48 protein-coding genes and 1 tRNA gene (1 of these 49 running past the window's edge) are annotated in these 57,671 nt (G+C 34.3%); 17 read left to right on the top strand and 32 right to left on the bottom strand.

Going from position 1 to position 57,671, the window contains the following annotated elements:
* On the top strand, positions 1-1,603 hold the 3' portion of the coding sequence (locus tag Q0Q96_RS01025) for a S9 family peptidase (protein ID WP_293870584.1). Its footprint begins 320 nt before the window's first position; 1,603 of the gene's 1,923 nt are visible here — the last part of the coding sequence; the start codon falls outside the window, past its left edge; the stop codon is at positions 1,601-1,603.
* Positions 1,604-1,647: 44 nt separating this feature from the next.
* On the opposite strand, the gene accC is transcribed toward Q0Q96_RS01025, so the two are convergent.
* From accC to pdxA, 6 genes are all read right to left on the bottom strand, one after another.
* The gene (gene accC, locus Q0Q96_RS01020; RefSeq protein WP_293870581.1) at positions 1,648-2,994 is read right to left on the bottom strand and encodes an acetyl-CoA carboxylase biotin carboxylase subunit; all 1,347 of its coding nucleotides are present in this window, start codon (positions 2,992-2,994) and stop codon (positions 1,648-1,650) included.
* A 133-nt stretch (positions 2,995-3,127) separates the two neighbouring features.
* A complete protein-coding gene (accB, locus tag Q0Q96_RS01015; RefSeq protein ID WP_293870578.1) occupies positions 3,128-3,607 on the bottom strand; it encodes an acetyl-CoA carboxylase biotin carboxyl carrier protein in 480 nt (159 codons plus the stop codon).
* Between the two features lie 25 nt (positions 3,608-3,632).
* Positions 3,633-4,628 (bottom strand): beta-ketoacyl-ACP synthase III, encoded by a 996-nt coding sequence (locus tag Q0Q96_RS01010; RefSeq protein ID WP_293870575.1) that lies wholly within the window; start codon positions 4,626-4,628, stop codon positions 3,633-3,635.
* A gap of 156 nt (positions 4,629-4,784) precedes the next feature.
* The gene (gene rpmF / locus Q0Q96_RS01005) at positions 4,785-4,979 is read right to left on the bottom strand and encodes a 50S ribosomal protein L32 (protein WP_007137315.1); all 195 of its coding nucleotides are present in this window, start codon (positions 4,977-4,979) and stop codon (positions 4,785-4,787) included.
* Between the two features lie 9 nt (positions 4,980-4,988).
* Positions 4,989-5,558: a DUF177 domain-containing protein gene (locus Q0Q96_RS01000; protein ID WP_293870423.1), complete on the bottom strand. Its 570-nt coding sequence runs from the start codon at positions 5,556-5,558 to the stop codon at positions 4,989-4,991.
* Positions 5,559-5,643: 85 nt separating this feature from the next.
* Positions 5,644-6,690 carry a 4-hydroxythreonine-4-phosphate dehydrogenase PdxA gene (pdxA, locus tag Q0Q96_RS00995; RefSeq protein ID WP_293870420.1) on the bottom strand — a complete coding sequence of 349 codons (1,047 nt, stop codon included), beginning with the start codon at positions 6,688-6,690 and terminating at the stop codon, positions 5,644-5,646.
* A gap of 60 nt (positions 6,691-6,750) precedes the next feature.
* Here pdxA and Q0Q96_RS00990 point away from each other — a divergent pair, with 60 nt between their 5' ends.
* Positions 6,751-7,341 carry a riboflavin synthase gene (locus tag Q0Q96_RS00990; protein ID WP_293870418.1) on the top strand — a complete coding sequence of 197 codons (591 nt, stop codon included), beginning with the start codon at positions 6,751-6,753 and terminating at the stop codon, positions 7,339-7,341.
* Between the two features lie 38 nt (positions 7,342-7,379).
* Here the strand turns inward: Q0Q96_RS00990 and Q0Q96_RS00985 are convergent, their stop codons facing one another.
* From Q0Q96_RS00985 to mce, 3 genes are all read right to left on the bottom strand, one after another.
* Complete coding sequence (locus tag Q0Q96_RS00985) at positions 7,380-7,598, bottom strand: hypothetical protein (RefSeq protein ID WP_293870415.1); 219 nt, start codon at positions 7,596-7,598, stop codon at positions 7,380-7,382.
* Between the two features lie 231 nt (positions 7,599-7,829).
* Positions 7,830-7,903, bottom strand: a tRNA-Ile gene (locus tag Q0Q96_RS00980).
* 44 nt (positions 7,904-7,947) lie between these two features.
* Positions 7,948-8,355 carry a methylmalonyl-CoA epimerase gene (gene mce, locus Q0Q96_RS00975; RefSeq protein WP_293870412.1) on the bottom strand — a complete coding sequence of 136 codons (408 nt, stop codon included), beginning with the start codon at positions 8,353-8,355 and terminating at the stop codon, positions 7,948-7,950.
* Between the two features lie 190 nt (positions 8,356-8,545).
* Between mce and rbfA the strand changes: the two genes are divergently transcribed.
* Positions 8,546-8,938: a 30S ribosome-binding factor RbfA gene (gene rbfA, locus Q0Q96_RS00970; protein WP_293870409.1), complete on the top strand. Its 393-nt coding sequence runs from the start codon at positions 8,546-8,548 to the stop codon at positions 8,936-8,938.
* A gap of 1 nt (position 8,939) precedes the next feature.
* A complete protein-coding gene (locus tag Q0Q96_RS00965; RefSeq protein WP_293870406.1) occupies positions 8,940-10,139 on the top strand; it encodes an FtsX-like permease family protein in 1,200 nt (399 codons plus the stop codon).
* On the opposite strand, the gene dusB is transcribed toward Q0Q96_RS00965, so the two are convergent.
* Positions 10,136-11,128: a tRNA dihydrouridine synthase DusB gene (gene dusB, locus Q0Q96_RS00960; RefSeq protein ID WP_293870403.1), complete on the bottom strand. Its 993-nt coding sequence runs from the start codon at positions 11,126-11,128 to the stop codon at positions 10,136-10,138. The two genes, Q0Q96_RS00965 and dusB, sit on opposite strands and share 4 nt — an antisense overlap.
* A gap of 141 nt (positions 11,129-11,269) precedes the next feature.
* Here dusB and Q0Q96_RS00955 point away from each other — a divergent pair, with 141 nt between their 5' ends.
* Positions 11,270-12,295, top strand: coding sequence for a YihY/virulence factor BrkB family protein (locus Q0Q96_RS00955; RefSeq protein WP_293870400.1), 1,026 nt, complete (start codon positions 11,270-11,272; stop codon positions 12,293-12,295).
* Between the two features lie 111 nt (positions 12,296-12,406).
* Positions 12,407-14,203: a translation elongation factor 4 gene (gene lepA / locus Q0Q96_RS00950; RefSeq protein ID WP_293870397.1), complete on the top strand. Its 1,797-nt coding sequence runs from the start codon at positions 12,407-12,409 to the stop codon at positions 14,201-14,203.
* Positions 14,204-14,321: 118 nt separating this feature from the next.
* Here lepA and Q0Q96_RS00945 read toward each other — a convergent pair whose 3' ends face one another.
* Both Q0Q96_RS00945 and Q0Q96_RS00940 read right to left on the bottom strand, forming a co-directional pair.
* Positions 14,322-17,969: a M1 family aminopeptidase gene (locus tag Q0Q96_RS00945; protein WP_293870394.1), complete on the bottom strand. Its 3,648-nt coding sequence runs from the start codon at positions 17,967-17,969 to the stop codon at positions 14,322-14,324.
* A gap of 1 nt (position 17,970) precedes the next feature.
* Complete coding sequence (locus Q0Q96_RS00940) at positions 17,971-18,846, bottom strand: ABC transporter ATP-binding protein (RefSeq protein WP_293870391.1); 876 nt, start codon at positions 18,844-18,846, stop codon at positions 17,971-17,973.
* Between the two features lie 164 nt (positions 18,847-19,010).
* Between Q0Q96_RS00940 and thiL the strand changes: the two genes are divergently transcribed.
* Positions 19,011-20,057 carry a thiamine-phosphate kinase gene (gene thiL / locus Q0Q96_RS00935; protein ID WP_293870388.1) on the top strand — a complete coding sequence of 349 codons (1,047 nt, stop codon included), beginning with the start codon at positions 19,011-19,013 and terminating at the stop codon, positions 20,055-20,057.
* Between the two features lie 115 nt (positions 20,058-20,172).
* Here thiL and Q0Q96_RS00930 read toward each other — a convergent pair whose 3' ends face one another.
* The 6 genes from Q0Q96_RS00930 to Q0Q96_RS00905 form a co-directional block, all read right to left on the bottom strand.
* A complete protein-coding gene (locus Q0Q96_RS00930; RefSeq protein WP_293870386.1) occupies positions 20,173-20,838 on the bottom strand; it encodes a response regulator in 666 nt (221 codons plus the stop codon).
* Positions 20,835-22,883, bottom strand: a complete 2,049-nt coding sequence (locus Q0Q96_RS00925) for a tetratricopeptide repeat-containing sensor histidine kinase (RefSeq protein WP_293870384.1) — start codon at positions 22,881-22,883, stop codon at positions 20,835-20,837. Before Q0Q96_RS00925 ends, Q0Q96_RS00930 begins: the two co-directional genes overlap by 4 nt.
* Positions 22,884-22,963: 80 nt before the next feature.
* Positions 22,964-23,185: a hypothetical protein gene (locus tag Q0Q96_RS00920; RefSeq protein WP_293870381.1), complete on the bottom strand. Its 222-nt coding sequence runs from the start codon at positions 23,183-23,185 to the stop codon at positions 22,964-22,966.
* Positions 23,186-23,884: 699 nt separating this feature from the next.
* On the bottom strand, positions 23,885-25,519 hold the full coding sequence (locus Q0Q96_RS00915; protein WP_293870378.1) for a phospholipase D-like domain-containing protein: 1,635 nt from the start codon (positions 25,517-25,519) through the stop codon (positions 23,885-23,887).
* Between the two features lie 178 nt (positions 25,520-25,697).
* Complete coding sequence (locus Q0Q96_RS00910; RefSeq protein WP_293870374.1) at positions 25,698-26,591, bottom strand: LytTR family DNA-binding domain-containing protein; 894 nt, start codon at positions 26,589-26,591, stop codon at positions 25,698-25,700.
* 306 nt (positions 26,592-26,897) lie between these two features.
* Entirely contained in the window at positions 26,898-28,439 is a 1,542-nt protein-coding gene (locus tag Q0Q96_RS00905; RefSeq protein WP_293870371.1) for a glycine--tRNA ligase, read from the bottom strand.
* Between the two features lie 89 nt (positions 28,440-28,528).
* Here Q0Q96_RS00905 and Q0Q96_RS00900 point away from each other — a divergent pair, with 89 nt between their 5' ends.
* The 4 genes from Q0Q96_RS00900 to Q0Q96_RS00885 all read left to right on the top strand — a co-directional run bounded on the left by Q0Q96_RS00900 (position 28,529) and on the right by Q0Q96_RS00885 (position 31,863).
* A complete protein-coding gene (locus Q0Q96_RS00900; RefSeq protein ID WP_293870368.1) occupies positions 28,529-29,068 on the top strand; it encodes a hypothetical protein in 540 nt (179 codons plus the stop codon).
* Between the two features lies 1 nt (position 29,069).
* Entirely contained in the window at positions 29,070-29,753 is a 684-nt protein-coding gene (locus Q0Q96_RS00895; RefSeq protein ID WP_293870365.1) for a ComF family protein, read from the top strand.
* 243 nt (positions 29,754-29,996) lie between these two features.
* Positions 29,997-30,173 (top strand): hypothetical protein, encoded by a 177-nt coding sequence (locus tag Q0Q96_RS00890; RefSeq protein ID WP_293870362.1) that lies wholly within the window; start codon positions 29,997-29,999, stop codon positions 30,171-30,173.
* A 91-nt stretch (positions 30,174-30,264) separates the two neighbouring features.
* Positions 30,265-31,863 carry an Ig-like domain-containing protein gene (locus tag Q0Q96_RS00885; RefSeq protein ID WP_293870360.1) on the top strand — a complete coding sequence of 533 codons (1,599 nt, stop codon included), beginning with the start codon at positions 30,265-30,267 and terminating at the stop codon, positions 31,861-31,863.
* A gap of 6 nt (positions 31,864-31,869) precedes the next feature.
* On the opposite strand, the gene Q0Q96_RS00880 is transcribed toward Q0Q96_RS00885, so the two are convergent.
* The 5 genes from Q0Q96_RS00880 to Q0Q96_RS00860 all read right to left on the bottom strand — a co-directional run bounded on the left by Q0Q96_RS00880 (position 31,870) and on the right by Q0Q96_RS00860 (position 39,238).
* Positions 31,870-32,634: a nitrilase family protein gene (locus Q0Q96_RS00880; RefSeq protein ID WP_293870357.1), complete on the bottom strand. Its 765-nt coding sequence runs from the start codon at positions 32,632-32,634 to the stop codon at positions 31,870-31,872.
* 77 nt (positions 32,635-32,711) lie between these two features.
* A complete protein-coding gene (locus Q0Q96_RS00875) occupies positions 32,712-35,531 on the bottom strand; it encodes a GH92 family glycosyl hydrolase (RefSeq protein ID WP_293870354.1) in 2,820 nt (939 codons plus the stop codon).
* Positions 35,532-35,705: 174 nt separating this feature from the next.
* Positions 35,706-36,467, bottom strand: a complete 762-nt coding sequence (locus Q0Q96_RS00870) for a succinate dehydrogenase/fumarate reductase iron-sulfur subunit (protein ID WP_293870351.1) — start codon at positions 36,465-36,467, stop codon at positions 35,706-35,708.
* An 82-nt stretch (positions 36,468-36,549) separates the two neighbouring features.
* Positions 36,550-38,559 (bottom strand): fumarate reductase/succinate dehydrogenase flavoprotein subunit, encoded by a 2,010-nt coding sequence (locus tag Q0Q96_RS00865; RefSeq protein WP_293870349.1) that lies wholly within the window; start codon positions 38,557-38,559, stop codon positions 36,550-36,552.
* A 13-nt stretch (positions 38,560-38,572) separates the two neighbouring features.
* Positions 38,573-39,238 carry a succinate dehydrogenase cytochrome b subunit gene (locus Q0Q96_RS00860; RefSeq protein ID WP_293870346.1) on the bottom strand — a complete coding sequence of 222 codons (666 nt, stop codon included), beginning with the start codon at positions 39,236-39,238 and terminating at the stop codon, positions 38,573-38,575.
* Between the two features lie 293 nt (positions 39,239-39,531).
* On the opposite strand from Q0Q96_RS00860, the gene Q0Q96_RS00855 reads away from it, so the two are divergent.
* Positions 39,532-39,720: a hypothetical protein gene (locus tag Q0Q96_RS00855; protein WP_293870343.1), complete on the top strand. Its 189-nt coding sequence runs from the start codon at positions 39,532-39,534 to the stop codon at positions 39,718-39,720.
* Here the strand turns inward: Q0Q96_RS00855 and Q0Q96_RS00850 are convergent.
* The gene (locus Q0Q96_RS00850; RefSeq protein ID WP_293870340.1) at positions 39,717-39,896 is read right to left on the bottom strand and encodes a hypothetical protein; all 180 of its coding nucleotides are present in this window, start codon (positions 39,894-39,896) and stop codon (positions 39,717-39,719) included. The two genes, Q0Q96_RS00855 and Q0Q96_RS00850, sit on opposite strands and share 4 nt — an antisense overlap.
* Positions 39,897-39,932: 36 nt before the next feature.
* Complete coding sequence (locus tag Q0Q96_RS00845) at positions 39,933-40,298, bottom strand: hypothetical protein (RefSeq protein WP_293870337.1); 366 nt, start codon at positions 40,296-40,298, stop codon at positions 39,933-39,935.
* Positions 40,299-40,423: 125 nt separating this feature from the next.
* Here Q0Q96_RS00845 and Q0Q96_RS00840 point away from each other — a divergent pair, with 125 nt between their 5' ends.
* Both Q0Q96_RS00840 and Q0Q96_RS00835 read left to right on the top strand, forming a co-directional pair.
* The gene (locus tag Q0Q96_RS00840; RefSeq protein ID WP_293870334.1) at positions 40,424-41,716 is read left to right on the top strand and encodes an aminopeptidase P family protein; all 1,293 of its coding nucleotides are present in this window, start codon (positions 40,424-40,426) and stop codon (positions 41,714-41,716) included.
* Between the two features lie 127 nt (positions 41,717-41,843).
* The gene (locus tag Q0Q96_RS00835; RefSeq protein ID WP_293870331.1) at positions 41,844-42,629 is read left to right on the top strand and encodes an alpha/beta hydrolase; all 786 of its coding nucleotides are present in this window, start codon (positions 41,844-41,846) and stop codon (positions 42,627-42,629) included.
* A 56-nt stretch (positions 42,630-42,685) separates the two neighbouring features.
* On the opposite strand, the gene Q0Q96_RS00830 is transcribed toward Q0Q96_RS00835, so the two are convergent.
* The 5 genes from Q0Q96_RS00830 to Q0Q96_RS00810 form a co-directional block, all read right to left on the bottom strand.
* A complete protein-coding gene (locus Q0Q96_RS00830) occupies positions 42,686-45,445 on the bottom strand; it encodes a PD-(D/E)XK nuclease family protein (protein ID WP_293870329.1) in 2,760 nt (919 codons plus the stop codon).
* Positions 45,446-45,508: 63 nt separating this feature from the next.
* Complete coding sequence (locus tag Q0Q96_RS00825) at positions 45,509-46,903, bottom strand: OmpA family protein (RefSeq protein ID WP_293870327.1); 1,395 nt, start codon at positions 46,901-46,903, stop codon at positions 45,509-45,511.
* Positions 46,904-46,994: 91 nt separating this feature from the next.
* The gene (gene kbl / locus Q0Q96_RS00820) at positions 46,995-48,185 is read right to left on the bottom strand and encodes a glycine C-acetyltransferase (RefSeq protein ID WP_293870325.1); all 1,191 of its coding nucleotides are present in this window, start codon (positions 48,183-48,185) and stop codon (positions 46,995-46,997) included.
* 49 nt (positions 48,186-48,234) lie between these two features.
* Positions 48,235-51,399 (bottom strand): UvrD-helicase domain-containing protein, encoded by a 3,165-nt coding sequence (locus Q0Q96_RS00815; protein WP_293870323.1) that lies wholly within the window; start codon positions 51,397-51,399, stop codon positions 48,235-48,237.
* A gap of 19 nt (positions 51,400-51,418) precedes the next feature.
* Positions 51,419-51,940: a GNAT family N-acetyltransferase gene (locus tag Q0Q96_RS00810; protein WP_293870322.1), complete on the bottom strand. Its 522-nt coding sequence runs from the start codon at positions 51,938-51,940 to the stop codon at positions 51,419-51,421.
* Positions 51,941-52,052: 112 nt separating this feature from the next.
* Here Q0Q96_RS00810 and Q0Q96_RS00805 point away from each other — a divergent pair, with 112 nt between their 5' ends.
* Positions 52,053-52,658: a superoxide dismutase gene (locus Q0Q96_RS00805; protein ID WP_293870321.1), complete on the top strand. Its 606-nt coding sequence runs from the start codon at positions 52,053-52,055 to the stop codon at positions 52,656-52,658.
* Positions 52,659-53,270: 612 nt separating this feature from the next.
* On the opposite strand, the gene Q0Q96_RS00800 is transcribed toward Q0Q96_RS00805, so the two are convergent.
* A complete protein-coding gene (locus Q0Q96_RS00800; RefSeq protein WP_293870624.1) occupies positions 53,271-55,169 on the bottom strand; it encodes an amidophosphoribosyltransferase in 1,899 nt (632 codons plus the stop codon).
* A gap of 67 nt (positions 55,170-55,236) precedes the next feature.
* A complete protein-coding gene (locus Q0Q96_RS00795; RefSeq protein WP_293870319.1) occupies positions 55,237-56,163 on the bottom strand; it encodes a PfkB family carbohydrate kinase in 927 nt (308 codons plus the stop codon).
* A gap of 219 nt (positions 56,164-56,382) precedes the next feature.
* On the opposite strand from Q0Q96_RS00795, the gene Q0Q96_RS00790 reads away from it, so the two are divergent.
* Both Q0Q96_RS00790 and Q0Q96_RS00785 read left to right on the top strand, forming a co-directional pair.
* Positions 56,383-57,105 (top strand): hypothetical protein, encoded by a 723-nt coding sequence (locus Q0Q96_RS00790; RefSeq protein WP_293870317.1) that lies wholly within the window; start codon positions 56,383-56,385, stop codon positions 57,103-57,105.
* Positions 57,102-57,671: MBL fold metallo-hydrolase (locus tag Q0Q96_RS00785; protein ID WP_293870315.1), on the top strand; the 570-nt coding region annotated here is incomplete at its 3' end. The genes Q0Q96_RS00790 and Q0Q96_RS00785, both read left to right, overlap by 4 nt.

Raw genomic sequence — 57,671 nt, 5'->3', positions numbered from 1 at the left:
CGTTTTTGGTAAAGATTTTTATCCAGAATTAGACAAATCGGAAGCACAAATCTATGACGGATTAGATTATCGTCATTGGGATACTTGGAATAATGGAACGCACAATCATGTTTTTTATGCTGTGAATAACACCTCAAAAGCAACTCCGTTTGACATCATGAAAGATGAACCTTATGATTCACCACAAAAACCCTTTGGTGGAGACGAAGACTATATTTGGTCCTCCGACAGTAAAAGCATTGTCTATGTTAGCAAAAAGAAATTCGGAACTGCTTATGCGATTTCTACAAATACTGATTTGTATGAATTTAATATCGAAACAAAAACCACTAAAAATTTAACAGAAAACAATCTTGGCTATGATACCAATCCGATTTTCTCTCCAAACGGGGATTTAACCTGGTTACAAATGAAACGTGACGGTTATGAAGCGGATAAAAACGACATTATCCTTCGTGGGAAAGGAGCAGCTAAAATCAATTTAACTGCATCTTGGGATGGATCTGTAGAGAGTTTTAAATGGAGTCCCGATGGAAACAAAATATATTTCATAGCTGCAATTGACGGAACTCTTCAGCTATTCGAAATTGATTTAAAAAATAAAACTGTAATGGCGGGTATAGCTACTAATATTAAACAAGTAACCAGCGGCGATTTTGACACGCACGACATTGTGGGATTCTCTGGTGAAAACATTATTGTTTCTAGAACCGACATGAATCATGCTACTGAAATTTATTCGTATAACCTAAAGAAAAAAGCATTCACGCAATTGACCAAAACCAATGATGATTTTTATGCTAAATTATCATTGCCAAAGTTTGAAAGAAGATATCTCACCACTACCGACGGTAAAAAAATGCTCGTTTGGGTCATCTTGCCACCCAATTTTGATAAATTTAAAAAATATCCAACTCTGTTGTACTGCCAAGGCGGCCCACAATCACCGTTAACACAGTTTTATTCTTTCCGTTGGAATTTTTCCTTAATGGCATCCCAAGGTTATATTGTAGTAGCTCCAAACAGAAGAGGAATGTATGGACACGGACAGGCATGGAATGAGCAAATTTCTAAAGATTGGGGCGGACAAGTAATGGACGATTATCTTTCGGCAATTGATGATATATCCAAAGAGAGTTATGTTGACAAAGGGCGTTTGGGTTGTGTTGGCGCTAGTTATGGAGGATATTCTGTTTTCTATTTGGCTGGAATTCATAAAAATCGTTTTAAAACGTTCATTGCTCATGATGGCGTTTTCAATACCCAAAGTATGTTTGGCACAACAGAAGAAGTTTTTTTTAACAACTGGGATTTTGGTGGACCTTATTGGGATAAAGACAATGCCGTTGCACAAAAATCGTATACTAAATTTAACCCAATAAACTTTGTAGACAAATGGAACGCTCCAATTCTTATTATTCAAGGCGGAAAAGATTATCGTGTCCCGATAGGACAAGCGCAAGAAGCATTTCAGGCGGCACAACTTCGTCGCATAAAAAGTCGTTTGCTATACTTACCCGAAGAAAATCACTGGGTTTTAAAACCGCAAAATGCTATTGTTTGGCAACGTGAATTCTATAAATGGTTAAAAGAAACGTTGTAATAAAAGAAAACCCAACTCTTCAAGTTGGGCTTTTGTAATTCTAATTATTCTGGATTATTCATTTTAAAGGTATCCATAAAAGCGGTAGTATAATTTCCGGCCACGTAATCTGGTTCATCCATCAATTGTCTGTGAAAAGGAATCGTTGTTTTAATTCCTTCAATCACAAACTCATCCAAGGCACGCTTCATTTTATTGATAGCTTCTTGCCTGGTTTGCGCAGTAGTAATTAACTTAGCAATCATCGAGTCATAATTTGGCGGGATAGTATAACCTGCATAAACGTGTGTGTCTAATCGTACACCGTGACCACCAGGTGCATGAAGTGTTGTGATTTTTCCTGGTGATGGGCGGAAATCATTGTATGGATCTTCTGCATTAATACGACATTCAATAGCATGCAATTGTGGTAAATAATTTTTACCCGAAATTGGCACGCCTGCAGCAACTAATATCTGCTCTCGAATCAAATCATAATCAATAACCTGTTCTGTAATGGGATGTTCTACCTGAATACGTGTATTCATTTCCATAAAATAGAAATTTCTATGCTTATCTACCAAGAATTCTACCGTTCCGGCACCTTCATATTTGATATATTCAGCAGCTTTAACTGCGGCTTCTCCCATTTTGTGACGTAATTCATCTGTCATAAATGGCGAAGGCGTTTCTTCTGTTAATTTTTGGTGACGCCGTTGTACCGAGCAATCTCTTTCGGATAAGTGACATGCTTTTCCGTATGAATCGCCCACAACTTGTATTTCTATATGACGAGGTTCTTCGATTAATTTTTCTAGATACATTCCATCGTTTCCGAAAGCTGCTGCCGATTCCTGACGAGCACTTTCCCAAGATTTCAACAAATCTTCTTTTTTCCAAACAGCACGCATTCCTTTTCCACCACCACCAGCAGTTGCTTTCAGCATTACGGGATAGCCAAATTCAGCTGCAATTTTTTCTGCTTGTTCATAGGATTCTAAAATTCCTTCTGAACCAGGAACACAAGGAACTCCGGCCGCTTTCATAGTTGCTTTTGCTGAAGCTTTATCTCCCATCCTATCAATCATTTCAGGCGAAGCGCCTATAAACTTGATACCATGTTCTTGACAAATTTTAGAAAATTTAGAATTTTCAGATAAAAAACCATATCCGGGATGAATGGCATCTGCATTGGTAATTTCTGCAGCGGCTATTATATTGGACATTTTTAAATACGATAAATTACTTGGCGGTGGACCAATACAAACAGCTTCGTCCGCGAACTTCACGTGTAAACTTTCTGCATCGGCAGTAGAATAAACCGCTACAGTCTTGATGCCCATTTCTTTGCAGGTTCTTATCACGCGGAGCGCAATTTCTCCTCTATTGGCAACTAATATTTTTTTAAACATTTTTCTTAATTTGATAATTAAACAATTTGATAATTAGACTAATAGATGAAATATATTTAGAGAATAGACTTACTATAAATTTTTTAAAATTTAATAACCGATAAATCTAAAATCGTTAATCTACATTCTAAAATCAATTTGGGTCAACTAAAAATAATGGTTGGTCAAATTCAACTGGTGACATATCGTCTACTAAAATTTTGACAATTTTACCTGTAATTTCTGCTTCAATTTCGTTGAATAATTTCATAGCTTCAACCACACAAAGCACATCTCCTTTTTGAATAGTACTTCCTACCTCAACAAACATTGGCTTATCTGGTGATGGTTTGCGATAAAAAGTTCCAATCATTGGAGATTTAATCGTAACATATTTTGAATTTTCATCGGTCACAACGGCTGGAGCAGTTGGTGCAACTGGAACCGGATTAGGCGCAACGGGTGCTGTCATGCTTTGTTGCATTGGTGATTGTTGCAAATATGTAATATCGGGCGAATTACCTTCTAATGTAGTTCTGATGGTAATTTTTATATCACCTGTTTCTAACTTTACTTCGGCCACTCCTGAATTAGATACAAATTTGATTAGGTTTTGAATTTCTTTTAAATCCATAATTAGTTAGTTTTATATTAATTTATTATTTGTTATATGCCCATTTTAAGTAGATAGAACCCCAAGTGAATCCGCCACCAAATGCTGCAAAAATTAAATTATCTCCTTTTTTAAATTTATCTTCAAAATCACTCAATAACAACGGCAAAGTTGCAGAAGTAGTATTGCCATATTTTTGAATGTTTATCAATACCTTTTTTTCATCAAGTCCCATTCTGTTTGCTGTTGCATCAATAATTCTTTTGTTAGCTTGGTGGGCAATTAACCAGTTCACGCTATCTTTAGTCAAATTATTACGTTCCATGATTTTTTCGCTTACATCAGCCATCCCAGAAACAGCATACTTGAATACAGTTTTCCCATCTTGGTATACAAAATGTTGACGATTTTCAACCGTTTCCTTTGAGGTAGGAAGAATAGATCCACCAGCATCAATTTTAAGGTATTCCCTACCAATTCCATCACTTTTTAGAAGTTCATCTTGCAAACCAAGACCTTCATAATTTGGTTCGAATAAAACTGCCCCAGCACCATCACCAAAAATAATACAAGTAGCTCTGTCTGCATAATCTATAATAGACGACATTTTATCGGCTCCAATCAACAATACCTTTTTATATCTACCTGATTGAATATAGGCTGCAGCATTTGACATTCCATAAAGAAAGCTAGAGCAAGCAGCTTGTAAGTCATAAGCAAAAGCATTTACAGCACCAATTTGGGTAGCTACGAAAACACCTGTCGCGGCCACGGGCATATCTGGTGTTGTAGATGCTAGGATTACCAAATCTATTTCGGCTGGATTGATATTGGCCCTAGCAATTAAATCTTGAGCGGCTTTTATAGCCAAAAACGATGTGCCTTTCCCTTTATCTTTTAAAAGTCTTCTTTCTTTAATTCCGGTGCGAGTGGTAATCCATTCGTCATTGGTTTCAACCATTTTTTCCAGTACTTGATTTGAGAGTACAAATTCTGGAACATAAGCTCCAACTGCTGTAATTGCGGCTGTGATTGTATTCATAAATAGGGTTTTTCTTTTCGCTTTTTTAAGTTTGAAAAGTTGTGGAAATTACAAAAAATAATTATACGTGAGTTAATTAGTTAATGATATTTATTAAATTTCTTAAAACAAAAAACTCCCACAAAGTGAGAGTTAATTTTGTAAAAAAAACTTTAATTAGGCAACAGCTACTGATTTATCAATAACTACTTGTCCTCTATAATACATTTTGCCTTCATGCCAGTAGGCTCTGTGGTATAAATGTGCTTCTCCAGTTATGGGACAAGTTGCAATTTGAGCTACAGTTGCTTTGTAGTGAGTTCTTCTTTTATCTCTTCTTGTTTTGGAGATTTTTCTTTTAGGATGTGCCATTTTACTATATTATTTATCCGTTAATAGTTGTTTTAATTTGTCCCAACGTGGGTCAATATCATCTTCTTTTTTTACTTCTTCTTTTATTTGCTTCGCTTGTTCGCTATAGCTCGAGCCTTTAACCTGTAATTCGTTTAATTTTTGCAATGTTTCGTTTTGCAATGTTTCATCCTTTACGCCAGGATGGACTCTTTTGAGAGGAACAGACAATACAATCATTTCATAAATGTATTGTGATAAATCTATTTGATATTCGCCATGAGGCAATATCAATAATTCGTCATTATCATTATTAAATTCTTCTCCAAACTGTACTACCAGTTTTATTTTTCCTTTAATAGGTAAATCAAACTGTTCTCCAGTTAAATCACAAGGAACATTAACGGTACCTATGTGTTTAAAGTTGATTTCTAACATAGTTGTCTTCTTATCTAAAACAACATTGACAGTTACATCATAACTTTCAAATTCATCAAAACTAAATTCGTCAAAGAACTTTTTATTAATTTTAAATTCAAATTGATGTTTTCCTAATTTTAATCCTAAAAAAGGAATCAAAAATTCATTTGTACTTTTCATCTAAACAACAATTTGAGCCCGAAGTTTCGGAGTGCAAAGATATAAAATTATTGCAATTTCAAAAGCCTTGTAACCATTTTTTTGTTTATAAGTGCTTTTCTTTGGTTTTCATAGGATTTTGGCTGATTTCCGAATACTCATTTCTTGAATTATAGATGTCAATCGCTAAATAAACAGCTTCTTTGAACGAATTATAATCGGCAATTCCTTTACCCGCAATTTCGTACGCAGTGCCATGGTCTGGAGAAGTTCTTATTTTATTCAGTCCCGCAGTATAGTTTACACCTTTACCAAAAGACAAAGTTTTAAAAGGAATCAAACCTTGGTCGTGATAAGTCGCTATGACTGCATCGTATTTTTCATATTGGTTACTTCCAAAAAAACCATCAGCAGGATAAGGTCCAAAGACCAATGTTCCTTTTTCAAATAATTTTTTTATGGTAGGCTTTAAAATTTCGTCGTCTTCTTTGCCAATGATACCATTATCTCCTGCATGCGGGTTCAAAGACAAAACGGCTATTTTTGGTTTGTTGATCCCGAAGTCTTGAACCAAACTGTGTTTAATAGTTTCAATTTTTTGAATGATTAATTTTTCAGTCAAATGTTTAGCGACTTCGTTAACTGGTATATGGTCTGTAAATAATCCTATTCTTAAGTTGTCTTGAACCATGAACATTAGCGCATTACCTTCTAATTCTTGGTTTAGACAATCGGTATGACCCGGAAATTTAAAGTCTTCGGATTGAATGTTATATTTGTTGATTGGTGCTGTAACTAAAACATCTATTTGACTTTCTTTTAAAGCTTTTGTAGCGGCTACAAAAGATTTGATAGCATATTTTCCAATATTATCATCATTGATACCAAAATTCAAATCAACTCCTTCGCGCCAAATATTTAATATGTTAATTTTCCCGATTACTAATTGCTCTAGATTATCAATTCCGTGAAGTGGTACATTAAGCTCAAGTGTTTTCTTTATAAATGATAATACTTTTACATTGGCAAAAATAACTGGTGTGCATAGCTCTAACATTCTTGAGTCTTCGAACGTTTTAAGGACAACCTCGCTTCCAATACCGTTCAAATCACCGATAGAAATTCCGACGATGATGTTTTCTGCTTTTTTCATAAAAAGAACTAGTTATTTATTGCTAATTTTGAAGTGCAAATTTAGTAAAATAAAACCATAATGTTTACAGGAATAATAGAAACCCTAGGAATTATCAAAGGATTAAAAAAAGAAAATGATAATCTGCACATAACGTTAACGTCGGCTGTAGCCAATGAATTAAAAATCGATCAAAGTGTTGCTCATAACGGAGTTTGTCTCACGGTTATTGCTGTAAACAACAATGACTATACCGTAACGGCAATCAAAGAAACGATACAAAAAACAAATTTGGGCAGTTGGAAAGTTGGTGACTTTATTAACCTTGAACGCGCATTGAAACTGGGCGATCGCCTTGACGGACATATTGTTCAAGGTCATGTAGACCAAACTGGAGTTTGCAAACGAGTTGAAGAAGTTAATGGAAGTTGGTATTTTACTTTTGAATACGACAGCCAATTGAACAACATTACGATCGAAAAAGGATCAATAACCGTAAACGGTGTTAGTTTGACCGTTGTAAATTCTAAAGAAAGCGAGTTTAGTGTAGCAATTATTCCGTACACTTATGAGCACACCAATTTCAATAGTTTTAAAAAAGATTCCGAAGTAAATCTAGAATTTGATGTTGTGGGAAAATACGTTGCGCGATTACACGCTTTAAAACATTAAAGCCGTAAAAAAAGGTTTTAAAGAGAAAAGCTTCAAAGTTAATTTGAAGCTTTTTTTATGTTTTTTAATTTGATTAATTTATATATTCCGTAGCACAAAGAAAGCATCAAAAGTATGTACAAACCTCCATCTACTGGCAGTCCAGGTGGTGGTGGTGGAGAGGAAGGAGGTGGTGGTCCTGCATCTGCAAAAACAGCAGTATTTTTCAGGAAAAACACAACCAGAATAATGATGATTCTATTTGGGACAATTTTCATAGTGCGTAAAAATATAAAAAAAAACTAACGGTCAAAACTAATTATAGATATAATCGACAAACTTAATCGAAAATTAATGCCTAAAAAAAGACTAGTTAAAATTTTCTTGCACTAAACTGTTCGAAAGAATGATTATTCATCACTTACTTTATAAACGATTTATCTGGTTCTTTGGTTTTGTAAATTTCTATAAAAAACAAAGACCTCAAGAAAAGAGGTCTTTATAAAATGTGGTCCCACTTGGGCTCGAACCAAGGACCACCTGATTATGAGTCAGGTGCTCTAACCAACTGAGCTATAGGACCAGTTTTGAGGTTGCAATATTAGCATTAATTTTGATTGGATGCAACTATTTTTGTTGGATTTCTTGACAAAGTTCGATCAAAACGCCGTTTGTCCCTTTAGGATGTAAAAAAGCCACTAATTTGTTATCGGCTCCTTTTTTTGGAATTTCGTTTAAAACAACAAAACCTTCATTTTTCAAGCGTACTATTTCATCCACAATATTTTCAACATCAAATGCGATGTGGTGGATGCCTTCGCCTTTTTTTTCTAAAAATTTGGCAATTGGGCTATCGGGATTTGTGGCTTCGAGAAGTTCTATTTTATTTGATCCACTTTTAAAGAAAGAGGTTTTTACACCTTCGCTCGGCACTTCTTCAAGTTTATAAGGTGGAGTTCCCAATAGTTTTTCGAAAAGCAAGTTGGAAGTTTCTAAATTGTTAACTGCTATTCCTATGTGTTCTATGTTGCGCATGGTTTGTTATTTAACGACAAAGTTCGCAAAGTTTTCGCAAAGTTCACAAAGTTGTTTGGTTTTTCCTCTAGCCCCGATAGAAGCGGAAATCCTCGCAGAGATTGAAGCGGATAGCGGGAATAAGGATTGCTGAAATGTCAAAACTTTCGCTACCAATACATATAAAAATTTAAAATTGTACTTTTGCCTGATGGAAACGAATAGACAGAAAAAAATTGGCGGTGTATTGCAAAAAGATTTAGTTGATATTTTGCAAGGTGAAGTGCGTAAAAATGGAATATCGAACTTGGTGATTTCTGTTTCTAAAGTTATTGTAACTACCGATTTATCGATTGCAAAAGTTTATTTGAGTGTTTTCCCTCAAAACAAAGCACCTGAATTATTGGCTGCTATAAAAACAAACTCGCCGTTAATTAAACACGATTTGTCGCAACGTGTGAAATTGCAATTGCGCAAAGTCCCCAATTTGGCTTTCTACATTGATGATTCATTGGATTATATTGAAAAGATAGATAATGCTTTGTCGGGCAAAGAAAATCCTATTGAAAACCGTGATCTTTTAGACAAACGCAAGAAATTTTAACTTGGACTTTCCGCTTTACATAGCCAAACGATACCTTTTTAGCAAAAGTAGCAACAATGCTATCAATATTATTACAGGAATTGCATCGGTAGGAATAATTGTGGGCACCATGGCGTTGTTTGTGGTGTTATCGGTTTTTAGCGGTTTGCGCGATTTTAGTTTGTCGTTTTCCAATACAATTGATCCTGATATAAAATTGAATGCGGTGGTTGGTAAAAATTTTTTTATTTCGCCCAACCAAGAATTAAAAATTAAGAACATTCCCAGTATCGCTTCATACACTAAAGTGGTTGAAGAACGTGTTCTTTTCTTTTTTAAAGGAAAAGAAATTGTAACTCATTTAAAAGGCGTTGATACCAATTTTACCAAAACAAATGTAGTTCTCAACAACATTTATAATGGTCAATGGTTAAAACCTGATACGTATCAAGTTGTTGTTGGTTATGGTATTGCTGATAAATTGTCATTGGGGATTTTTGATTTTAATAATCCGTTCGAAGTTTACGTTCCTCGAAAAGGCAAAGGTGTTATTGAAAGTGAAGCGGAAGCTTTTTTTAAAACAAATTTAATTCCGGTGGGCATTTATGCCATCAGTGAGGATTTAGATAGTAAGTATGTATTTGCAGATTTGGCGTTAACTCAAGAATTATTAGAACTTAAAAGCAACCAAATAACAGGTATTGAAATTAAACTTAAACCCAATGCTGATGAAAAGCTAATCATCTCGAAACTGACAAGCCTTTTTCAAAACAAAGTAGAAGTTAAAAACCGCGCCCAACTTAATGTTACGCTATACAAAATGTTGAATACAGAGAATATTGCTGTATACTTAATATTTACTTTAGTAATAATTATTGCTCTTTTTAATTTAATTGGCGCATTGATCATGATGGTTTTAGATAAGAAAGATAATTTAAAAACCTTGTATAATTTAGGCTCCGAAATAAAAGATTTGAAGAAAATATTCTTGCTTCAAGGAAGTTTACTAACCATTATTGGCGGAATTATAGGTTTGATATTAGGAATAATTATTGTTTTAATGCAACAACATTTCAAATTAATTATGATTACAGCATCGTTAGCGTATCCTGTTGTTTTCACCATTCAAAATGTATTGATTGTTTTTGCAACAATTGTTTCTCTGGGCATTATTGCCAGTATCATTGCAAGCAGTCGTGTATCTAAAAAACTGTTGGATTAAGCAAATTGATAATCGGAATAAATTTCCTGAATTTCAACTAAAGCTTTGAACAAAGCTTCGCCGGATTCTAGCGTTACCAATTTAAGACGATGTTCTTTGAAGTTAGTTACCCCTTTGAAATAATTGGTGTAATGGCGGCGCATTTCTACAATACCAACGCGTTCGCCTTTCCAATCCATCGACCAAGTTAAATGATTCCGTGCAGCTTCAATGCGGTCAGCCATAGTTGGTTGTGCCAAAGGTTCTCCCGTTTTGAAATAATGTTTAATTTCGTTAAAAATCCACGGATAACCAATAGCGGCACGACCAATCATCATGCCGTCCAAACCAAACTTATTTTTGTATTCCAATGCTTTTTCGGGCGAATCTATGTCGCCATTTCCGAAAATTGGCATCGTAATTCTAGGATTATTTTTTACCCGAGCAATGTGTGTCCAATCAGCACTGCCTTTATACATTTGGGCACGAGTTCGAGCATGAACCGTCAAGGCTTGTACGCCAATATCTTGTAAACGTTCCGCAACCTCATCTATATTGATAGAATTTTCATCCCAACCTAATCGTGTTTTCACCGTTACCGGCAAATTAGTGCTTCTAATAACGGCTTTGGTTAATCTAATCATCAAATCTACATCTTTCAGCACTCCTGCGCCTGCGCCTTTGCAGACAACCTTTTTTACAGGACAACCAAAATTAATATCCACCAAATCAGGATGTACCGTTTCCACAATTTTAGCCGACATCGCCATAGCTTCTTCATCTCCACCAAAAATTTGAATACCAACAGGTCTTTCATAATCAAAAATATCCAATTTCATTCGGCTTTTGATGGCGTCCCGAATTAACCCTTCTGATGAAATAAATTCGGAATACATCAAATCGGCACCGTGCAACTTACAAAGTCTACGAAATGGCGGATCGCTTACGTCTTCCATTGGTGCAAGTAATAGTGGAAAATCAGGTAATATGATGTTGCCGATTTTTGGCATGCTGTAAATTTTTACAAAATTACAATTTTTAAATGAAAATAGAAATCAAGGTTCTATTTGACATCAATTCTGCAACAAAAAAACAAAATCTTATAAATCATTTTGTTTCCAATGAAATAACTTTGCTACTAAAAGTTTTTAATGAAAACAAAAGTTACAGTACATGCCGCTTTTAGGATTTTAAAAGATACGATGAACAGTTTTCTTGATAACAGCGGACTTAAATTAAGTGCTTCGCTATCCTACTACACCATCTTTTCGTTAGCTCCTCTCTTATTATTGATGATTTCATTAGCCGGAATTTTTTATGGTCGCGACGCCATTCAGGGTCAAGTTTTTGGTGAAATAAATGGTATTATCGGAGACAAAGTTGCTGTTCAAATTCAGGAAATCATTAAAAATATGGAACTTTCAGGCAAAACAACAATGGCAATTGTTACTGGTGGAATAATACTGATTATTGGTGCAACTAGCGTTTTTGTAGATATTCAAGAATCAATTAATATAATCTGGAAAGTAAAAGCAAAACCAAAACGTGGATGGCTAAAATTGCTCACAGACAGATTACTTTCTTCTTCCTTAATTGTAGGTCTCGGATTTTTATTAATAGTTTCGCTTTTAGTGAACGGGGCTTTGCTGGCTTTAAGTAGTTGGCTTAAAAATTATTTTCCCGATGTTACACTTATAGTCTTTCAGATTGTAAACATCGTGATAAGTTTTACAGTCATTATGACACTTTTTGGTGTGATTTTTAAGGTGTTGCCTGATGCAAAAATTTCGTGGAAAGATGTTAAATCTGGAGCTTTTTTTACAGCTTGTCTTTTTATGCTTGGTCGCTTTTTAATTGGAATTTATATTAATTATACTAGTACTGGTTCTGCTTATGGCGCAGCAGGATCGCTGATAGTAATTTTAGTTTGGGTGTATTACACTGCTGCAATATTGTATTTTGGTGCAGAATTTACAAGGGTTTATGCTGAATATATGGGTGCCCGAATTGAGCCCGCTGATTATGCCGTTTATGTGGAGCAATATGAAAAAGAACGCGATGTAGAAATTCTGCCTGATACTGCAAAGCCTGATTCGGAAGTTATTGTAAATCCTGAACTTAAATCGCAAGGAAAATCAACAGTAAAAACGAACCCAAAAACTATAAAAAAAGACTGAATAGTGCTTTTTAGGTAATTTGTCATCGACTTCTTTTAAATCAAAACTTTGCCTTATCTTTGCCGACTAAATACGGGCGGTTTTTGCCCTAAAAATGACAGATTTACGAAGATGAAGCACATTAGAAATTTTTGCATTATTGCACATATCGATCACGGAAAAAGCACGCTTGCGGATAGACTTCTTGGTGCCACACAAACCGTTACCGCTCGTGAAGAAAAAGCCCAATTGCTTGACAATATGGACTTGGAACGCGAACGTGGCATTACCATAAAGAGTCACGCCATTCAAATGGAATATAAATACAAAGGCGAAGATTATATCTTAAACCTTATTGACACTCCGGGACACGTAGATTTTTCGTATGAAGTTTCTCGTTCCATAGCGGCTTGCGAAGGAGCTTTGTTGATTGTGGATGCTGCTCAAAGTATTCAGGCACAAACGATTTCGAATTTATATTTGGCTCTAGAAAATGATTTAGAAATTATTCCAGTATTAAATAAAGTAGATTTGCCGAGTGCGAATCCAGAAGAAGTCAGCGATGATATTATTGATTTATTAGGTTGTAAACTTGAGGATATTATTCATGCTTCGGGGAAAACTGGTTTTGGGGTAGAGAATATTTTGGCTGCCATTATCGAAAAAATTCCTCATCCAAAAGGTGTAAAAGACGAACCTTTGCAAGCTTTGATTTTTGACTCTCATTACAATCCATTCAGAGGAATTGAAGTTATTTTTCGTGTAAAAAATGGCGAAATTAAGAAAGGACAAAAAATCAAATTCATGGCAACAGGCAACGAATATTTTGCTGATGAAGTTGGGACTTTAAAATTAAACCAAGTGCCAAAAGATGTTATTTCTACTGGTGATGTTGGCTATTTAATATCAGGAATAAAAGAAGCAAAAGAAGTAAAAGTGGGCGATACTTTGACGGATGCCAAAACGCCAACCACCAACATGATCAGAGGTTTTGAAGATGTGAAACCAATGGTTTTCGCAGGAATTTATCCTGTTGACACCGAGGATTATGAAGAGTTACGTAACTCGATGGAAAAACTGCAACTTAATGATGCCTCCCTGGTATTTCTTCCTGAAAGTTCTGCAGCTTTAGGATTTGGTTTCCGATGTGGATTTTTAGGTATGTTGCACATGGAAATTATTCAGGAACGTTTAGAACGTGAGTTTGATATGACTGTGATTACAACAGTTCCCAACGTTTCTTATTTTGCCTATACCAAAAAAGACCCTGAAATTCCTTTTGTTGTAAATAATCCATCTGATTTGCCAGAGCCTTCTCGTTTAGATCGAGTGGAAGAACCTTATATCAAAGCCACTATCATTACTAAAGCCGATTATGTGGGGAATGTAATGAGTTTATGCATCGAAAAACGTGGCGTGATTACCAATCAAACTTATTTGACTACAGAAAGAGTTGAATTGAATTTTGACATGCCACTTGCTGAAATTGTATTCGACTTTTATGATAGATTAAAAACTGTTTCCAAAGGTTATGCGTCTTTTGATTATTCGCCAATTGGAATGCGAGCGTCAAAATTAGTAAAACTGGATGTTTTATTAAATGCACAGTCAGTTGACGCGCTTTCGGCATTAATTCATGAGAGTAATGCTTATAACATTGGTAAAAAAATGTGTGAAAAACTGCGAGAATTAATTCCAAGACAACAATTTGACATTCCGATTCAAGCGGCAATTGGCGCCAAAATTATAGCGCGAGAAACGATAAAAGCCTTGCGTAAAGATGTTACTGCCAAATGTTATGGTGGCGATATTTCGCGTAAGCGTAAATTATTGGAAAAACAGAAAAAAGGTAAAAAACGTATGCGTTTAGTTGGTAATGTTGAAATTCCGCAAGAAGCGTTTATGGCGGTGTTGAAGTTGAATGATTAGTTTTAGATGATAGACTTATAGATGATAGACAAACCCAATAATTTTCGTTATTGGGTTTCGCATTTTACAGGTGTAATTCATACAAACTACTAAACTTATAGTACTTTGTAGTTGATTTTTAAAGCCCTAATCTATTATCATCAGAATTAGTATCAATTAATTTATTGTAAGGATCGACGCCTACTTCTGTTGGTTTTTCGTTGACTTCAAAGGTAACCGTATTGTCAATTTTGGTCACTTTTATCTTTTTCAAAAACAATTCTTTTTCTTGTTTCTTGCTCTTGAGCGTTTGTTCACTAAATATTCCAATTTCAATATAATCGTTCAGTGGAAAAGAATTAACAGGATATTTGGTTCCTTTTTTTAAATAAGACAAGGTTTTTCCATGAGTATCTTTAAACCTCCTTTTTCCGGTATCGTCTGATTTGTATTTGCTTACATTAAAGTCGATAGTTACCGCATATTTCCCGTTTTTCAACTTTTTGGAGGTGGCTTTATTTATTTTATTGTCATAAAGTGTAATGGTTTCAAACATATCGTTGATCAAATATTTCAAACTATCGGGTGTAGCAGCATTCAAATAGGAAACAAGTTCAATCGAATTAGTATAAGGTGCTTCTTGAAAAGCGACTTTATTGATGTACGATTTGATGGCAGCATTCATTTGTTTTTCACCAATATAATCGCTCAATGCATATAAAACTAGCGAACCTTTGTTGTAATGAATGTATTGTTGATTTTCATTATACATCAATGGTTGTTCTTTGCCACTTTCAAAAGTGCGTCCTTGAAGATATTTATCGAGCGCATCTTTCAAAAAGCGGCGCATTTGTTTTTTGCCATAAGTATGTTCCAGTACTTTCAGCGAACTGTATTCTGCCATACTTTCAGACAATAAAGTAGCTCCTTGCACATTGGCCCCAATCACTTGATGGGCAAACCATTGATGAGCCACTTCATGCGCAGTTACCGAAAAAGGATAATCTACAGCGTCCTGGTCTTTATCATCAACGGCAGCAATAAATCCGATACCTTCAGAAAATGGAATCGTGTTGGCAAACGATTGTGCAAACATGCCATCTGTTTTAGGAAATTCAATTATTCGTACTTGTTTATGTTGGTAGGGACTAAAGTTTTCAGTGTAATAGGCCAACGCCTTTTTCACACCAGCAATCATGCGGTTTACATTATAATAATGAGGTTTATGATAATAAATTTCGATGTTAATTTCTTTCCATTTGTCTCTTTTTACTTCATATCGTGCAGAGTTGTAAGCATAGAAATTCAGCATTTTTTGATCCATTTTATAATGAAAATAGTTTCTTCCGTCTTTTTTCCATTGTTTTTTTAAATAACCAGGTGCAAGGGCAATTTGATCTCCGCTAGTGCTTACAGTGGTTTCAAATGTTATCCAATCGGCATCATTGCTAATATAAGTGTTTTGACGCGCAATACTATCATCGGGTTTTGCCATCCTGTCTTTGGGTTTCAAACCATATTTTTTGCGTAAATCCTTTGTTTGTAATTCATTGTCATCCGTATAACCAATTCGTGGAAAGTATTGATTGTTCATAAACGTACCGTTAAAAACAACGGGCGAACTCGATTGAAGAGTCGTGTTTGGTTCATTTTTCAATTGGAATTTCAACACCATTGTTTCGCCAACCTGCAAAGGTTTTTCTAACTTATAAATATCGAAATTAAAGACCGTATCTTTAGAAACAAGCTTTGTTTTTTGACTAAACGAAAGCTTTGTTCTTTTGGCATAATCAATCAAGATAGTATCTATCGGTTGTTTTGTTTTGTTTTTGATAGTATAAGTTCCGTTAGCCATAAAATTTCGTTCTTCGGGAAATAGTTGCAAATCAATTTTGATGTCAACAATTCTAGGCTGCGGTTTGTTCTGGTATTTTTTATATTTTTTTTCCCATGAAACACTTTCTTTCTCTAGTTCTTGTCCCGTTTTATGTTTTTCCTTGATATTGTCTTCATAATATATTTTCCCACCAATACTTAAAAATCCAATTAAAGCCAGAAATAAAGGAATTATAATATTTATGGTGGCTCTTTTTTTAGCCTCTTTAAAACGATCTTTCACCATTAGTCCAACGCCGCGAACATAAAATAAGAGTGAGAGTGCAAAAAACACAATGCCTAATAATATCCAATACAATTTGTAAACAAAATACAACCCCAACGCATGACCATAACCGTTCATGTCGGAATAAGAAAAACCGGTATCACTATTAAAGATGAAAATTTGCTGATTTATGCCAAATTCAGGTAAAAAAGTCAACCCAAGTGAAATAATCAGTAAAGCGAAAAACCCAAGGAGATAATTTTTAAAAAGCGTTTGAATAAATACTGCTAGCAACGCCCACACAACGAAATGGATTAATCGCAAACCGAACAGTTCGTATAAATAATGTCCAATTTCGAAATCATAAAAATTATTCCAAATTTGATACGTTATCCCCGAAATGAATATTAACGATAACAGAATCATCTGCATTTTTACGATGGCTAAAAATCTAGACAGTAAGAAAACCCAGTTTGATGTTGGTGTTATATCTAGCAAATGATTCATTCTAGCGTTTTTGCCGCGATGAATAAGTAATCCTGAAAACAAGAAGGTCATCAAGTTGATAAACACTCTGAAAACACCCCCTGCTATACCAAGCATTTGCCAAGTAACAGGATACGTTTTCGTTCCGAAAATTATTCCGGAAAAACTAATACTTGTAAAAGCAAACAAAAGCCCAAGCACAACAACTACAAGAAAAATCCAACTTTTAACAATGTATTTTAAATCATATTTAGATAGACTCCAAACGGTTTTAAGTTTTTGAGCCAATGAAAAATCAAAAGAAATCTTTGGAAGATTAATTTTGGTAATGCTGCCAAAATTATTTTTTACAGAACGTTCTTCACTTTTACTTCTTTTTAAGCTCAAAGCGTTTTGTGTAAACGAAAAATAACGATAAATCAGTATAAAAAGTAAGACCGAAATCCCAAACCACAGCAATCTGTTGTACAAAATAACGCCGTCAAACGGGAGCAAATTTTCATTTTTTTCAAAAACCGTCCAATATTTGGTATAATTATTCAAAGTTTCCATTCCAAACGGATCAAAAATAGAAACGAAAAGTTTGTCTTTGGCATCGTCAATCATATTGCCCACAAAGGCTTGCAGAAAAAACATCAAGATAATACTAACATAACCAGCCATTACATTTCTAGAAATAGTAACTACCGAAAAAACGATTACGCCATAAAAAAACAAATTTGGAATTACAAAAATCAAATAACTCTGCAAATACGCTAAAAAGCGTTGTGGTCCGACCAAATTTGGGTTTACACCAGGCAAAAACGCTGCCAAAAAGGAACCCAATCCAACACATAAAGTAATGATAACTACCACTAAAAAAGCACTAAAAAACTTTGCAAAAAGGTAGTCTCGCTTGTTCAACTGGTAGGAAAACAAAACCGTGTGCATGTTGTATTTAAAATCTCTATACACGCTAGCGCCAACAATTGTTGGTAGTAAAAAATAAATAAATGTAGAGAGTGCCACCAGTAAATTATTGAGTTCAAGAGCAGAATTAGCATAAACATTTGCTACGGTGGTTGACTTAAAATTGTCAAAAACTCCCAAACTACTTGCCATCATAAACAAAGAGAAGGAGAAAAAAATGGCGCAGAAAACATAAAAAGTTGGGTTTTTTAACCATCTTTTTAATTCGAAAGTAAATATGGTTCCAAACATGTTAGTTGTCGTTTTTTAGTGCAACAAAATAAACTTCTTCCAGCTGTGGTTGGGTCATTGTAAAACTATCATCTGGTTTTTCTTCGCTATACACTTTGATGTTTAAACTATTGTCTTCATTGTAATTAGAAGAAATTACCTTGAATAATTTTTCGTTTTCTTCCAAGAGTTCTCTTGTAATTGTTTTAGTCCAAATTTTACCTTGTAAGCTTTCAACTGCCGCTTTGGGAGTGCTTTGTGTTATTATTTTTCCGCCGTTCAAAATCGCCATTTCGTTGCACAATTCTTTTACATCATCAACAATATGAGTAGAAAAAATAACGGTATGGTTGGTGCCTATTTCACGTAAAACATTCAAAAACCGATGTCTTTCAACTGGATCTAAACCTGCGGTAGGTTCATCAACTATTATTAATTTTGGATTATTAAGTAATAATTGTGCAATACCAAAACGTTGTTTCATTCCGCCAGAATATCCGCTTACATTTTTTTTGCGAACATCATATAAATTGGTAATCTCTAAAACTTGCTTTACAATAGCATCTCTTTCTTTTTGAAGGGCTACACCTTTCAATCGCGCAAAATAATCTAGTAAATTTTCGGCAGAGATATTAGGATAAACACCAAATTCTTGCGGCAAATAACCCAAAATTTTGCGCAACGCCATTTGATCTTCCAAAATATTAATATCATCAAAATAAACGGTGCCACTATCTGGTTTTTGCAGCGTGGCAATGGTTCGCATTAACGACGATTTCCCGGCGCCGTTTGGCCCTAAAAGCCCAAACATTCCTGTTCCAATTTCAAGATTTAAATTGTCTAATGCTTTTACACCGTTTGGGTATGTTTTGGTAAGATTGCTTATGGTAAGTTTCATGCTAAATGAATTTTTATTTAATGTATTGCTATTGGTATCTATAAATTAAGATTGTTACAAAGGTCTATTGATTTTTTAAAAGTAGTAAAAAGGAATAGAAAACTCAAAAACCTTTGCATTAAAAACTTTGTACCTTTGAGCTTTTAATTTTTGAAGATAAAAAAATGATTGAAGATAAAAATCCGCAACGAACTGCACTTTCAGAACTTGGAGAATTTCGTTTGATTGAACATTTGACCAAAAATTTTGATGTTAAGCAACTTTCTACCTTAAAAAGTATAGGCGATGACGCTGCTGTTTTGGATTTTGGTACAAAAAAAATAGTTGTTTCAACCGATTTACTGATTGAAGGCGTTCATTTTGATTTGTCTTATATGCCGCTGCGCCATCTAGGTTACAAAGCGGTGGTAGTAAACCTATCGGATATTTGTGCTATGAATGCGAAGCCAACACAAATAACGGTTTCAGTAGCAGTTTCTAATCGATTTCCGTTAGAAGCCATGGAAGAATTGTTTGACGGCATTGCCATGGCAGCTAAATTTTATAATGTAGATGTTATTGGTGGTGATACCACTTCGTCTCAAAAGGGATTGATACTTTCTATAACCGCCATAGGCGAAGCTAATGAAGATGAATTGATTTATAGAAGTGGAGCAAACGATGGCGATCTACTAGTAGTTACCGGCGATTTAGGTTCGGCATACATGGGATTACAAGTTTTAGAACGAGAGAAACAAGTGTTTCAGGTAAACCCAAATAATCAACCCGATCTGGATGCCTATACTTATTTGATAGAACGACAACTAAAACCCGAAGCGCGTCATGACATCAAAACTTTACTGGAAAAACTGGAAGTAAAACCCACTTCGATGATTGATATTTCGGATGGATTGTCATCAGAAATTATTCATATTTGTAGGCAAAGCAAAGTAGGTTGTAATTTATATGAAGAAAAAATTCCGGTTGACCCGCAATTAATCAATGTTTGCGAGGAATTTAATATTGATAGTACCACCGTGGCCATTAATGGTGGTGAGGATTATGAATTGCTTTTTACCATTGCGTTAGAAGATTTTGATAAAATAAAAGCCAATCCTAACTTTACCGTTATTGGACATTTAACTCAAGAAAGCGAAGGAATTCATTTAATAACTAGAAATAACAGTAAAATTCCTTTAAGAGCTAGGGGTTGGGATGCGTTGAAGGACTAAAAAAAGCGAAACTTTGGAGTTTCGCTTTTCGATTAAAATTTTAGAACCAAACACTTTTTTTACAGTTGTTAAAATAATAATTTAAAAAATGCTGTTTTAGTTTGCCTATCGAAGGTTAAATGACACCTTTATGTTTAGCTTCGTTTATTAAATCATTATCCGTTTCGCCTTTTACTGCCAAAACTTCCCGAATTTTGAGTTTTCTATTTTCTATAGCGCTTAATGACAACGGAATATACAATGGTAAATCTTTGGTTTTTACTCCTTTAGACAAATGAAATACTATTTGTTTGTCAAAAGCGTCCATTTCTATGTTGGTGTATTGCGCTTGATTTACTAGTTTTATCACCGTCTGACTATAATAACTATCGTTGTTGATAATTTTATCGAATGCAAAAATTAATTCATCAAAAGTCAAATCGTTTTTAATAATTAATCCGCTTGGGTTAATGTTTTTAATAATGTTATTAATTTTGAGCAATTCCGTATGCATCGTTAACAAAATAATTTTGCAATTGGGCATTTCGGTTTTTAATAACGCGGCTAAATCTTCGCCCGAGAAAATTCCTTTTTCTGCATATTCTGGCATACTAAAGTCAAAAAAGGCAACATCAAATGGTGATTTTGCTTCCTTAATGCTTTCATAACCTGTTTTACAATTGTTAGCTTGAGTCACCTCAAACTGTAATCCTTTCAAACTATACTTGTCTAGTGCGTTTCTGTATGCCTGAATTATAAAGGGATGATCGTCTACTATTAATATTTTTGTTGGTTTTGTCATGCTTGTTGTTCAATTATTGGTTTAGTTTTTAAAGGTATGGTAATAGTTATTTTAGTTCCTTTATTTTTTATTGAATTAATATCTATAATTCCTTCAGATTCTTTCGTTCTAGATATCATGTTCTGCATTCCAATGCCTTTACTCTTTTTGTTTACATCAAAACCAATCCCGTCATCCTCAATTTTCAGGTAAACATTTTCGTTATCGCCTTTTACAGCTACTTTAATTTCATTGGCATTAGCATATTTATTGATGTTTTGCAATCCTTCCTGCAATATTCTAAACATATTAATCTTGGCAGTATTGCCTACTTTATCCCAATTTATATTTTCATCAATAGAGTAGTTTACGCTCGATGAGTGTAATGCTTTTTGCTCCTCGAGTAAATTGTGAACAATAGAAACAAAGTTATTAATTAAAACTAATTTCTCTCTATTTAAATCATGCGAAATTTCACGAATGTCTTGCTCTATGATCTTCAACTCATTCAATAAACTGTTTCGTTTTTGCACCGCATCAGCGTCATTGTTTGCATTTATGCTGTCTAAACTCAACCGAAGGCCAAACATTCGTCCCAAAATACCATCGTGCAGGTCTTGTGCCAAACGTTTTTTTTCTTTGGAGCGACTATCGTCTATAATGGTTTGTTGTGACATCATGAGGTTAAAAATTTCCTCATTGGCAATTTGTTGCGCTTGTTTGTAAACTAATTCTCGGGTTCGTGTTCTTTGTGCACGTACCATTATAAGTAACACCACTATAATAGACGTAACTAAAAAAATGTAGAGTAAGGTTCTATTTTTATTTTCTAAAACATCATTTTGTTTAATGATTTCGTCGGTTTCTAGAGAAATTCTAGCGAAGCGGTCTTTGGAGTTTCTTTCCGCTATTTGAAGGCTGTCGCTAATTCGAATGTATTGTTCTGAAAATGTAGGTGATTTTATTTTATCTACAAGAGATGCTTGTTTTAATGCTAAAATTATATTGGTTGGGATTTTCGATTTTCTGGCAACATTTAAGGCATTTGTCGAATAGGTAACTGCTTTAAAATTATCTCCCTTTTTTTGATAATATTCTGAAAGATGGATATAGCTCCCAACAATAACAGTATAATTTTCAAGTTTTATTCTAATTTTTAGTGCGTCATAAAATAATTTGGGTAAATCTTCATAGTTATTTAACCGAAATCTACAATACGCTAAATTATCAATCAGAAGAGCATATAAGTCTGGATCGTCTTTTAAAATTAATTTATCTTTTAACCCAAGTTCAAAATTAGATATAGCCAAATCATACTTATTTTGTTTAATATATAAATAACCAATATTATTATAACAAATTGCTTCTTGATGAATATTGCTTTGTAAATTATATTCTCTTACGGTTTCGAGCGCTTTTGTATGATATTCAAATGCTTTATCGTAATCCTTCAATTCATTATAAACCAAACCAAGTTGATTTAATGTTCCATACAATTTATCTTTTTCATTACTGTTTTTGAAAATATATGCTGCTTTTGAAAGAGATAATTCAGAGCCTAGGTAGTCATTGATTGAAAATTGAACAATTCCTTTATTTAATAAAACGTTTGCTAGATTAAGCTGGTCATTAATTTTTGTACACAATTTTTCAGCTTTGACATAATAATAAAAAGAACTGTCAAGTTCTTGAATGTTTTTAAAATAGGCTCCTCTATACCTGTATGATTTGATTAAATTTATGGTGTCTTTACTCTCAAGGGATTTATTTAATAAAAATTTATTGACTATGTTAAAATTAGGCCAGTTTTTCAGCAAATATGATTTATAGGAAATCGAGAAAATAGTATCCCTATTAATTTTGGTGTTTTTTAATTTGGAACTAAAAAGGAATGATTTTTCTAACGCCAAAATTTTATCTTTATTGCTGATGCCATTTCTGTTTGACAAATGCATGTAATACGATAAACTATCAGATGAACTTTTATTAGAATTAATTTGCTCTTTTTGTTTAGAACAGCTATAAAAAAATATGAAGTAAAATATATATATTGTTTTTTTTGACACTTAATTATATTTTTACCAAAAATAAAAAAAACTATCAACTTTTAGTTGATAGTTTCTAAATTATTATTATAGTTTTAGTACTAGTCACCACCAGTACTTTTACCACCTATATTTAAAGTGTAATCACCCCCTGTACTTTTTCCCCCAATTTCTTGTGTGAAGTCGCCACCTGTACTTTTACCTCCGATGTTTAATGTATAATCACCACCTGTACTTTTTCCGCCAATTTCTAGGGTGAAGTCACCACCAGTACTTTTCCCTCCGATTTCACTTGAGGTTGTAAAAGATGTTACTACTAACATTACAGCTAATAGACTAAACGTTGTTGCTAATTTTTTCATAATTTTAGAATTTATGTAGTTAATTTTTAAATTTATATTTGTGTTAAACCTAAAAAACATATTTATTATTTCTTCTAGATAACGATGTAAAACTAAAAAGGATGCAAGTGTGAATCCCTACTCACAATGGTGTTTATGGTAGAATGACATCATTTGATAGTGAACGATGCCCAAATTATGGTGGATGATTTTGGATTTTTTGAGTAAAATGGTAGAAAATTAGTTCTCTTTCTAACGAACTATTTTCTTCGCAGGTATTTTTTTCGATGTTTAACTATTAAAATGTTAATCAAAAATAAAAGTTGTTCAAAATTGAACTTCGAAAATTAATGGTCTTTTTTTTTAGAAATACACAGAAAGATTAAAACATACGTCTTAATAAAATGTAATTAAGCTTATGCTTATAATTACGATAGAAGTATTTTAATGATACTATTTATTAATCTTAAAAATGTTGCGAAGGGAAATTACATTACAAGTTTTAGCCGTATTTTAAAATACACATTTGGGAAAAATAAGTAAATGATTAAAATTAAAAACCTCCTTAATTAGTTTGATTGCTAAATTTTGCTTTGCCTATGAGAAAAGAATAATTGAAAGAAAATAAAAGTTTACAGCAGTATCAAAAAAATAAAAACTTAATGGAATTTAGAAAAAAAACTAATTCTTAATCACCCTATAATGATGGGTTTTGTTTCTGCTTTCAAATTCAAGAAAATACATTCCTACTGGTTGTTCCGATAAGTCGATTGTGTTGTTTGTTAATGAATCTTGTGAAGTAGTTAGTATTTTTTGCCCCAAGCAATTATAAACACTCAATTTCCAATTAGCATTAAATTCATCGTTGGAAGTAAAGGAATAAATCCCTTTGGAAGGATTAGGGTAAATAGAAAAAACAGTATCTTGATAGGTTGAAGTATTTAAAACGCCTCCTGCTAACTGAAATAAATAGGCAAATGCTTGAAAATACTGATTGGTTATATTCAAATCATGAACAATAAGAGTATTTTCATCGTTTTTAGTCTCGGCAGAACTACTCCAATTGTGGGATCCCAATAATACTTGAGGGTCTGAATTAGCATTATAATTATCAATTACAACAAATTTATGATGCATAATTCCAGAACCGTTATAAACCACCGCTTTTGAAGTGGTTAATGTGTTTTGTAAAGTTGTAATTTGATTCCCGGCAGGATTTTGACCATCAACAACAACATAACTTTTAGAAACTCCTGCATTATATCTACTGATGATTGCGCCGCTACAATCGGTTTTTGTTATATCCATTACGGCAGCTTCACTATCGCTATTTGCCGAGTTTAAACAAGCCACTATTTTTGCTGTAGTTCCGTCGCTGGGACTAAAATAGCTGTCAATGGTTTTTCCGCCAATGATGTAGTGATGGGGAGTGTTGTCAGTTTTATATTGACCAAATTTAGAATTTGTAACATTAGGAGTTGCGGTAGTGCTGCCCCACATTTCTTCAAATTCTATTTTATATCCGAGCGCTAAAGCTTGATCTTGAATAACAATAGCACTATTCTTGTCAGGACCATCAATTTGAGAAGTAGTCCAATTAGTAGATCCTGTCCAAACATACGGCTTGGTAGCATCACTATTAGCAGCATCAAAAATCACAAATTTATTATGCATAATGGTATAAGCGGAAGTGGTTGGACTAGGCAATCTGTGAATATTAGTGTTTAATAACGGAATGAAATTACTTGCAGAACCATCATATATAACTCGTACTTGAACGCCTCGATTATATGCAGCATTGATAGCTCCTGCAATACCAGTAGTTGCCGAAGGTGAATAAGAACTATAAATAGCAATATCCATGGTGCTTTGACAATTATTGATATACGATATCAGCGTAGTAGCCATCGTATTTGAGAGGTTGACAGCATTTTGAATTTGAGCAAAACTGGTATCTACAGGATGATTAAAATATACATTTATAATTCCTGTGGATGCCGACGGAGTAGCTATATAAGTTGTAATTGGATTCGAAGTTCTTGTATCGTTCATTGTATACTCCAATTTAAGAATTTGAGCAGGAGGGAATGCGCTGATTTCAAATTTGGAAGCTGATTGTTGATTAATCCCAATTTGTTGATGTGTAAAAGCATCCTCCAATCTAATGTCGTTCGTTACATTCGAATTAAACTCAATTTCAATAGTTTTGGGATAGTACGTTAAGGTGTAATTTGTTTCTTTAATAATTTGTTGACCGTAAAAAACAAAACAATTTACAATAAGCAGAAACAGTAGGACTAGTTTTTTTTGATGCATTTTGACTCCATATTTTGAGCAAAAGTAATTAATAAATGCAATTGAAATTCAAGATTCACAACGCTATGTGCATTTTAGCACTATTTCACAATCTTTTTTAATTCTTTTTCTTGTTAACTTTATTAAATTGATTTTTATACATCAGTTTCCAAACTTTATTTCTAATAAATCTACTACTTTAAATCTCTAAATAATTGCCCGCAGCTATTCGGCTGATGATTAAATCTACATTTTCTTTATAGGATTTTGAAAAAGGAAGTTTCGTAGTAGAATTTTTGATATAACAAACCGTGTTGCCCGTATGAATCCTTGATACCTGGTTGATACTTATAATGTAACTATTATGAATGCGTAAAAATTGTGCAGGCGGCAACACGGTTTCAAAATGTTTCAAAGTTTTAAAGGCCGTAATCATTTCGCCATTATTCAAATGAATATCAGTTGAATTGTTATCGGCTTCAAAATAAAGCACATCTTCTGAATCGATATAACGATAATCACCATAGGATTTAACACAAATTATTAATGCTTTTTCTTGCTGAACTACAGTTGGTTTTTCCAAAGTAATTGGTGTGATTTTAACCTCAATGTCGTTTACGTCCACATCAGCCATTTCTACTTTTAGAGTTTCTGCTTCGTCTAAAACCTCATAAGTAGCAGCTGGGTTTTTGACTTCCATGTGTGGCAAATCAGATTTTATAGCGCGATCAAATTTCAATACGGCTTTTCTAAAATCGTTAATATTCAACGGTTTCAACAAATAATCGACCACCTCATATTGTAAAGCATCGTAAGCCAAATCTTTTTTGCTCGTGGTCACAATAATTTTAGGAACAACGGGTAAATAGCGGTACAATTCGTTGATTAAGGATAATGAAAGATGGCTTTTCTTATCGGAAGGATCTATTTCTAAAAAAACAAGATGTGGTTGATGCTCCAAAATTAAATTCACACCATCGTCATAAGTAGTAGCCGATGCCAAAAATGACAAATTGCGAAAACGTTCAGCAATGGCTTGCGTTTTCGTGACATCGTCTTGAGTGTCATCAATAATGATAAAAGTATGGCTCATGTATGCATTTCCTTTGTTGTCGGGAAAGCAGTAGCAGTTGTTATGTGAGTAGTTTTGGGGAAACTAATGGTTTTATTAACGATTAAAATCAAATTTAATATGTAAAAATAAACGTGTTAAACGTATTTTTTTCGTTACAACGAAAGTAAAAAAATGATATTTATATTTTAAAGAATGTTAATATATACAGTCGTCTTGTTAATATGTCACTATTTATTCGGACAAATGCTTACAAAACGACAAAACCCAAAGTCATTATTTGAATTTGAGTTTAAATTTGTTTTATTCGAAAGACATTTTTAAGATTTACATTCTCATCAGCCAGTTTCTAACCGAAACCTCTTCGTTGATTATTGTTCTCATTTCTGAAATTTTTACTCGATCTTGTTTCATAGAGTCTCGATGCCGAATCGTTGCTGTTTCATCTTCCAACGTTTGGTGGTCAACCGTAATACAAAAAGGCGTTCCTAATGCATCTTGTCTTCGGTAACGTCTTCCAACGGCATCTTTTTCATCATAAGCAACATTGAAATCCCATTTCAAATCCTCGATAATTTTTTGGGCAACTTCTGGTAAACCATCTTTTTTTACTAATGGCAAAACGGCTGCTTTTGTTGGTGCTAAAACACTTGGCAAACGCAAAACTGTTCTAGTTGAGCCATCTTCTAACGTTTCTTCGTGTAATGAAGTGGCAAAAACGGCCAAAAACATTCTGTCCAAACCAACGGAAGTTTCGACAACATAAGGAACATAATTGGAATTGGTTTCGGTATCAAAATATTGCAATTTTTTACCCGAAAATTGTTCGTGCGCTTTCAAATCGAAGTCGGTTCTTGAGTGAATTCCTTCCAATTCTTTGAAACCAAACGGGAAATTGAATTCGATATCCGCAGCTGCATTCGCATAATGTGCTAGTTTTTCGTGGTCGTGGAAACGGTAATTTTGTCTTCCTAAACCTAATGACAAATGCCATTTTAAGCGGTTTTCTTTCCAATATTCATACCATTTCATTTCTTCGCCTGGTTTTACAAAAAACTGCATTTCCATTTGCTCAAATTCACGCATTCTAAAAATAAATTGCCGTGCAACAATCTCATTTCTAAAGGCTTTTCCGGTTTGCCCAATTCCGAATGGAATTTTCATTCTTCCTGTTTTTTGCACGTTTAAGAAGTTGACAAAAATTCCCTGTGCCGTTTCTGGACGCAGGTATAAATCCATTGCGTTTTCGGCAGAAGCACCCAGTTTTGTTCCGAACATTAAGTTGAATTGACGCACTTCGGTCCAGTTTCTTGAACCGGTTTCTGGGTCGGCAATTTCTAGTTCTTCAATTAATGCTTTTACATCTTCTAAATCACCTGAACCTAACGAACGCCCCATTCTTTCTAGAATTTCTCTTTCTTTTGAAAGGTATTCCATCACTCTTGGATTGGTGGTTTTGTATTGTTCTTCGTCAAAAGAATCACCAAAACGCTCGCGTGCTTTTTCGATTTCTTTTTTAGCTTTCAGATTTAATTTTTCGGCATAATCCTCAATTAAAACGTCAGCACGGTATCTTTTTTTAGAGTCTTTGTTATCAATCAATGGATCGTTAAACGCATCAACGTGACCGGAAGCTTTCCATGTGGTTGGGTGCATTAGGATTGCGGCATCAAGCCCCACAATATTATCATGCATCTGCACCATGGCTTTCCACCAATATTCTCTAATATTCTTTTTTAATTCTACTCCGTTTTGCGCATAATCATATACTGCGCTCAAACCATCGTAAATTTCGCTTGACGGAAAAATAAATCCGTACTCTTTTGCATGTGAAATTACGTTCTTGAATAAATCTTCTTGTTTTGCCATAGTGGTGCAAAAATATAAAAACATTCAATACTCTTTTTATTTTTTTATCACCTAGGTTTTTCTTACTTTAGCTAATAATCTCTATGGAAATGTTTAGTATATCAGTTACTGAAATAATTATAAATCATTGTAAAGGCCAGGCTTCAAAGTTCAATTTAGGACACCGTTACACTGCCAATGGAACTCCTGAACAGCAATTAACGGGGATAATTGGTCAAAATGTGATACTAAATTTATTTGATTTAGGAAATTTCAACGGTGAAGATGGTTTTGATAATGGTGTTGATTTAGTTTTTAACAATCATAAAATTGATGTAAAAACAATGGGGCGAACCACTGCGGTAAAATCTAGTTATACCAACAATTTTATTGGCTTACAAGATTATTTTGACCCTGATATTTATATTTTTTGCAGTTTTAATAAAACAAACGATGTTTTAACTGTTTGTGGTTGGATTTCAAAAAAAGATTTTAAAGAAAAAAGAAGGTTTTATCCCAAAGGTTCTATTAGAACTCGATATGATGGTTCAACATTTGAGACCTTTTCTGATTTGTATGAAATAGATAATACCGATTTGAATACTGCCAATTCTATTGAAGATTTAAAAAATCAATTGCTAACCATTTGATATGCTACATCACCTACTAAATTTATTTTTTCCGAAGTCTTGTGCGGGTTGCGAATCGTTTTTGTTGAAAAACGAAGTAGTGCTTTGTACAAAATGTAGACATGAAATTCCGCTGACCAATCATCATGCAACAGAAAATAACGAATTGGTGCAAAAATTTTATGGAAGAATTCCGCTTGAGTTTGGTGCTGCTTTTTTTTATTTTCATAAAAAGGGAATTGTTCAAGAAATGATTCACAAATTAAAATATAAAGGACAAGAAGGAATAAGCGAAACAATAGGGAATTGGTATGCTACAGTATTGAAAGATCTAAAACAAATGCAGCACATTGATTACATTATTCCAGTGCCGTTACACAAAAAAAGACTACGCGAACGCGGTTATAATCAAGTGGCTGGTTTTGGCAAAGCTTTATCAAGCGAATTAAATATTGCTTACAATGAGAATCTTTTATATCGAAAAACACATACCAAAACGCAAACCAAAAAAGATCTTCTTGGAAGAAGTGACTTTATTGCAACGATTTTTGATGTTCATTTTTCAGAAAAAGATCATGGCAAACATTTCTTGTTACTCGACGATGTGATTACAACTGGATCAACTCTGGAAGCATGCAGTAGGGCTTTATTAAAAATTCCGAATGCTAAAATAAGTATTGTTTGTATGGCGATGGCACATAGTTAACTTGAACTTAACATACTAAAATTCAAAACATTTCGTTATTATTAGTAGTATAACTTAACATTTGTAGACCATGAAAAATTATTCTTATTATTTGCTATTGTGTTATTATTTGAGAGTTGTTTCAGTTATAAAGCAATTGCCAACGATACATGAAAGCTGGAAGCGGGCAAAACATACAAATTAGAACGCAACCATAAACATTACAAAATAGTTTTTCGTACTACAAAAGACAGCGCCATAATTGTGTCCAAGAATTTTGAAGAACAACAAATTCCTATAAAAGACATAACAAGTATTAAAAAAAGGAAGTTCTCAATAATTAAAACTTTGCTTTTACCTTTGGGGATTGCAACTGCTCTAACAGGACTTTTTGTACTTACTTATAAAGGGCTATCTGTTGGTGGAAGTGGTTATTACTAACAATGCCATTGCCGCCAGATTTTAATATTCCCCAAAAACATTTCATTCACAATAAATATAATTGTTATTTTGTGCTTTGAAAAAAGACTTCATGTTAAAAAACACTATTAAATATTTTTCTTTACTTTTTATACTTTTAACGCTGGGATGCGCCAAGCGTGGCAACATAACTGGCGGGAAAAAAGATACCATAGCCCCCGTTCTAAAAGCGAGTTATCCTAAAAATTTTTCGTCTAATTTTAATGGTAAGGAAATAAAATTGATTTTTGATGAATATGTAAAACTAAAAAATGTGAATAAACAGTTGATTATTTCACCACCTATGAAAAATGAACCTGATATTTTGCCACAAAATGCCAGTAAAATACTCACTATAAGACTAAAAGATACGTTGAGACCCAACACTACATATAGCTTTAACTTTGGTCAAAGTATTCAAGATAATAATGAGGGGAATCCTGTTTCGCAATTCAAATACGTTTTTTCAACTGGAAGTTACATCGATTCGCTGGCGTTAAGTGTGAAAGTTAAGGACGCATTGGAGAAAAAAACCGACAACTTTGTTTCGGTGATGCTTTATGAAATTAATGAAAAATTCAACGACTCCACCATTTACAAGCAAACGCCACAGTATGTAACCAATACATTAGATAGTTTAAAAATCGTAAAACTTGAGAATCTCAAAGCAGGAAAATATCTTTTAGTAGCTTTAAAAGACAACGGAAATAACAAATTCAACCCGAAATCGGATAAAATTGGTTTCCAAAAACAATATATTACGATTCCAAACGACACAATTTTTGAAGTGGAATTGTTTAAAGAAATTATGTCTTTTAATGTCCTAAAACCCACACAAGCCTCCAAAAATAGAATGCTTTTGGGTTATGAAGGCAACGCTTCAGCGGTAAAAGTCACGGTAAAAAACGGTACTGAAATTCTCCCCACAATTATTACTAATTTCCCAAAAAAAGATTCGTTGCAAATTTGGTTCAAACCAATAAAAACAGATTCGTTGCATGTAACCGTTCAAAAAAATACGTTCACCAAAGAATTTACGGTGAAAATGAAAAATCAAAAAGCCGACACGCTTTCCATAAGTGCGGAATTTAAAGGTAATTTGCCGCTTCGGGAACGGTTTACTTTAACTAGTGCTACTCCGCTTCTTAAATTTGACAAATCAAAAATTGCTATTTCTAATAAAAATTCAGTTGTCATTCCTTTTGAAACCGAATACGATGAGATAAATCAAAAACTCTACCTAAATTTCAAAAAAGAACCAGCAGAAAAATATAAAATTGCTTTGTTACCTGGTGCTTTAGAAGATTTTTACGAGCATAAAAGTGACTCTTTAAAATATAGTATTAATACAAAAAATGCTTCTGAATATGGAAATATGAAAGTGATTTTAGAAAACGTTAAAAGATTTCCAGTTATTGTGCAACTTACCGATAAAGATGGCAAAGTAAAAGCAACGGAGTATTCGGAAAAAGAGACAAGTATCAATTTTGAAGCTTTAGAACCCGAAATTTATACCCTTCGAATTATTTACGACGACAATAAAAATAAAATTTGGGATACAGGAAGTTATTTAGAAAAACGACAATCCGAAGAAGTGATTTATCTGCCCAAAGAAATCAACCTTCACGCCAATTTTGATTGGGAACAATCATTCGACTTAAAACGAAAGTAACATTTATTATTTTAAACTAAAATTATCCTTGTCCTCCAAAAAAGCTAATTTTTCTCGGGTTTCAAGCATTTTATTCTTATCCAATTCAATTATAAAAACGCCTTCTGTTTCTTGTGGCTTTAACAGATAGTCGCCAAAAAAATCAACGGCTTGCGTGTGACCAACATATTCTAGATTGTTACTATCAACCCCAATTCTGTTGACCCCAATAACATAACTCATGTTTTCTACCGCGCGTGCTTTCAATAAAATATCCCAGGCGTTTATCCTTGTTTTTGGCCAATTGGCAACATAAATTAACACATCATAAGTCTCAACATTTCTTGAAAAAACAGGAAAACGCAAATCATAACAAATTAGTGGACAAATCCTAAAACCCTTGTATTCTACAATCAATTTGTCTTTTCCTGCGGTATATGTTTTGTCCTCGCCAGCTAACGTAAATAGATGTCTTTTATCATACGTTTTGATTTCACCATCAGGGAAAATAAAAATCAATCGGTTGTAATATTTATTGTTTTCTTCTATCACTAGGCTTCCAGTTATAGCACAGTTTTTGGCTTTCGCCAAATGTTGTAGCCATGCAATAGTTTCGCCCTGCATCGTTTCGGCCACCTTTTTTGGATTCATAGTCAAGCCTGAAGAAAACATCTCGGGAAGAACAATCAGCTCAACATCTTCCATAAAACCTGTGATTTTTTGTGCAAGATGACATCGATTTTCTATTGGGTTTTCCCAAATTAATGAGGTTTGTATAAGGGCTATTTTCATAATTTTTAGGTATCAGGCATAAGGCAATAGCCATTGGTGATTATGCATTTAAATTTTTTCTTTTGGCTAGTGGCTAATTATTTTATAGTTATCTCATCAATAAATATAAAAGCATCGTCGCCATAACCCTGATGCCATTCGGGTAATTTCCCATAATTGTATGCTTTGACTTTTACATACTTTGTTTTTATTTCTTTATCTAAACTGAAATTTTTGATTCGATTTTCGGTTTCTTTTGCATCAATAGTATTGTTAATTGTCCCTACTAATGTATAGGTACTGTTATCAGTCGAAACATAGTATTCAACTTTGGTTGGCATCAAAATCCACGACCGTGAATCCTGTAGAAATGTTGCTCCAATAGAATGAATCGGGATTTCGTTTTGCAAATCAATTACCGCTTCAAAGTCTTGTCCTTGATATCCCTGCCAATCGCCTTTGCGCCAATTTTCTGTCCCAAAAATCCCATCCAATAAACCATCTGGTCCACCAGCATGATATTGCGAATTGTAGGTTGATTTGATGTCGATGGTATAATTGTTTGGTTTTTTGAAGAAGGTTGCAGAAACTCTTTTGCTTTCCTGATTATTATGTTCAGAAGTGGCCATTATAGTAGTGGTGCCTGCAATTTCAATAGGTCCGCTGTATTCGTCCCAATTTGGATTTCCGCCCAGTGATTCGCCATAAAAAATGTAATTTATTTTTTCATTTTGATTTTGGGATTTTATTTCAACAGTAATTTTATCCTTAAACGACTTGCTTTTAGCTTCAATTATAGGCACTGGAACTATAGGTGTATAAATATAGGCATTACTGTTCCTAATTGCTTTTTTATAAAATCCTCCAATATTTTTCATTTCTTCAGCAGTAGTATTTTGACTAATTTTCTCAATGTTTTCTCCATCAAGATTGAATTTAATACTTTCAAAATTGGGTTTCACGGAATCCCATTTAGGTGTTCCAGGAGTAACTGCATAAATTCCCATCGAACTCAACACATACCATGCGCTCATCTGTCCGCAGTCTTCATTTCCAATTAAACCGTCGGGAGCATTTTTGTAGAAATTGTTTAAAATGAAATGTACTTTTTCAGTCGTTTTTTCAGGTTTTCCAACATAATTATACAAATACGCTATATGGTGACTTGGTTCATTTCCGTGTGCGTATTGACCTATTAATCCGGTGACATCTGCCTGTTCACGACCTGTAGTTTTGCTTTCACTGTTGAACATTTCGTCGAGTTTAGCTTCAAATTTTTCGTTTCCGCCATACGCTTCAATCATTCCTGGAATATCTTGCGGCACGAAGAACGAATACTGCCACGAATTGCCTTCGGTGAAATTGTTGTTGATTTCTTTTGGGTCAAAAGGTTTGTCCCAGCCGCCGTTTTTCTTTGGTCGCATAAAGCCAGTATTCCAATCGAAGACGTTTTTCCAGCTTTGGGAACGTTTCATGAAATAACTGTAATCTTCTTTTTTATTTAAAATCTCTGCCATTTGTGCAATACACCAATCATCATAGGCATATTCCAAGGTTTTGGAAACGCTTTCGTGTTCATCATCCATTGAAATAAAACCTTGTTTTTTGTATGCATCCAAACCCAAATGATCCAACATAGCAGAGTGTTTCGCTGCTTCAAATGCTTTTTCGTAATCAAATCCTTTTATGCCTTTTGCCATCGCGTCTGCCATAACGGAAACGGAGTGATAACCAATCATGCAATCGGTTTCATTGGAAGCTAATTCCCAAACAGGTAATCTTCTGCCTTGCTCATATTGCATTAAAAACGTATTGATAAAATCGGAAGTGCGTTTCTTTTCAATCAATGTATACAAAGGGTGCGCTGCACGAAACGTATCCCAAAGTGAGAATACCGAATAATAATCAAAACCTTCCGCTTTATGGATTTGATTGTCACGTCCTCTGTACTTTCCGTCGATATCCTGAGCAATATTTGGCTGCACCATTGTGTGGTATAAAGCCGTGTAGAAAATGATTTGTTTGTCTTTATTAGTTTCCGTGATTTCAATTTTGGTCAATTGTTTATCCCAAAGTTTTACGGCATTTAGCTTTATTTTATTGAAGTCCCAACCTTTGATTTCAGACATATTTAGTTTTGCTCCATCATAGCTTGTTGGAGAAAGAGCAACTTTTACTAAAATCTTTTCTCCTTTTTTAACTTGTCTTGAAAAGCTTAGTGCTAATTGGGTTCCGGCAAAAAAGGTGTCTGTTGTTTTGGCGGGAGCAAATCCGTTATTTCTAACGTTGTTGATTTTCATCGGAACATTAAATTCTATTCGGGCATATACATATTGGTCTTTCGCCCATGCTTCGCTTCTCCTGAAAATTTCGATAGTTTTGTTATTGATCCATCGGACTTCACCTTCTAACAATTTATCCCTGTGATTTAAATCGAGGATAATATTGGCTTGACCATTTTTATTGAAAGTATATTCATGGAATCCAACTCGGGTTGAAGCCGTTAATTGAACATCAATATTGTACTTTTCAAGTTTTACCGAATAATATCCGGCAGTGGCTTTTTCATTTGAATGAGAAAATGTGGAACAGTATTCTTTCGTGTTTAAATTCGATTTACCCATCGTTGGCATGAGCATGACATCTCCAAAATCTGAACAACCCGTTCCGTTTAAGTGTGTATGTGAAAATCCGTAAATGACATTGTCGGAATAATGATAACCCGAGCAGCCGTCCCAGCTTCCATCTATTCGAGTATCTGGCGAAAGCTGTACCATTCCGAAAGGAACTGTGGCGCCAGGATATGTATGACCATGACCACCAGTTCCAATCATTGGATTGACGTAATGATGGTATTCTTTTTGACCAAATATGGAAAGTGTAATTAGAAAAAGTAAAGCTGAAAGTTGCAGTTTCATTGCGATTGTTGTTATTGTATCAAATATACAATTTTTATGCAGATTCTGCGTGAGCGATTGGAGCAAGTACCGTGTACTGCGGAAAGCGCGACCCTCCTTTTCGAGGGTCACGCCCAAAAAAAGAAAAAGCATCCAAATTAATGAACGCGTTTTCTAATGACTTTTGGCTAATGCCTATTTCAAACTTGCAGCTAAATATTCTCTGTTCATTCGGGCGATGTTTTCTAACGAAATTCCTTTTGGACATTCTACTTCGCAAGCTCCGGTATTGGTACAATTTCCAAATCCTTCCTCGTCCATTTGTCGCACCATGTTTAAGACGCGTGCCGTGGCTTCAACTTTCCCTTGTGGTAATAATGCGTATTGCGATACTTTGGCGCCCACAAATAGCATGGCAGAACCATTTTTACAAGAAGCAACACATGCTCCACAACCAATACAGGCTGCTGCCATAAATGCTTTGTCGGCATCGTCTTTTGGAATTGGCGTTGCATTAGCATCTATCGTTCTTCCGGAGGTGTTTACAGAGACAAAACCTCCAGCTTGCTGAATTCTGTCGAAAGAACTTCTGTCTACAACTAAATCTTTTACTACGGGGAATGCTTTACTTCTCCATGGTTCGATAAAAATAGTATCGCCATCTTTGAACATACGCATGTGCAATTGGCACGTTGTAGTTCCTGTTTCTGGACCATGCGCCCTGCCGTTGATGAATAACGAACACATGCCGCAAATTCCCTCACGGCAATCGTGATCAAAAGCAACGGGTGCTTTTTTTTCGTTGATTAACTGCTCGTTCAATTGGTCTAACATTTCCAAAAACGAACTGGCAGTAGAAACATTATCTAGTTTATACGTTTCTAGGCCTCCTTTGGATTTAGCATCTTTTTGACGCCAAATTTTAAGGTTTAAATTGATGTTTTTTGCTGAAGACATACTGTATGTTTTTTGAGTGATTTGTATAAAGTAATTAGTGATTAGCAGTTTTGACTATTCACTAATTGCTATTCACTAGTTACTATTTATAATTTCTAGCGGCTATTTTGATAAACTCGTATTTCAATTCTTCCTTGTTTAGGATTTCTTTACTAATGTCGTAACCCATATATTCCCATGCGCTTACAAACGAAAAATTAACGTCATCACGTTGTGTTTCGCCTTCACTATCTTGATACTCCTCACGGAAATGACCACCACAGGATTCATTTCTTTGCAATGCATCCATCGCCATTAATTGTCCTAAATCGATGAAATCCGCCACGCGAAGCGCTTTTTCTAATTCTGGATTTAATTCGGATGATGTACCCGGAACATACACATCTTTGTAAAATTCTTCTTTTAAGTCGGCAATTTCAACAATAGCTTCTTTTAATCCTTTTTCATTTCTTCCCATTCCGACTTTATTCCACATGATCAAACCAAGTCGTTTATGAAAATGGTCAACCGATTTAGCACCGTTGTTGTTCAAAAAATTATCTATCGTTGTTTTAACATTTTTTTCTGCTTCTGTAAATTCAGGGGATTCAGTAGAAATTTTACCAGTTCTGATTTCATCTGCTAAATAATTGGAAATCGTATAGGGCAACACAAAATAACCGTCGGCTAAACCCTGCATCAATGCCGAAGCACCAAGTCTGTTGGCTCCATGATCAGAAAAATTAGCTTCGCCTGCCACAAAACACCCAGGAATTGTTGATTGCAAATTATAATCAACCCAAACACCACCCATCGTATAATGTACGGCAGGATATATTTTCATAGGCGTTTCATAAGGGTTTTCGTTGGTGATTTTTTCATACATGGCAAATAGGTTTCCATACTTTTCTTCCAACCATTGTTTTCCTAATGCAGTGATTTCTTCTGCGGTTGGATTGTGATTTCCTTTGGCATACGCTGTTTGTTTTCCTTTAGTTTGAATTTCGGTCGAGAAATCTAAATAAACGCCTTCATTGGTATCGTTGGCTTCAATCCCAAAACCTTGGTCACACAATTCTTTTGCGGCTCTTGACGAAATGTCACGAGGAGCTAAATTTCCATAAGATGGATATTTCCTTTCTAAATAATAATCTCTATCTTCTTCGGCAAGTTGTGATGGTTTTAGCTTTCCTTCCCGAATTGCTGCAGCATCTTCTTTCTTTTTGGGTACCCAAATTCTACCAGAATTTCGCAAAGATTCTGACATCAAAGTTAATTTTGCTTGATTGGTTCCGTGAACAGGAATGCATGTGGGATGAATTTGAACAAAACAAGGATTGGCAAATAATGCTCCTTGTTTATGAATTTTCCAGCTAGCAGTTACGTTACTTCCCATAGCATTTGTCGAAAGAAAATATACGTTTCCGTAACCGCCCGAAGCAATAACTACGGCATGTGCCGAGTGTCTTTCTAATTCTCCTGTAACTAAATTTCGGGCAATAATTCCTCTTGCTTTGCCGTCAACTTTAACTAAATCCAACATTTCATGGCGGCTAAACATTTGCACGCGACCTAATCCTATTTGTCTAGATAAAGCTGAATACGCACCCAATAATAATTGCTGTCCTGTTTGACCTGCGGCATAAAAAGTACGTTGTACTTGAGTCCCACCAAAGGAACGGTTGTCTAAAAGACCCCCATAATCACGAGCAAAAGGAACGCCTTGCGCCACACATTGGTCAATAATATTAGAAGAAACTTCAGCCAATCGATGAACGTTCGCTTCGCGTGCTCTATAATCGCCGCCTTTTATGGTGTCATAAAACAAACGGTACGTACTATCGCCATCATTTTGGTAATTTTTAGCAGCATTAATTCCACCTTGTGCTGCTATAGAATGTGCTCTTCTTGGCGAATCCTGAAAGCAAAATGCTTTTACGTTATAACCCATTTCGCCTAATGAAGCTGCGGCAGAAGCTCCAGCTAAACCGGTACCTACAACGATAATATCAATTTTTGGTCTATTATTTGGCGCAACTAATTTTAAATGATCTTTATAATCTGTCCATTTGTCCGAAATTGGACCTTCAGGTATTTTTGAATCTAGTGTCATTTATAACTTGAAATTAATGATTAAAATGATGAAACAGTGCAATAAAAATAAATCCGAATGGGACAATTATTGCAAATGCATATCCTAATTTATGAAGTGCTCTCGAAAATTTATTATTAAATCCAACCGATTGCATCGAAGAGTTGAAACCGTGCCATAAGTGAAAAAACAATAACAAAAAAGCCAAGCAATACAAACCAGTTCGTATTGGGCTTTCGAATTTATGAACCAATTCTGGATAATACCGTGAGGCGTCTAAAGGGTTTACTTCAACATATTTATACACCATTTCTGGAATCCAAAAATCATAAAAATGCAACCCAAGAAAAGCTAAAACTACAGCCCCCGAAACGAGCATATTTCTAGAAGCCCAAGATGAATTGGCAGCGCCATCATTTTTTGCATAACTAATTGGTCTTGAGCTTCTATTTTTAAAATCTAAAATAAAGCCCATTACAAAATGAAATACAACGCCAAAAATTAAAATGGGTTGCATTACAAATTGTATTAAAGGATTATTTCCCATAAAATGGGAAGCGCTATTAAAAATATTTGGGCTAAATACCGAAGTTAAATTGATGCTAAAATGAAGTGTTAAAAAAGATATTAAAAAAAGTCCCGAAAGTGCCATGGCAACTTTTTTTGCAATCGACGAACTCAACATAGAAGGATTTGCCATAAGAATGAATAATTTATTAAAAAATCACACAAAAATACAGCTATTTGCGAACAACTACAACCTTTTCGTTATAATTTATAATCAATTTAAAATGAGTTCAGCAGTTAATTATTTTCAATTGGATAATCAACAAAATTTAGACAAATTTACACCACAAAAATTACTTCACGTAACTTGGAATCATATCACGTAATCCCATATCAACCACATTTTCTCCCGCAGATGGTTCAAATTTTCAATCAGGAGTAACTTTGTGCCACTCAAAACTTTTGTTAATTGATAATGAAAGTGTAATGGTTACATCATTAATTTCGGTTCCGTCTAAAACTAAATTAGATGCAACCTTTCCAGTAACTTCACAAGAACCCGCTGGGATTGGTGAACTAGCACTCAACGGATTTGGAACTGTAGTTGCGCTAGGCGATGCTTGCCCCGAATCGGAAAAGTTAAATCCATTTAATCCAAAAGCCCAAAAACCTTAAGCTTTGTTGGCATTAATTACAAAGGGATAACTGCCAATATTAAAAGTGCTGATATAAGTATTAAACCCAACAAAACTTGCCAAATTACCAGTATAATCAATTCCGTTACTGCGAACTGCAATTTGATAATTTTGATAGGACAGCGAAACGCGCATCCATTGATAGCTTCCTGGCAATATGTACTTTCATAGAATTTTTAAAAAAGTTTCTTCCTAGGTAACAATTTTAGACTGTTTAAAATCTATAGCTTTTGTATCTCCAATGGTTGTTTCGGGAGCATGATATAAAATAGTTCCTGCATCAAGTGCTGTCGTGGCGCTTTGAGAAATTTCAACATAATGTGAAGAAATAGTATTAAAAATGGGTGATTGTGCTCCGTTACCGACGGCTACCATTGAAGGTTCTCCTAAATTATTTATCCTTGCTTGATTAGGGTCAAATTTAATAATTAACATGGGCTCGGCTACTGGAACTGTATCGTCTCGTTCAGAACTACAAGCAATAAACTGTAGGGTAATTGCCAAAAACAATGCCGTAAAATATACTTTTTCATAGTAATTAGAGTAAGATATAGACAAAAACGTAACGAAATAAATCGATTTATGTTACTGTATAACGTTAAAAATCAATTTTTAGTACATTTGAAAAGTATAAACGTGTAAACTAATAATCTTAATAATTCGAAAATCTAACAAATTATAAAATGAAATACCTTCCTATAGACCGCCAATTATTCCAAAAAAACAGATCGAAATTTACAGCGCAGATGAAACCAAACAGTGTTGCTGTGTTCAATTCTAATGATATATATCCAGTATCTGCAGATAGTACCTTGCCGTTTGCGCAGCATCGTGACATCTTGTATTTATCTGGCGTAGACCAGGAAGAAAGCATTTTGTTACTTTTCCCTGATGCTCCTTACGACCATTTAAAAGAAATTCTTTTTCTGAAAGAAACTAACGAACATATCGCTATTTGGGAAGGCGAAAAACTAACAAAAGAGAGGGCTTTTGAAGTAACAGGTATCAAATCTGTAATTTGGCTTCAAGATTTTTATAAAACTTTAAAAGAAGTTATGGCTTACGCCGAAACGATATACATAAATACTAATGAGCATTACCGCGCTTCTATTGAAACTGAAACCCGAGAGGCCCGATTTGTAAAATGGTGGAAAGAAAATTATCCCGCACACAAAGTAGAGAAGGCAAACCCAATCTTACAAAGACTTCGTTCGATAAAAGAAAACGAAGAACTTAATCTAATTCAAACAGCTTGCGACATTACCGAGAAAGGTTTTCGCAGAGTGCTACAATTTGTGAAACCAAATATGATGGAATATGAAATAGAAGCCGAGTTTGCACACGAATTTATTAGAAACCGCTCCAAAGGCTTTGCATACACTCCTATTATTGCATCGGGAAATAATGCCAACGTGCTACATTATATCGAAAATAATCAACAATGCAAAAGTGGCGATTTGATACTGCTAGATGTTGGTGCTGAATATGCTAATTATTCGAGCGATATGACGCGTATGGTTCCTGTTTCTGGGCGCTTTACCGATAGGCAAAAAGTGGTGTACAACGCTGTTTTACGCGTAAAAAATGAAGCTACAAAAATGCTTGTTCCTGGAACATTATGGAAACAATACCACGTTGAGGTTGGCAAAATAATGACCTCAGAATTGTTAGGTTTAGGATTGTTAGATAAAACCGATGTGCAAAATGAAAATCCCGATTGGCCAGCTTATAAAAAATATTTCATGCACGGAACTTCACATCATCTGGGGCTGGACACTCACGATTACGGATTACTACACGAACCCATGCAAGCCAATATGGTTTTTACCGTTGAGCCAGGAATTTACATTCCGGCAGAGGGTTTTGGGATACGTTTAGAAGACGATGTGGTAATTCAGCCTAAAGCAGAACCTTTTAATTTAATGAGAAACATTCCTATCGAAGTAGCCGAAATTGAGCATTTGATGAATTCTTGATTAGATAAAAGAAGTAAGGGAAAGAAAAAAGAGAATAGAATATAGAAAATAGACGGCTCACGAAAGTGGGTCGTTTTATTTAAAAAAAATATCTTCATTCAAAGTTAAATACTATTTTTGAATATAAATGACACAGCAACTTATTTATAAAAACACCATTATTTCTTATACTGATGAAGGTAAAGGAACGGCGGTGGTTTTGCTGCATGGTTTTTTGGAAAATCAAACCATGTGGAAAGCCTTTGTTCCCGAAATTTCCAAAAAACACCGTGCGATTACCATCGATTTACTAGGTCATGGCGAAACCGAATGTTTGGGATATGTTCATGTGATGGAAGATCAAGCCGATATTATTCATGCTGTTTTAGCGCATCTGCGCGTGCGAAGAGCTGTTTTTATTGGCCATTCTATGGGCGGTTATGTGGTATTGGCTTTCGCCGAAATGTATCCAGAGTATGTAAAAGGAATGGTGCTAATAAACTCCACCTCACGAGCCGACAGCGAGGAACGAAAAAGTAACCGTGACCGAGCGATTATAGCAGTAAAACAAAACTATACTAACTTTGTTCGGATGGCAATTGCAAATTTATTTAATGAAAATAACAGAGAGCTACTGGCAAAGGATATCGAAAAAGTAAAACTTCAAGCTCTTAAAACACCGCTTCAAGGTATTATTGCCGCGCTCGAAGGTATGAAAATCAGAAAAGATAGAGAAGTATTGTTGCATTTTGCACCCTATCCTATACTAGTAGTTTTGGGCAAAAAAGATAGTGTTTTGCTTTATGAAGAAACCATCGACCAAATTGAAGGCACTAAAGTAGCGCTCACAACATTTCCTGAGGGTCACATGTCACACATTGAAAACGAAAAGGAATTGAAGAATGTATTGATTGATTTTTTGAAAGAGGTTTAAACACAGATTTCACAAATTAACACAAAACCATCTGTGACTATCTGTAAAATAGTGTTCTAATTTATTTTTTCCTCAAAAGGAATGTTTGTATTAAAAATATTTTGCAATAAAATTACCATCTGCTCCAAATAATTGCTCATTATTTCTGGGGTAATAACTTCGGTAACTTCTTTGTTTTGTGTAAAGTTGAACGGCAAAAATCCTGACTTTAAATTCTTAAACGAAATGATTCCAGCCTCAATTTCTCTATCTTTTGCGTGTTCTTGATACATAAAAGCATACGCCAAAACCTGAATTATTTTATCGTTTTTGTTGTCTTCGGTCAAACCAATCCAACTTTTTAAGGATATGTTATTCTTATCTACTTTACCGGTTTTATAATCAATGATTCTTATGCGTCCGTTGCGAAGTTCTATTCTATCTACATTTCCTGCAATTTTTATGGGCATCGGCAAATTAGGATGTTCAAAAATACGTTCCAATTTATGTTCTAAAGCAATAATCTGAATGAAGTCTCCCTTTTCTAAAGATTCTAGTTCAAGTTTTAGAAAATTCAACACATTTCGTTTGGCTACTTCAAATGCCAATAAGTTTCTCCCTTTTTTTATTTCTCCTTCTTTATATACTTTTTTAAATTGGTTTAAAACTTCGGTATCAAGTATTGTAAAACAACTTTTGATGTCAACAGCGGTTAAAAGTCTTCCGATAAATGGTTTGTACAATTCTTCCAAAGCCCCATGTATTATAGTTCCTAATGTGTTCGCTGCAATGTTTTCCTCCACCTCATCAGTTTCTGAAATTCGTAGCACACGTTGAAAGTAAAACTTTATTGGGTTTCTAATATAAGTTGTTAATGAAGAAGGTGAAAATCCGTTAGAGGCAATTTCTCTTAATCTAATTAACACATTTTCTGTTTTGGGAATTACAATAGGTTGGTGTGCTATGCTGGGTACAATTGGATTATAATACTGAAAAGTTAATGCGTGTTTAAGTTGTTTTTCTACTTCTAGCTGTGTGATAAACCTACTTTTTTCGCCCGCATCAAAACCTTCACTGTCTGAATTATAAATTAAATAGATAGTTTTTGCACGCTGCAATAAATGATAAAAATGATACGTATAAATAGCGTCTTTTTCTTTAAATGTAGGCAACCCATATTCTTTTTTTACATCATAAGGAATAAAAGAATTCGTTGCTTTTCCAGCTGGAAACTTGCCTTCATTAACCGATGTGATGATTAGAGTTTCAAAATCAAGAACGCGACTTTCTAAAACACCCATTATTTGCAATCCGTTCAAAGGTTCGCCTTCAAACGAAACTTCAGCAACCTCAATTACTTGTTTATAAATGGCTTGAAGAGTTTTAACATCGTCAATATTATGATGTTCCGAGAAATAGGAAATCATCTTATTAATGACTTTAAATATCGAATACACAAAGGCTTTAGTTATTTTTTCTTCCTCATTTTCATAACTCAAATTGTTTTTGATTTTAATAAGAATTTGAGATATATTTTGTAGAATTTCAACCGAACTTTTATCCCATTTTTGAAACAATAATTGAAACAATTCACTACCTTCTGACTGAAGTTCTTCTAGTTTTTTGTGAGGAATAAAAGTAAAATTATTTTTATTGATTCTGTTCACAAGCCCATTTGCATTCACATAAGGCTCAATCAACGGATGCGTCAAAACATCTAAAACATCTTTGTAATACATCACATAGCTTGATGGATTTCGGGCCAAAGCGTTAGTATGTAATTTGAACAGTTTGGCAATCAGCAATTGCGCTGGGTTATTTTTACTCGAAAAGCCCATCGTAATATTTAATCCTTCCACTGTGTTGGGCAACGAATGTATAATGGGTAACAATAAATTTTCTTCGCCCAAAACTAACGCCACATTTTGCAAACTAGGGTTGTTTTGTTCGACATGTTTTTCAATAATATTACCAGCAATTTTTGCTTGTCCAATTGATTTTGAAGTAGCAATTACATGAATGTTTTTTTCTAAAGCAAAATCGTTGACAATCCATTGATACGGATGTGTTTTATAATAAATCCAATCTGATTTGTATTTTCTTTGAAATAAACCAGCATCGTGAAAAGAATCTTGCAGTAAGGTTTCGTCGATGTCCCAATATATTTTGGCTACATCCACGGATAAAAGTTGTTGAATAATTTTTTCTTCTGCTTTATTGAGTGCATTGAAACCTGCAAAAACAAATTGATGTGTATTACTTTCTAAAAAATGGTTAAGGTTTCTAACTGCTTCGCGATAAATCAAACCTTGGTAACCAATTCCTTTGTTAAGTAAATATTGGTATAAAGAATGGTAGTAATTGGGTAGTTTTTTCCAAAATAGCAGATGCTTTTCTATTAATTCAGTTTTTTTATTACTATCGACCGACCAATGCTCAAGTTCTTTTATATTTTCAAGATATTTCAAGATTTTATCAGGTTCTAATAAGTAACGATCTATTTCATTAAAATCTTGAAGTAGGGTTTTTGCCCAATTAGCAAAATTTTCAAATGAATCTTGTTTGTCTTTATCAGATACAGAAAGATACACTTCGTAAAACTCAAACAATAGTTCTACACTATCTATAGAACGAATTCCCGCAACAGATTGGATAAAGTCTTCAATGCTTATTATTTCGGGTGCAAAAATATTGCTAGATACTACAGTTTTTAATGCATCAAGCAAAAAAACTTTAGCTCTTTTATTTGGCAAAACAATGACCAGTTCTGACAGATTATCAGCATGATTTTTCAGAATTTCTTCTGCTAATTGATAAAGAAAAGTTGGTTTTGTCATTGCATAAAAATAAAAAAACGCCCCAATAAATTAGGACGTTTTTTTTTAAATATTTTGAAGAAATTATTTTATTAATTTTACTTCTACTCTTCTGTTGTTAGCTTTACCAGCTTTGGTTTTATTAGTATCTATTGGTTTAGATTCACCAAAACCTACAGAAACTAATCTTGAAGCAGCAATACCATTTTCAATAAAATAGTTTTTAACGGCTCCTGCTCTATCTTCTGATAATTTTTGGTTAGCAGCGTCTTTACCATCACTATCTGTATGACCTTCTAACGAGAAGTTTGATGATGGATATTCTTTCAAGATAGCTGTCATAGCCTGTAAAACAGGATAAGTTTGCTGTTGGAAAGTTGATTTTGCTGTGTCAAACAATATAGTTTTTGCATAATCATTCAATTTTTTAACAACCTCATCAGATACTTCTGGACAACCGTTATTAGCTACTGTTCCTTTTACATCTGGACATTTATCATCTTTGTCAAGAACACCATCGCCATCTCTATCTGGCCAAGGACATCCTGCATTTTCTTTTGGTCCTTTAACATCTGGACATTTGTCTGCTTTGTCTGTTATACCATCACCGTCGGTATCTGGACAACCTGCTAAAGATTTTAAACCAGCAACATCTGGACACGCATCATCTTTATCTGCAACACCATCGCCATCAGTATCTGGGCAACCTTGAAATTCAACTAAACCTGCAACGTCTGGGCAAAGATCATCTTTATCAAGTACACCATCGCCATCTGTATCTGGACAACCATTTGTTGCTTTTGGACCAGCATTGTCTGGGCAAGCGTCATCTTTATCATAAATCCCGTCACCATCTCTGTCAGAACCGCCAAATTTGAATGTAAGACCTGCAAAATGCTGCATGTGTGATGGCATGTCTGCACGAACGTCCTCAAAAGATTGTTTGTAAGTAGAACGAACAGATAAACCTACTGTTTCTGTAAACCAATACGTTAATCCTAAACCTCCGTTTAATGTTCCTGCGTGTAAATCATCCCCAATCCAAGTATAACCTCCACCGATATGTATAGAAGGATCAATTGTTTTGGATTTGATTAAGCTCATTAAGCTGTAATTAATAACAGCATCAGCAGCATAATAGTTTTTATCACCTGGATTTACAACAGTATATGGACCTTGACCAACTCTTGGCAATACATACCTCGAAATTTTGTTAATCGATCCTGTAACTCCGAAAGAAAAATTACTTCCTACGTATTTAGATACGTTTAAATAAGAAACAGATGGAAGGATGTTCCAATTGTCTTTTGCATTAAAATACTGTGATAATTGATCTTCTAATTTAGAAGCAGCGCTTATTCTTGTATCTACTGCGTTTGCCCCAAACGAAATCGCCCAAGGGTTGTTGCTGTCTTGGGCTTGAGAGCTGAATCCAGCTAACATTACCAAAGCAACGAATAATTTGTTAAGATGTTTCATACTAAATTTGATTAGATTATAAATGGTTATAATGGGCAAAAGTAATACCTATTACTATAATATCAAAATGTTATTGTTAAAATATAGTTAATTAGATGACATTAAGTGCTTTTGCAACTTCAGTAAAGGCTAAAATTGCCTTATCAAGGTGCTCTTTTGTGTGTGCTGCTGACAATTGCACCCTTATTCTGGCTTTTTCTTTAGGGACTACAGGAAAAAAGAATCCGATGACATAAATTCCTTTTTTCAATAACTCATCTGCCATTATTTGTGATAATTTGGCATCATATAGCATTACGGGAACGATTGCTGAGTCTCCATCTATAATGTTTAAACCCGCTTTTTTTATACCATTTTTAAAGTAATTGGTATTCCATTCTAACTTATCACGAAGTGTGGTGTCTTTTTCTAATAATTCGAAAACTTTTATAGATGCTCCCACAATGGCTGGAGCCAATGAGTTTGAAAACAAATAAGGTCGCGAGCGTTGACGCAAAATTTCAATCACTTCTTTTTTTGCAGTCGTGTAACCGCCCATGGCTCCGCCAAGCGCTTTTCCTAACGTTCCTGTGATGATGTCTACTCTTCCCATTACCCCTTTGGCTTCTAAAGTTCCTTTTCCTGTGGCGCCTATAAATCCTGCAGCATGACATTCGTCTACCATTACTAATGCTTCATATTTATCGGCCAAATCACAAATTTTATCTAATGGTGCCACCAATCCGTCCATTGAGAAAACACCATCGGTAACAATAAGTTTAAATCGATGTTTGGCTTCAACGGCTTTTTTTAATTGAGTTTCCAAATCTTCCATGTTGGAATTTTCATAGCGATACCGCGCTGCTTTACATAGTCGAATGCCGTCTATAATTGAGGCATGGTTCAAACTATCGGAAATAATACAATCTTCTTCCCCTAGCAATGGTTCGAAAACTCCTCCATTAGCATCAAAAGCGGCAGCATATAATATGGTGTCTTCGGTGCCGTAGAAATCGGCTATCTTTTTTTCCAACGTTTTGTGAATATCTTGTGTTCCACAGATGAAACGCACAGATGACATTCCGAAACCATGAGAATCTAGGGCATCTTTTGCTGCCTGAACCACTTCGGGATGGGATGATAATCCCAAATAATTATTGGCACAAAAATTTAAAACCTTTTCGCCGTTCACTATGATTTCTGCGTCTTGCGGTGAAGTGATGACCCGCTCTTTCTTGAAAATCCCGTTTTGTTCGATGGTATCTAATTCGTTTTGTAAGTGTGCTTGAATTTTTCCGTACATGATTTTATTTGTAATTTAATTGGTTTATTTTTAGTTTAAAATTGAGATTTTACAAATTTACCACTTTGATAGTCCCCCCAATGTAAACCAACACTTTTTTAGTCACCTTAAAGCCCATTTTTTCTATAGCATTTTGATAGTTTTCTATTTGCTGTGTATGTTTTGATAGGTGTGAACCTGTTTTATAATCTAATAAATAAACCTCATTATTGTTGGTAAGCACCATTCTGTCAGGTTTAACAATAGTCCCTGCTTTTTGAATTATGGTTTTTTCGTTTAAAATTTTATGTTCCGTCGAGAAAAATGATTCCAACGCATCATGATGAATAATTTCTTGGATCGTTTTTTTTACTTCTTCCTTTTGACTGGTTATAATCAATCCGTTTTCTATTGCTTTTATGAGTGCCAAATCTATATCATCTTTGGTTTTGATGAAGGATAAAATTTCATGGATAATGTTGCCATACTCAATTGCTTTTTGCTGTTTGGTATTCCACATTAAGCTTTCTCGTTGCGCAATTTTGATTTTATTAGGATTTAATACTGTCACTAGCTGCGGAATAGTTTCGGTTTCGTCAATTATTTCTTTGGTTTCCGATAATTTTTCGGGCGTGCCAAACCTATACTCCAATTTAGCTTCATTAAAATTTCCTTCGGCTTCAAGAAACTTAATGAAAAACGACGCCATATTGTTTGGGTATTGTTTTTCTTTATTTTGTGTTTGCATTGCTGAAATAATGTACAATTGTTCTTTGGCACGAGTTAAAGCAACATACAATACATTGATGTCGTCGAGCAATTCCTCCTGTTTTTTTTGATTGTAAACCAATGTAGCGTCTGTGCCATAATTTGAAACATTACTGTTTTTATCGACCAAAACTTTGGGTAAACCAAATTGTTCTTCATCGGCGTCAAGCCAAATTTTTTCTCTAGGTTCACGGCTATAATTTTCATCAGCAAAAGGGAAAATCACGACTTGAAACTCTAATCCTTTTGATTTGTGAATGGTCATAATCCGAACGGCATCATTACCTTCCGGCGATGGAATGCTTAATTTTTCTGAATTGTTATCCCAATAATAGAGAAAATCAGCAATTCCTGCTTGCTTTTTCAAATCGTGTTCGAGCACCAAATCCAAAAAAAACTGTACGTAAGCATTTCGTTTTTTTACTGGAATAATCTTTGAAATAATAATTTCTGTAGCTTCATACAAAGACTTTCGTCGTATGTTGTCAAAAGAAAAATCGATGTCATAGTGCGTTAACCAAATTTGAAAATCTACTTCATTACTGTGCTTCATTCCCGCTGCAATAAAATCGTGAATTGCAAGTTTATCTTGTTGTAAAGCTATGTAATACAAGTAATTTGCTTTCGATTGGAGGTCATTATTTTTTTTTAGATAGCTTAAAATAGCAATAATGCATTGTACTTCTGACGAGGCACCCAGCAACAAGCTTTCTGAAGATAAAATTGGGATTTCGTTTTGCGTTAAATAATTGGCAACTTTTATTCCCTGTGCTTTTTTTCGGGTTAAGATTACAATGTCTGTGTTCTTAAATCCGATTTGCTTTATTTTTTGAATAGTTTTTAAGGTTGTTTCAAGAAAAAATTCCTCTTTGGTCAGATTTTCTTCGTTTGAAGTTTCGGTGGCAAACTCTATTTTACCCCCTTTTGCAATAAAAGAGATGTTGACATAACCTCCTTTTTGATTGTTTTCTAGTTGATGACTGTGATTTTTGTACAAATCTTTATAATCTTCATTCAAAAATTCTGTAGATAAAAAGCCAAATAACGCATTATTAAATGCAATTATTTCAGAATAACTTCTCCAATTAGTATCTAACGAAAACAGTTTTTTATCCGGATTATTAAACGGATTTTTGTCTTTGCTCAAGGCAATAAATTGTTCTGCTTTGCCGCCGCGCCAACCGTAAATAGACTGTTTGGGATCGCCAACAATCATAAGCGAACCTTGTTCACCTAACAAATCTTCGCTTGAAAGTGAATTGTCAATCAACGGAATCAGATTCTGCCATTGCATTTCTGATGTGTCCTGAAATTCGTCAATAAAGAAATGTTTGTATTTTTCACCCAATCGCTCGTAAATAAATGGCGCAGGCTGATTTTGAATTTGGTCGAATATCAATTTATTAAACTCTGAAATAGACAAAATTCCTTGTTCTTTCTGAATTTTAATCAATTCGTTGCTGACAGTATTAAGCAAAGAAAGGGGCGTGATATTTTTTAAAAAAGCCTCATAAAAATTTATTTTTTGATGAATTTTATAAACAGATTCTAAAATAATTAATAATTCAGGAATCAGCTTTTCAATACTTTCTTTATCAAACGAGGTCTTGTTTATTTTAATATCTTCAAAAACATGATAAGTCTTATTTTTTGGATTGAATTTTCCATTTGCGAAGTTTCTCAAGTGATTAGGAAAATGTCCAGCCGAAAATGATTTTTCATCAATGCCTTTATCCTGAATGAGTTTCAAAGCGTTATTTGCTAAACCACAACTTTCGGGCTTCAAATCCTCACAAAGTTTTTTTAGTTTGTCTTTGATTTGTATAAAGTCTTGTATTTTTTTGTTTTGAAAATGGGTTATTTCTTCACGATTGTTTTCGTTTAAAATCATTCTTCCTGTTTCCATAATATCAAGCGAAACATCCCACGATTTGTCATCGTCTGTTTTCTCCATTGTAAAATCTACCAACAACTTGGTGAGTTGTTCATCGTTTCCAGCTTCAGCAATGATGGCATCTACGGCTTCGGTCAATAAGTTTTCGGTGTCGAGCGAAACTTCAAAAGTAATGGGCAAATTCAAGTCATGTGCAAAAGCACGTATCACTTTGTAAGTGAATTTATCAATGGTGGAAATGTCAAAAGCGGCATAATTGTGAATCAAATTCTTAATAATACTTTTGGCTTTCTCACCAATAGTGTTCAAACTTAATCCGGTTTCTATTTGAATATCAAGCATTAACTGCATTGCTTTTTCGCTGGGACTACTCTTCGAAAATTCAGACAAACTTTCCACAACACGACTTTTCATCTCATGCACCGCTTTGTTTGTAAACGTAATAGCTAGAATATTGCGATACGCATCGGGCTTTTTTGATAAAAAAATAATTTTTAAATATTCTTTTACTAATGTATAGGTTTTCCCCGAACCTGCCGAAGCGTCATAGATGGAGAAAGCTGGTTTTTGCATATTATTTTCCGTAGATTTTTTAATTTTTATTAATCAAGTAAACAAAATTTAACTTAATTTCTTCCCCATAATATTCAACCTCAAATTCATCAATTTTAACGGCACCTATTTTTTCGATAGCTTTTTGTGAACGAATATTATAGGCTCCAATATGAAAATACACTTTATCCACAAACTGAAAAGCATAATCTAACATAAGTTTTTTCAGTACTTTGTTGTATTCTTTGCCCCAAAATTTTTCCCCAATAAAAGTGTATCCTATTAAAACAGAATTGTCAGTTTCAATGTAATCATAAAAACGACTGGAACCAAGCACTTCATTGGTATTTGAATCCAAAATTAAAAAAGCACCTTTTGAGTCGATAGCACCTTTAAAATAGGTTGTAAAATTTTCAAGTTTATATCGATTAGGATTGGGATGCTGTTCCCAAATTTTGGAATCTGAAGCAACTTCAAACAGTTTGTCAAAATGAGTCTTAAGAAGAGGTATTAATTGTATTTTTTCATTTTTTAAATCGTTTGGCTGAAGATTAAAATTCATTTTGGTTGAAGATTTATTTTTTTAATGGAATTATATAAAAATAGTATTTCATTATACAAAGTTAAATGTATAAATTTGAATTTAATTTTCAGTAACTAAAACAAAAAATAATATGGCTTTCGACTTACCAGCTTTACCTTATGCATACGATGCATTAGAACCCAATATTGATGCTAGAACTATGGAAATTCATCATACAAAGCATCACAATGCCTACACTACCAATTTGAATGCGGCTGTGGCAGGAACTGATTTAGAAGGATTGTCAATAGAAAATATTTTGATAAATCTAGATATGAAAAGTGCAGCCGTTAGAAATAATGGTGGCGGATTTTATAATCACAATTTATTTTGGAGAGTGATGTCGCCAACAGGCGGTGGCAAACCATCGGGAGAACTTGCCGATGCTATTGATGCAGCTTTTGGAAACTTTGACGAATTTAAAGCGCGTTTTGCTAAAGCTGGTGTCACGCAATTTGGTTCAGGTTGGGCATGGTTATGTTTAAAAGATGGTAAGCTAGAAGTTTGTGGAACGCCAAATCAGGACAATCCCTTAATGCCCGGAGTGGGCTGCGGTGGAACGCCTATTTTAGGAATGGATGTTTGGGAACATGCGTACTATTTAAATTATCAAAATCGTCGTCCAGACTATATCGAGGCTTTTTTTAATGTGATTAACTGGACGGAAGTAGCGAGGCTTTACGCTGTTGAAAAATAAAAGAAATAGTATATTATGTAAAACCGATTGTGAAAGCAGTCGGTTTTTTTTGTTTCTTAAAGGTATAAAAATAAACAGGCGGAATCTCTTCCACCTGTTTGCCCCAAATCTACCATAAACTTAACCTACTAAATACTATGGTACGCCAAAATTAATCACAACTTGTTAAAAAACAAGTTTTTTTGTTAAAAATATATTGGGATGATACTCAAATGAGAGTGAAATGTCAAATTTTTGATGATATTAAGATTTTAAAAAATAAAAAGGGTGAAAATTTCTTCTCACCCTTTTTGCCCCAAATCTACCATAAACTTAACCTACTAATGCTATGGTGAAACAAATATAGTAGGTGATAGAATGTTAAAAAAAATAATATAGATGAACTACATCAAAAGTCGTTAAAGTTGAGAAAGTGCTGTTTTGAGAAGTTTTTGAAACAAGAAGAAAATAAAAAAGGTGAAAATTTCTTTTCACCCTTTTTGCCCCAAATCTACCATAAACTTAACCTACTAATGCTATGGTGATACAAATATAAAAGGACTGGTATTGAGCAAACAAATAATTTAGATGAACTACTTTAAAAGTCGTTTAAATTCAACAAATGTTAATTTTTTAGTAAGCCCGAGCATTTTTACCTTCATAAAAATTCATAAAAGCTTTGTTGGCGACACGATTTCCACCTGCAGTTGGATAGTCTCCGGTAAAATACCAATCTCCTAAATTTTTTGAACAGGCAAGATGTAAATTGTCTACCGTTTGGAAGATGATTTTTACATCAGCATTAATATCTTCAGACGTCAATAATTGCGCAATTTTATCTGAAATCTCCTGATCTGTAAATGGTTTGTAGATTTCTGTTACATAATTAATTACATCACTATCTTTATAATTAGCCTGTGCTTTGCATTTGTCATAAACATCATCCACAATGTGGTATAAATCGCGCTCTTTTAACAGGGCTAAAGTTGCCTGAAAAGCTACTAATCCCTCGAGTTTTGCCATGTCGATACCATAACAATCAGGAAATCGAATTTGTGGTGCTGATGAAACAACAACAATACGTTTTGGATGTAATCTGTCCATCATTTTGATGATTGACATTTTCAAAGTTGTTCCTCGAACGATACTGTCATCAATAATTACCAAATTATCTGTGGGTTTAATTACACCATACGTTACATCATAAACGTGAGCTACCAAATCATCACGACTACTGTCTTCAGTAATAAACGTTCTTAATTTAGCATCTTTAATAGCAATTTTTTCGGTTCTGATTTTAACCGAAAGGATTTCTTCGAGTTTTTCTTTGGTCAGCGTTTTTCGATTATCTAAAATAAATTGATTTTTTCGTTGATTCAAAAAATCATTCGCAGCTTCTACCATTCCGTAAAAAGAAGTTTCTGCGGTGTTTGGAATATAAGAAAAAACAGAATTATCAGTATCATTATTAATAGCCTCCAAAACTGCAGGAAGAATTAATTTTCCTAATTGTTTTCGTTCTTGATAAATTTCGGCATCACTACCTCGGGAAAAATAAATCCGCTCAAACGAACAGGCTTTTTTAAGCGTCGGTGTAATAATTTCTTCTTGGGTAGTCAGTCCGTTTTTCTTGATAATTAAAGCATGACCTGGTTGCAGTTCCTTTACATCTTCAAAAGCCACGTTAAATACCGTCTGAATTACGGGTCTTTCCGAGGCAACAGCAACAATTTCGTCATCCTCATAAAAATAAGTTGGGCGAATTCCTGCAGGATCACGTAAAACGAAAGCGTCACCATGTCCTAGTAATCCCGCCATAGCAAAACCGCCGTCCCAGCCCCGTGAAGCTTTTACCAATATTTTTGCTATGTCTAATTTTTCAGCTATAACCGTAGAAGCCTCTCTTTTTGACAAACCATTATTTTTACATTCTTGGTACAAATCTGTAACGGCAACATCAAGGAAATGTCCAATTTTTTCCATCACAGTAACGGTATCCGCCATTTCTTTTGGATGTTGCCCTAACTCTACCAAACTATTGAAAAGCTCTGTAACATTGGTCATATTGAAATTTCCAGCCAATATCAAATTACGGTGCATCCAATTGTTTTGACGCAAAAACGGATGAACACTTTCCAAACTATTTTTACCAAAAGTTCCGTAACGAACGTGTCCCAAAAACAATTCTCCAATATAGGGAATGTTTGCTTTCTGTAAATTAACATCATCCTGATATTCGGGATGCAATGTAAGTTCTTCGTTAATTCTCTCATTAATTTGGGCAAAAACATCCTGAATTGCCTGCGAATTGTTAGATCGAACTCTGCTAATGTATCTTTCTCCAGGTTCGACATCAAGTTTTATCGAGGCAAATCCGGCACCATCCTGACCGCGATTGTGTTGCTTTTCCATTAGCAGATACATTTTTTGTATGCCATAGAAAGCGGAACCGTATTTTTGTTTGTAGAATTCCAACGGTTTTTTTAATCGTAAAAGTGCTATTCCACATTCGTGTTTTATCGCGTCGCTCATTGTAGTTGTTGTGTTGTAATTAGTAGTTGTATAAAATAAAAATGCCCCGAAGATTCGAGGCATAAATTTATGATAATTCTATTTCAAATTGTGTTAAGGATTTGAATTGTTTTAGTCGCTCGTTAACTTCGTGTTTTGTCAAAGTCAGCATCCTTTCGGTTCCAAATTTCTCAACACAGAAGGAAGCTAAATTCGAGCCTTGTATAATTGCTGTTTTCATGGACTCAAAGGAAACATCACCCTGTTGTGTAATGAATCCTGCGAAACCACCAGCAAAAGTATCGCCTGCACCAGTTGGATCAAATACATCTGCCAAAGGCAAAGCCGGAGCAAAGAAGATTTCGTGGTCATGGAAAATCAACGCGCCGTGTTCTCCTTTTTTAATTACAACATATTTTGGTCCCATTGTATGGATTTTAGCTGCAGCCTTTACCAAAGAATATTCTCCAGATAACTGACGCGCTTCTTCATCATTAATTGTAATTACGTCAACACGTTTTATTACGTCTAATAATTCAGGTAAGGCACAATCCATCCAAAAATTCATTGTATCAAGGATAACCAACTTTGGTGTTGAAGTCATTTGGTTTAAAACTCCGGTTTGTACAAATGGGTGTAAGTTTCCTAACATCACAACATCAGCATTTTTGAAATTTTCAGGAACAACTGGATTGAAATCAGCCAACACATTTAATTCTGTAGCCAATGTATCTCTCGAGTTCATATCGTTATGGTAACGACCGCTCCAGAAGAAGGTTTTCCCACCTTTAACCACTTCAAGTCCAGAAATATCTATATTTCTTGAAGTCAATAAATCTAAATATTCCTGTGGAAAATCATCCCCAACAACTGAAACAATTGCTGATTGCAGGTTAAAATGCGAAGCCGAAAGCCCGATAAACGTTCCTGCTCCACCTAAAATTTTATCTGTTTTTCCGAAAGGTGTTTCGATAGCGTCAAAAGCAACCGTTCCTACTATTAAAAGTTTGTTCATTGAATTGTCATTGCGAGATTTTGAAGCAATCTCAAATTAAAGGCGCAAAGATAAGTTTTAAGTTTCATTGTTGCAAAGGTTGTGAGTTGCAAAGTTTTCATAAAAGTTTTGGGGGTTCTCATAGTCATGTTTTGTCGTCACGCGGGATTAATTTTGCCATCATGACACAAACAATTTTCTATATATTTGATGGGATTAATTTAAACATTATAAGAAATTATGGCATATTTTAAAAAAGACATTGAAGTTGAAATTAAAGACTCTTTAAAATCTATAGAGACACTTTACAAGAAAAATTTTATTAATTATGTAGGTAAAACAGCTGATACAAAAGAATATTATTCTGAAATTATTGCTTCTGAACTATTGAACAAGATTAATTTTTTTGATAATATAGTATCAATTAAACGAGAAAGCAAAGGCAAATCTTATTTGACAAAAAGTCATCACGATGGCACGTTTTCTATAAACGAAAAATCTAATAGGCACGAAGAAAAATATGCTAAAAAATTATTTGATGAGAAAAATAATTACAATTCATTTGGAAAAATAATTGATTTTCAAGTTCCTTTAAAAGATAAACAAAATGACAAAGCGGGTAAAATTGATTTGATGTCTCTTAATGAAAACACTTCAACATTATATCTTATAGAACTTAAGTTTGGAAATAATAGCGAAACTTTATTGAGAGCTATTTTGGAAGCGTATACTTATTATAAAATAATTAGTAAAGATAAATTGAAAAATGATTTCGGATTAAAAGAAATAAAAAACATAAAACCAGCAGTAATGGTAGTTTGTTCCGATTGTAAGTCATTTAAAGAACTTGAAGACATTAAAAACAGGCCTGAATTATTAAAATTGGCTAAAAAATTAAATATGACTTTCTTTAAAAGTAATGCTCAAGCCACTTTTGAAATTATTAGTCCCGAAAACCTATGAACCTGACCATCCACAGAGGCACTAACGAAATAGGCGGTTCTTGCATTGAAATCCAATCAGGCGATAGCAGAATATTGCTTGATTTTGGCATGCCTTTATTAAATACCAATGGAAAGGCTTTCAACTTTCGAGAATTTCAAAAATTATCTGTAACTGAACTGATAAATAAAAGTGTTCTGCCGAATGTTAAAGATGCCTATTCTGAAAATTCAAAAATAGATGGTTTGATAATTTCACATTCTCACGGTGACCATTATGGATTGATGCACTATTTGAATAAAGATATACCTATTTGGATTGGGGAAGCAACCCACGAAATTTTAAAATTGAATAACATCTTTCTGAATCAGGAAAACAAAATTGAAAACCCATATTATTTTGAACGATGGAAAAAATTTCAAATAGGCGATTTTACGATTACTCCGTATTGGAACGATCATTCAGCCTTTGATGCTTATTCTTTTTTGATAGAAGCAAATGGCAAAAAACTATTTTATTCAGGCGATTTCAGGTCGCACGGACGCAAAAAAGAAGTGTACAAACATTTTATTGAAAACCCTCCAAAA

Source organism: Flavobacterium sp. (genome assembly GCF_025352015.1).
Lineage (GTDB): Bacteria > Bacteroidota > Bacteroidia > Flavobacteriales > Flavobacteriaceae > Flavobacterium.
The sequence above is the reverse complement of the archived record's forward strand: the minus strand, read 5'-3'. Positions and strand labels throughout refer to the sequence as shown.

What these genes read in the sequence shown, in the direction of transcription:
- accC (WP_293870581.1), bottom strand. Translation starts at nt 2,994, where the DNA reads ATGTTTAAAAAAATATTAGTTGCCAATAGAGGAGAAATTGCGCTCCGC.
- accB (WP_293870578.1), bottom strand. Translation starts at nt 3,607, where the DNA reads ATGGATTTAAAAGAAATTCAAAACCTAATCAAATTTGTATCTAATTCA.
- Q0Q96_RS01010 (WP_293870575.1), bottom strand. Translation starts at nt 4,628, where the DNA reads ATGAATACAATCACAGCCGCAATTACAGCAGTTGGAGCTTATGTTCCA.
- rpmF (WP_007137315.1), bottom strand. Translation starts at nt 4,979, where the DNA reads ATGGCACATCCTAAAAGAAAAATCTCCAAAACAAGAAGAGATAAAAGA.
- Q0Q96_RS01000 (WP_293870423.1), bottom strand. Translation starts at nt 5,558, where the DNA reads ATGAAAAGTACAAATGAATTTTTGATTCCTTTTTTAGGATTAAAATTA.
- pdxA (WP_293870420.1), bottom strand. Translation starts at nt 6,690, where the DNA reads ATGAAAAAAGCAGAAAACATCATCGTCGGAATTTCTATCGGTGATTTG.
- Q0Q96_RS00990 (WP_293870418.1), top strand. Translation starts at nt 6,751, where the DNA reads ATGTTTACAGGAATAATAGAAACCCTAGGAATTATCAAAGGATTAAAA.
- Q0Q96_RS00985 (WP_293870415.1), bottom strand. Translation starts at nt 7,598, where the DNA reads ATGAAAATTGTCCCAAATAGAATCATCATTATTCTGGTTGTGTTTTTC.
- mce (WP_293870412.1), bottom strand. Translation starts at nt 8,355, where the DNA reads ATGCGCAACATAGAACACATAGGAATAGCAGTTAACAATTTAGAAACT.
- rbfA (WP_293870409.1), top strand. Translation starts at nt 8,546, where the DNA reads ATGGAAACGAATAGACAGAAAAAAATTGGCGGTGTATTGCAAAAAGAT.
- dusB (WP_293870403.1), bottom strand. Translation starts at nt 11,128, where the DNA reads ATGCCAAAAATCGGCAACATCATATTACCTGATTTTCCACTATTACTT.
- Q0Q96_RS00955 (WP_293870400.1), top strand. Translation starts at nt 11,270, where the DNA reads ATGAAAACAAAAGTTACAGTACATGCCGCTTTTAGGATTTTAAAAGAT.
- lepA (WP_293870397.1), top strand. Translation starts at nt 12,407, where the DNA reads ATGAAGCACATTAGAAATTTTTGCATTATTGCACATATCGATCACGGA.
- Q0Q96_RS00945 (WP_293870394.1), bottom strand. Translation starts at nt 17,969, where the DNA reads ATGTTTGGAACCATATTTACTTTCGAATTAAAAAGATGGTTAAAAAAC.
- Q0Q96_RS00940 (WP_293870391.1), bottom strand. Translation starts at nt 18,846, where the DNA reads ATGAAACTTACCATAAGCAATCTTACCAAAACATACCCAAACGGTGTA.
- thiL (WP_293870388.1), top strand. Translation starts at nt 19,011, where the DNA reads ATGATTGAAGATAAAAATCCGCAACGAACTGCACTTTCAGAACTTGGA.
- Q0Q96_RS00930 (WP_293870386.1), bottom strand. Translation starts at nt 20,838, where the DNA reads ATGACAAAACCAACAAAAATATTAATAGTAGACGATCATCCCTTTATA.
- Q0Q96_RS00920 (WP_293870381.1), bottom strand. Translation starts at nt 23,185, where the DNA reads ATGTTAGTAGTAACATCTTTTACAACCTCAAGTGAAATCGGAGGGAAA.
- Q0Q96_RS00915 (WP_293870378.1), bottom strand. Translation starts at nt 25,519, where the DNA reads ATGCATCAAAAAAAACTAGTCCTACTGTTTCTGCTTATTGTAAATTGT.
- Q0Q96_RS00910 (WP_293870374.1), bottom strand. Translation starts at nt 26,591, where the DNA reads ATGAGCCATACTTTTATCATTATTGATGACACTCAAGACGATGTCACG.
- Q0Q96_RS00905 (WP_293870371.1), bottom strand. Translation starts at nt 28,439, where the DNA reads ATGGCAAAACAAGAAGATTTATTCAAGAACGTAATTTCACATGCAAAA.
- Q0Q96_RS00900 (WP_293870368.1), top strand. Translation starts at nt 28,529, where the DNA reads ATGTTTAGTATATCAGTTACTGAAATAATTATAAATCATTGTAAAGGC.
- Q0Q96_RS00895 (WP_293870365.1), top strand. Translation starts at nt 29,070, where the DNA reads ATGCTACATCACCTACTAAATTTATTTTTTCCGAAGTCTTGTGCGGGT.
- Q0Q96_RS00885 (WP_293870360.1), top strand. Translation starts at nt 30,265, where the DNA reads ATGTTAAAAAACACTATTAAATATTTTTCTTTACTTTTTATACTTTTA.
- Q0Q96_RS00880 (WP_293870357.1), bottom strand. Translation starts at nt 32,634, where the DNA reads ATGAAAATAGCCCTTATACAAACCTCATTAATTTGGGAAAACCCAATA.
- Q0Q96_RS00875 (WP_293870354.1), bottom strand. Translation starts at nt 35,531, where the DNA reads ATGAAACTGCAACTTTCAGCTTTACTTTTTCTAATTACACTTTCCATA.
- Q0Q96_RS00870 (WP_293870351.1), bottom strand. Translation starts at nt 36,467, where the DNA reads ATGTCTTCAGCAAAAAACATCAATTTAAACCTTAAAATTTGGCGTCAA.
- Q0Q96_RS00865 (WP_293870349.1), bottom strand. Translation starts at nt 38,559, where the DNA reads ATGACACTAGATTCAAAAATACCTGAAGGTCCAATTTCGGACAAATGG.
- Q0Q96_RS00860 (WP_293870346.1), bottom strand. Translation starts at nt 39,238, where the DNA reads ATGGCAAATCCTTCTATGTTGAGTTCGTCGATTGCAAAAAAAGTTGCC.
- Q0Q96_RS00855 (WP_293870343.1), top strand. Translation starts at nt 39,532, where the DNA reads ATGGTTACATCATTAATTTCGGTTCCGTCTAAAACTAAATTAGATGCA.
- Q0Q96_RS00840 (WP_293870334.1), top strand. Translation starts at nt 40,424, where the DNA reads ATGAAATACCTTCCTATAGACCGCCAATTATTCCAAAAAAACAGATCG.
- Q0Q96_RS00835 (WP_293870331.1), top strand. Translation starts at nt 41,844, where the DNA reads ATGACACAGCAACTTATTTATAAAAACACCATTATTTCTTATACTGAT.
- Q0Q96_RS00830 (WP_293870329.1), bottom strand. Translation starts at nt 45,445, where the DNA reads ATGACAAAACCAACTTTTCTTTATCAATTAGCAGAAGAAATTCTGAAA.
- Q0Q96_RS00825 (WP_293870327.1), bottom strand. Translation starts at nt 46,903, where the DNA reads ATGAAACATCTTAACAAATTATTCGTTGCTTTGGTAATGTTAGCTGGA.
- kbl (WP_293870325.1), bottom strand. Translation starts at nt 48,185, where the DNA reads ATGTACGGAAAAATTCAAGCACACTTACAAAACGAATTAGATACCATC.
- Q0Q96_RS00815 (WP_293870323.1), bottom strand. Translation starts at nt 51,399, where the DNA reads ATGCAAAAACCAGCTTTCTCCATCTATGACGCTTCGGCAGGTTCGGGG.
- Q0Q96_RS00810 (WP_293870322.1), bottom strand. Translation starts at nt 51,940, where the DNA reads ATGAATTTTAATCTTCAGCCAAACGATTTAAAAAATGAAAAAATACAA.
- Q0Q96_RS00805 (WP_293870321.1), top strand. Translation starts at nt 52,053, where the DNA reads ATGGCTTTCGACTTACCAGCTTTACCTTATGCATACGATGCATTAGAA.
- Q0Q96_RS00800 (WP_293870624.1), bottom strand. Translation starts at nt 55,169, where the DNA reads ATGAGCGACGCGATAAAACACGAATGTGGAATAGCACTTTTACGATTA.
- Q0Q96_RS00795 (WP_293870319.1), bottom strand. Translation starts at nt 56,163, where the DNA reads ATGAACAAACTTTTAATAGTAGGAACGGTTGCTTTTGACGCTATCGAA.
- Q0Q96_RS00790 (WP_293870317.1), top strand. Translation starts at nt 56,383, where the DNA reads ATGGCATATTTTAAAAAAGACATTGAAGTTGAAATTAAAGACTCTTTA.